General features: G+C 72.6%; 45 protein-coding genes and 2 tRNA genes (1 of these 47 cut by a window edge). 20 read left to right on the plus strand and 27 right to left on the minus strand.

The genetic code is table 11. From position 1 onward, the window contains the following. The 3 genes in view from AB0B20_RS13240 to AB0B20_RS13250 are tightly spaced (at most 13 nt apart) and all read right to left on the minus strand, a layout consistent with a single transcriptional unit that may run on beyond the window. Positions 1 to 568, minus strand: the 5' portion of a protein-coding gene (locus AB0B20_RS13240; RefSeq protein WP_357470525.1) for a redoxin family protein. Its footprint begins 20 nt before the window's first position; the window shows 568 of its 588 coding nt (coding positions 1–568); it begins with the start codon at positions 566 to 568; its stop codon lies beyond the left edge, outside the window. 13 nt (positions 569 to 581) lie between these two features. Then, entirely contained in the window at positions 582 to 2048 is a 1467-nt protein-coding gene (locus AB0B20_RS13245) for an NADH-ubiquinone oxidoreductase-F iron-sulfur binding region domain-containing protein (RefSeq protein ID WP_357388538.1), read from the minus strand. Next, positions 2045 to 3658 (minus strand): hypothetical protein, encoded by a 1614-nt coding sequence (locus AB0B20_RS13250; RefSeq protein ID WP_357470528.1) that lies wholly within the window; start codon positions 3656 to 3658, stop codon positions 2045 to 2047. Before AB0B20_RS13250 ends, AB0B20_RS13245 begins: the two co-directional genes overlap by 4 nt. A 291-nt stretch (positions 3659 to 3949) precedes the next feature. Between AB0B20_RS13250 and AB0B20_RS13255 the strand changes: the two genes are divergently transcribed. Continuing rightward, a complete protein-coding gene (locus AB0B20_RS13255; RefSeq protein WP_357470532.1) occupies positions 3950 to 5395 on the plus strand; it encodes an alpha-amylase family protein in 1446 nt (481 codons plus the stop codon). A 73-nt stretch (positions 5396 to 5468) separates the two neighbouring features. Beyond that, the gene (locus AB0B20_RS13260) at positions 5469 to 6359 is read left to right on the plus strand and encodes a L,D-transpeptidase (protein WP_357470535.1); all 891 of its coding nucleotides are present in this window, start codon (positions 5469 to 5471) and stop codon (positions 6357 to 6359) included. A gap of 40 nt (positions 6360 to 6399) precedes the next feature. On the opposite strand, the gene AB0B20_RS13265 is transcribed toward AB0B20_RS13260, so the two are convergent. Continuing rightward, positions 6400 to 7143 carry a 3-oxoacyl-ACP reductase family protein gene (locus AB0B20_RS13265; RefSeq protein ID WP_357470538.1) on the minus strand — a complete coding sequence of 248 codons (744 nt, stop codon included), beginning with the start codon at positions 7141 to 7143 and terminating at the stop codon, positions 6400 to 6402. 137 nt (positions 7144 to 7280) lie between these two features. Here AB0B20_RS13265 and AB0B20_RS13270 point away from each other — a divergent pair, with 137 nt between their 5' ends. The 3 genes from AB0B20_RS13270 (at position 7281) to AB0B20_RS13280 (ending at position 8852) form a co-directional block, all read left to right on the plus strand. Beyond that, positions 7281 to 8132, plus strand: a complete 852-nt coding sequence (locus tag AB0B20_RS13270; RefSeq protein ID WP_357470541.1) for an alpha/beta fold hydrolase — start codon at positions 7281 to 7283, stop codon at positions 8130 to 8132. A gap of 94 nt (positions 8133 to 8226) precedes the next feature. Continuing rightward, positions 8227 to 8436 (plus strand): type II toxin-antitoxin system VapB family antitoxin, encoded by a 210-nt coding sequence (locus AB0B20_RS13275; protein ID WP_357388550.1) that lies wholly within the window; start codon positions 8227 to 8229, stop codon positions 8434 to 8436. Next, positions 8433 to 8852: a PIN domain nuclease gene (locus AB0B20_RS13280; RefSeq protein ID WP_357470544.1), complete on the plus strand. Its 420-nt coding sequence runs from the start codon at positions 8433 to 8435 to the stop codon at positions 8850 to 8852. Before AB0B20_RS13275 ends, AB0B20_RS13280 begins: the two co-directional genes overlap by 4 nt. 13 nt (positions 8853 to 8865) lie before the next feature. Here the strand turns inward: AB0B20_RS13280 and AB0B20_RS13285 are convergent, their stop codons facing one another. The 4 genes from AB0B20_RS13285 to AB0B20_RS13300 all read right to left on the minus strand — a co-directional run bounded on the left by AB0B20_RS13285 (position 8866) and on the right by AB0B20_RS13300 (position 10199). Beyond that, positions 8866 to 9276, minus strand: a complete 411-nt coding sequence (locus AB0B20_RS13285) for a PIN domain-containing protein (RefSeq protein ID WP_357470547.1) — start codon at positions 9274 to 9276, stop codon at positions 8866 to 8868. Next, positions 9273 to 9557, minus strand: a complete 285-nt coding sequence (locus AB0B20_RS13290) for a hypothetical protein (RefSeq protein ID WP_357470550.1) — start codon at positions 9555 to 9557, stop codon at positions 9273 to 9275. The genes AB0B20_RS13285 and AB0B20_RS13290 overlap by 4 nt, the downstream gene beginning before the upstream one ends. 76 nt (positions 9558 to 9633) lie before the next feature. Next, a complete protein-coding gene (locus AB0B20_RS13295) occupies positions 9634 to 9888 on the minus strand; it encodes a hypothetical protein (protein WP_013287870.1) in 255 nt (84 codons plus the stop codon). Further along, on the minus strand, positions 9885 to 10199 hold the full coding sequence (locus AB0B20_RS13300; protein WP_357388558.1) for a DivIVA domain-containing protein: 315 nt from the start codon (positions 10197 to 10199) through the stop codon (positions 9885 to 9887). The genes AB0B20_RS13295 and AB0B20_RS13300 overlap by 4 nt, the downstream gene beginning before the upstream one ends. A gap of 366 nt (positions 10200 to 10565) precedes the next feature. Between AB0B20_RS13300 and AB0B20_RS13305 the strand changes: the two genes are divergently transcribed. After that, entirely contained in the window at positions 10566 to 11444 is an 879-nt protein-coding gene (locus tag AB0B20_RS13305; protein ID WP_357388560.1) for a helix-turn-helix transcriptional regulator, read from the plus strand. Next, positions 11437 to 11637, plus strand: a complete 201-nt coding sequence (locus AB0B20_RS13310) for a DUF397 domain-containing protein (RefSeq protein WP_357388562.1) — start codon at positions 11437 to 11439, stop codon at positions 11635 to 11637. Before AB0B20_RS13305 ends, AB0B20_RS13310 begins: the two co-directional genes overlap by 8 nt. 55 nt (positions 11638 to 11692) lie before the next feature. On the opposite strand, the gene AB0B20_RS13315 is transcribed toward AB0B20_RS13310, so the two are convergent. Next, on the minus strand, positions 11693 to 11974 hold the full coding sequence (locus AB0B20_RS13315; protein ID WP_357388564.1) for a type II toxin-antitoxin system RelE/ParE family toxin: 282 nt from the start codon (positions 11972 to 11974) through the stop codon (positions 11693 to 11695). Beyond that, positions 11971 to 12240: a type II toxin-antitoxin system prevent-host-death family antitoxin gene (locus AB0B20_RS13320; protein ID WP_174361730.1), complete on the minus strand. Its 270-nt coding sequence runs from the start codon at positions 12238 to 12240 to the stop codon at positions 11971 to 11973. The genes AB0B20_RS13315 and AB0B20_RS13320 overlap by 4 nt, the downstream gene beginning before the upstream one ends. Before the next feature lie 93 nt (positions 12241 to 12333). Here AB0B20_RS13320 and AB0B20_RS13325 point away from each other — a divergent pair, with 93 nt between their 5' ends. Beyond that, complete coding sequence (locus tag AB0B20_RS13325; RefSeq protein WP_357388567.1) at positions 12334 to 13473, plus strand: site-2 protease family protein; 1140 nt, start codon at positions 12334 to 12336, stop codon at positions 13471 to 13473. Positions 13474 to 13475: 2 nt separating this feature from the next. Here AB0B20_RS13325 and AB0B20_RS13330 read toward each other — a convergent pair whose 3' ends face one another. Beyond that, positions 13476 to 14702, minus strand: a complete 1227-nt coding sequence (locus AB0B20_RS13330; protein WP_357470553.1) for an FAD-binding protein — start codon at positions 14700 to 14702, stop codon at positions 13476 to 13478. A 67-nt stretch (positions 14703 to 14769) separates the two neighbouring features. On the opposite strand from AB0B20_RS13330, the gene AB0B20_RS13335 reads away from it, so the two are divergent. Then, positions 14770 to 15198: a hypothetical protein gene (locus AB0B20_RS13335; protein WP_357470556.1), complete on the plus strand. Its 429-nt coding sequence runs from the start codon at positions 14770 to 14772 to the stop codon at positions 15196 to 15198. Positions 15199 to 15491: 293 nt separating this feature from the next. Here AB0B20_RS13335 and AB0B20_RS13340 read toward each other — a convergent pair whose 3' ends face one another. Continuing rightward, the gene (locus AB0B20_RS13340; RefSeq protein WP_357388573.1) at positions 15492 to 16421 is read right to left on the minus strand and encodes an LLM class F420-dependent oxidoreductase; all 930 of its coding nucleotides are present in this window, start codon (positions 16419 to 16421) and stop codon (positions 15492 to 15494) included. A gap of 87 nt (positions 16422 to 16508) precedes the next feature. Between AB0B20_RS13340 and AB0B20_RS13345 the strand changes: the two genes are divergently transcribed. Next, positions 16509 to 16817: a metalloregulator ArsR/SmtB family transcription factor gene (locus AB0B20_RS13345; RefSeq protein WP_357388575.1), complete on the plus strand. Its 309-nt coding sequence runs from the start codon at positions 16509 to 16511 to the stop codon at positions 16815 to 16817. Positions 16818 to 16820: 3 nt separating this feature from the next. Next, on the plus strand, positions 16821 to 17342 hold the full coding sequence (locus AB0B20_RS13350; protein WP_357388577.1) for an SRPBCC family protein: 522 nt from the start codon (positions 16821 to 16823) through the stop codon (positions 17340 to 17342). An 86-nt stretch (positions 17343 to 17428) separates the two neighbouring features. Here the strand turns inward: AB0B20_RS13350 and AB0B20_RS13355 are convergent, their stop codons facing one another. Next, positions 17429 to 17812, minus strand: a complete 384-nt coding sequence (locus tag AB0B20_RS13355) for a hypothetical protein (protein ID WP_357470559.1) — start codon at positions 17810 to 17812, stop codon at positions 17429 to 17431. A gap of 124 nt (positions 17813 to 17936) precedes the next feature. Between AB0B20_RS13355 and AB0B20_RS13360 the strand changes: the two genes are divergently transcribed. Then, positions 17937 to 18893 (plus strand): ATP-binding cassette domain-containing protein, encoded by a 957-nt coding sequence (locus tag AB0B20_RS13360; RefSeq protein ID WP_357470562.1) that lies wholly within the window; start codon positions 17937 to 17939, stop codon positions 18891 to 18893. Then, positions 18890 to 19714, plus strand: a complete 825-nt coding sequence (locus AB0B20_RS13365; RefSeq protein ID WP_357470565.1) for an ABC transporter permease — start codon at positions 18890 to 18892, stop codon at positions 19712 to 19714. Before AB0B20_RS13360 ends, AB0B20_RS13365 begins: the two co-directional genes overlap by 4 nt. A 33-nt stretch (positions 19715 to 19747) precedes the next feature. Here the strand turns inward: AB0B20_RS13365 and AB0B20_RS13370 are convergent, their stop codons facing one another. Then, a complete protein-coding gene (locus AB0B20_RS13370) occupies positions 19748 to 22888 on the minus strand; it encodes a BTAD domain-containing putative transcriptional regulator (RefSeq protein WP_357470568.1) in 3141 nt (1046 codons plus the stop codon). A gap of 59 nt (positions 22889 to 22947) precedes the next feature. On the opposite strand from AB0B20_RS13370, the gene AB0B20_RS13375 reads away from it, so the two are divergent. Continuing rightward, on the plus strand, positions 22948 to 23631 hold the full coding sequence (locus AB0B20_RS13375) for a hypothetical protein (protein ID WP_357388672.1): 684 nt from the start codon (positions 22948 to 22950) through the stop codon (positions 23629 to 23631). Positions 23632 to 23669: 38 nt separating this feature from the next. Here AB0B20_RS13375 and AB0B20_RS13380 read toward each other — a convergent pair whose 3' ends face one another. Continuing rightward, a complete protein-coding gene (locus AB0B20_RS13380) occupies positions 23670 to 24440 on the minus strand; it encodes a GNAT family N-acetyltransferase (RefSeq protein WP_357470571.1) in 771 nt (256 codons plus the stop codon). A 52-nt stretch (positions 24441 to 24492) separates the two neighbouring features. On the opposite strand from AB0B20_RS13380, the gene AB0B20_RS13385 reads away from it, so the two are divergent. Then, positions 24493 to 24960 carry an SRPBCC family protein gene (locus AB0B20_RS13385; RefSeq protein WP_357388591.1) on the plus strand — a complete coding sequence of 156 codons (468 nt, stop codon included), beginning with the start codon at positions 24493 to 24495 and terminating at the stop codon, positions 24958 to 24960. 33 nt (positions 24961 to 24993) lie between these two features. Here AB0B20_RS13385 and AB0B20_RS13390 read toward each other — a convergent pair whose 3' ends face one another. Beyond that, the gene (locus tag AB0B20_RS13390) at positions 24994 to 25581 is read right to left on the minus strand and encodes a GNAT family N-acetyltransferase (protein ID WP_357388593.1); all 588 of its coding nucleotides are present in this window, start codon (positions 25579 to 25581) and stop codon (positions 24994 to 24996) included. A gap of 178 nt (positions 25582 to 25759) precedes the next feature. On the opposite strand from AB0B20_RS13390, the gene AB0B20_RS13395 reads away from it, so the two are divergent. Further along, positions 25760 to 26551 (plus strand): AAC(3) family N-acetyltransferase, encoded by a 792-nt coding sequence (locus AB0B20_RS13395; RefSeq protein WP_357470574.1) that lies wholly within the window; start codon positions 25760 to 25762, stop codon positions 26549 to 26551. A 472-nt stretch (positions 26552 to 27023) separates the two neighbouring features. On the opposite strand, the gene AB0B20_RS13400 is transcribed toward AB0B20_RS13395, so the two are convergent. Both AB0B20_RS13400 and AB0B20_RS13405 read right to left on the minus strand, forming a co-directional pair. Then, on the minus strand, positions 27024 to 27824 hold the full coding sequence (locus AB0B20_RS13400; protein ID WP_357388596.1) for a helix-turn-helix domain-containing protein: 801 nt from the start codon (positions 27822 to 27824) through the stop codon (positions 27024 to 27026). A gap of 99 nt (positions 27825 to 27923) precedes the next feature. Next, on the minus strand, positions 27924 to 28763 hold the full coding sequence (locus AB0B20_RS13405) for an alpha/beta fold hydrolase (RefSeq protein WP_357470577.1): 840 nt from the start codon (positions 28761 to 28763) through the stop codon (positions 27924 to 27926). Positions 28764 to 29331: 568 nt separating this feature from the next. Between AB0B20_RS13405 and AB0B20_RS13410 the strand changes: the two genes are divergently transcribed. Beyond that, a complete protein-coding gene (locus AB0B20_RS13410; RefSeq protein WP_357470580.1) occupies positions 29332 to 29706 on the plus strand; it encodes a hypothetical protein in 375 nt (124 codons plus the stop codon). A 312-nt stretch (positions 29707 to 30018) separates the two neighbouring features. Here the strand turns inward: AB0B20_RS13410 and AB0B20_RS13415 are convergent, their stop codons facing one another. Next, entirely contained in the window at positions 30019 to 30309 is a 291-nt protein-coding gene (locus AB0B20_RS13415; RefSeq protein WP_357470583.1) for a hypothetical protein, read from the minus strand. A 426-nt stretch (positions 30310 to 30735) separates the two neighbouring features. Here AB0B20_RS13415 and AB0B20_RS13420 point away from each other — a divergent pair, with 426 nt between their 5' ends. Further along, complete coding sequence (locus AB0B20_RS13420; protein ID WP_357470586.1) at positions 30736 to 31260, plus strand: site-specific integrase; 525 nt, start codon at positions 30736 to 30738, stop codon at positions 31258 to 31260. Between the two features lie 14 nt (positions 31261 to 31274). On the opposite strand, the gene AB0B20_RS13425 is transcribed toward AB0B20_RS13420, so the two are convergent. From AB0B20_RS13425 to AB0B20_RS13440, 4 genes are all read right to left on the minus strand, one after another. Then, positions 31275 to 31351: transfer RNA gene (locus AB0B20_RS13425), tRNA-Ile, on the minus strand. Between the two features lie 123 nt (positions 31352 to 31474). Next, positions 31475 to 32710: an NAD(P)/FAD-dependent oxidoreductase gene (locus AB0B20_RS13430; protein WP_357470589.1), complete on the minus strand. Its 1236-nt coding sequence runs from the start codon at positions 32708 to 32710 to the stop codon at positions 31475 to 31477. Next, on the minus strand, positions 32703 to 34838 hold the full coding sequence (locus AB0B20_RS13435) for an MMPL family transporter (RefSeq protein WP_357470592.1): 2136 nt from the start codon (positions 34836 to 34838) through the stop codon (positions 32703 to 32705). The genes AB0B20_RS13430 and AB0B20_RS13435 overlap by 8 nt, the downstream gene beginning before the upstream one ends. Positions 34839 to 35016: 178 nt before the next feature. Then, positions 35017 to 35089: transfer RNA gene (locus AB0B20_RS13440), tRNA-Asn, on the minus strand. A gap of 270 nt (positions 35090 to 35359) precedes the next feature. Here AB0B20_RS13440 and AB0B20_RS13445 point away from each other — a divergent pair. Both AB0B20_RS13445 and AB0B20_RS13450 read left to right on the plus strand, forming a co-directional pair. Continuing rightward, positions 35360 to 35752 carry a hypothetical protein gene (locus tag AB0B20_RS13445; RefSeq protein WP_357388606.1) on the plus strand — a complete coding sequence of 131 codons (393 nt, stop codon included), beginning with the start codon at positions 35360 to 35362 and terminating at the stop codon, positions 35750 to 35752. 96 nt (positions 35753 to 35848) lie between these two features. Further along, entirely contained in the window at positions 35849 to 37033 is a 1185-nt protein-coding gene (locus AB0B20_RS13450) for an ROK family transcriptional regulator (RefSeq protein ID WP_357388608.1), read from the plus strand. A gap of 150 nt (positions 37034 to 37183) precedes the next feature. On the opposite strand, the gene AB0B20_RS13455 is transcribed toward AB0B20_RS13450, so the two are convergent. The 4 genes from AB0B20_RS13455 to AB0B20_RS13470 form a co-directional block, all read right to left on the minus strand. Beyond that, positions 37184 to 38191: a sugar phosphate isomerase/epimerase family protein gene (locus tag AB0B20_RS13455; RefSeq protein WP_357388610.1), complete on the minus strand. Its 1008-nt coding sequence runs from the start codon at positions 38189 to 38191 to the stop codon at positions 37184 to 37186. Between the two features lie 329 nt (positions 38192 to 38520). Continuing rightward, the gene (locus AB0B20_RS13460; protein WP_357388612.1) at positions 38521 to 39726 is read right to left on the minus strand and encodes a Gfo/Idh/MocA family oxidoreductase; all 1206 of its coding nucleotides are present in this window, start codon (positions 39724 to 39726) and stop codon (positions 38521 to 38523) included. Positions 39727 to 39746: 20 nt separating this feature from the next. After that, entirely contained in the window at positions 39747 to 40799 is a 1053-nt protein-coding gene (locus tag AB0B20_RS13465; RefSeq protein WP_357388614.1) for a substrate-binding domain-containing protein, read from the minus strand. 92 nt (positions 40800 to 40891) lie between these two features. Next, entirely contained in the window at positions 40892 to 41980 is a 1089-nt protein-coding gene (locus tag AB0B20_RS13470; RefSeq protein WP_357388616.1) for an ABC transporter permease, read from the minus strand. Positions 41981 to 42149 lie beyond the last annotated feature (169 nt).

The raw sequence follows: 42149 nt of genomic DNA on the forward strand, positions 1-42149 counted from the left end.
CGACCTGCCGGGTCAGCGCCTCGCCGTCCAGGAATCCCTTGTGTACGACCCGGCCGGTGCGGTCCAGGACGACGAACGTGCTCTGCTCGGCCACCTTGAACCGGCGCCACAGCGCGCCCGCCCGGTCGTCGATCTGTGTCGTGCCGCCCAGGTCGAACTCGGTGACGAACGACTTCATGGCCTTCTGCTCGCCGAGCCCGGCGACGCCGACGATCGGGACCGTGTCGCGGTAGGTGGGGGCGATCTCGGCCACCGTCCACGCCTGGCTCGCGCAGGTGGCGCACCAGGGCGCCCAGAACCAGAGCACGACCGGCCGCCCGGCCAGGGCGGCGGCGTCGAACGCCGTACCGTCGAGGGTCTTGCCGGTGAACGACAGCGCGGCCGGCACCGGGGCCGGTGACGCGGACGCCGGGCCGGACGGCGTCACGGTGGCCCGGGGTGCGGCGGTGGACGCGAGGGCCACCGCGCCCGCTGCCGCGTCGGGCTCCGGTCCGGCGGCGCAGCCGGTCGTGGCGGCGAGCACAGCGGTCAGTACGGCGGCGGCTGTGACACGGACGGCGGTACGCATCGGCGGCTCCTGGCTATTCGGCCCGGACCAGCCGGAGCGCGAGTTCGGGACAGACCTTTACCGCCTTGAGCGCTCCCTCGCGCAGCCACGTCGGCACCGGGGTGGGCGGGAACGCCGGGTAGCCGTTGCCGTCGAGCCGGATGAAGTCCGGCACCACATGCGCGCACAGCCCGTGCCCGTCGCAGCGCGACCAGTCCAGGGTGAGCTTCTGCGGGTTGGCGTCGGGCGCGCCGGGCAGCCCCATCATGCCCTTGACCCGCTTGCCGCAGCCCTCGCCGGTGGCGTGCAGCCGCAGGTCGTCGGCGAACACCTCCATGGCCGACAACGCGAACCGGGCGGTGCCGTCCGGGTGGCTGCACGCGCCGCGGCCCTTGACGTCGCCGGCCGCGGCCCGGACCAGCTCGACCGGGGCGCTGCCGGAGACCGCGAGGTCGACCGAGCGGGCCAGGTCGGGCAGGCCCATCTTGCACGGGCCGCACTGCCCGGCGGACTCGCCCGCGAGGTACCGCACCACCTGCGCGGCCTCGCCCAGCGGGCAGGTGTCGGCGCCCAGCGGCACGATGATGCCGGCGCCGAGCGTGCCGCCGACGGCGGTGAGCCCCTTGCGGGACACCTCGGCCCGCTCCGCCGCCGCCGAGGTGATCCACTTGCCGTGGTAGCCGCCCATCAGGATGCCCGGGCCCGGCGGCACCTCGCACAGGTCGAGGATCTCCCGCAGCGGGGTGCCGGCGGCGCACTCCACCACGGCGGGGCGCTTCGCCGAGCCGGTGACGGTGAGCAGCACGGTGCCCGGCTCGTCGTCGGTGCCGAGCGCGGCGTACTCGTACGGGCCGATCCGGGCGGCGACGGCGAGCTGGGAGTACGTCTCGGCGTTCGACAGCAGCGTGGGCAGCCCGCCGACGCCGGAGTCGCTGGAGCGCTTCTTCGTGCCGGGCGGGATGTGCGGCAGGCCGTTGATGCCGTTGACGAGCGCGCCGCCCTCGCCGGAGATGAACCGGTGCGGCACCGTGACGATCGTGGTCGGCACCGGCATGCGCCGTTCCTGCAACGCCTCGGCCAGCGAGGGGCGGCCCACGTCGTCGTCGGCGACGCCGATCACGATCTCCTCGGCGTCGAGCGCGAACGCGGCGAGCGCGGCGCCGTCCAGGATGAGGTGCGGGGCGCGGGTGAGCAGCACCTTGTCCTTCCAGCTCGCCGGCTCCCCCTCGGTGGCGTTCACCACCACCACGGCGCCGAGGTCCTGCCGCTCGCAGGACTCCAGCACGGCGCGCAGTTTGCGGGCGAACGGGAAACCGGCGCCGCCCTTGCCCTTGAGGTCGATCGCCTCGGCGAGCCGCAGCAGCGCCGCCGGTTCCATCGGGCCGATCGGACCGTGCACCTCCTCGTGGGCCAGCAGGTCGAGCCGGCCGAACTCGGCGAAACCGGCGGTCAGGCGGGGCTCGCCGACACAGGCGACAGGTGGGATCGTCGCGCGCTTCACCGGGCCTCACCCCGCAGTCCGGCCCAGTACGCGCCGTCGACCGCTTCCGCGTCGGCCCGCTTGCGGCGGCCGGGCCGGCTCTCCTTGCCCGCGCGCATGGCGCGGCGAGAGGCGAGGTCGACGAGCGTCGGGGTGTCGTCGACGAACGCCTCGTCGGCGGCGTAGCGGGCCGGCGGGCGCCAGTAGTCGGGCTCCTCCGGCACGTCCTCCTCGTCCCGGTAGCGCCGGCCGGACCCGCTGAGCGGCTCCGCCGAGAGCGGGGTGCCGGAGATCGGGCCGGCCGAGATCGGCTCGCCGGAGACCGGGCGGGTCTCCCAGCGGCGCGGGCTGTCCCAGGGCTCCTCCGGCTCGTCGCCGGCGCGCGGCGGCGCGGAGTAGCGGGCCACCTCGGAGGCCGTGGCGTACCGGCCGCTGTCCGGGGGCGCGGAGTGGCGGCCACCGGTGTCCGGCGGCGCCGAGTGCCGGCCGCCGCTCTCCGGCGGCGCGGAGTACCGGGCGACCAGGTCCTCGTCGTCGCGGGAGCGGCGGGCCACCCGCTCCTCGGTCCGGGACCGGCGGGTCACACGCTCCTCGTCGTCGCGGCGACGGCGGCGGGCGGGCGCCTCCTGGGTGCGGGCCCGCCGGGTGGGCGCGTCCGGCTCGGCCTCGCGCCGCCGGGCGGCGGCCGCGCGGACCGGCTCGCGCAGGGATCCGGGTTCCGGCACCACGGGTACGGCGAACCGCTCCGGATCGCGCCGCCGGGCGGTGCCTGCCGGTGCGGTCCAGGTGGCGCTCGCCTCGGCCCAGCGGCCCCGGCCGGCTCCGCTGTCCTCCTTGTCGGCGGCCTTCTTGCGAGTGAGCGCGGCGAACACGCCGGTACGCTCCTCGCCCTTGCCGGCCATCGCCTTGTTCAGCGCGACGGCCTGGTGCTGCTCGCGGCTGCGCTTGCCGAGGTGGACCGAGACGCGCACCAGCAGCGCCATCACCACCAGCAGCACGCAGGCGAGGTAGCTCAGCACCACCCAGGCGGCGGCGGGCCGGCCGGCGTTGAGGCCGTGCACCAGCGCGAACGGCCAGGACACGTACGCCATCGAGTGCAGCGCGCGCCAGAACCACCTCGGACCGACTCCGGCGAACCGGACCCGGATCAGGCCGGTCCAGAGCACGCCCACCATCAGCAGCGCGGCGACGGTGCCCAGTCCGATGTAGAGGCCGCTGCCGCTGAGGAACGGCACCACCGCGTCGGTCGGCCCGGCCCGGCCGATCGCCACCTTGGTGATGACGTGGAAGACGAGCCCGGCGACGCCGAGCACGCCGGTGGCGCGGTGCGCCGACTGGAGCAGCACGCGGTGCCGGATGAGCAGCACCAGGCGGTCGGTGGCGAGCAGGCCCAGCATCACTGTGATGCTGAGCGAGACCAGGGCGACCACCCCGGCGAAGAACTCGGTGAAGAAGAATCCGTACGAGTACATGACGCCGCCGGCGCCGGCCAGTTCCACACCGGCCCACGCGAGGCCGAGCGCGGAGGCGGTCAGTGCCACCATCGCGGACTTCGACATCGTCCGGGCACCACGGCTGGTGGTGGTGGTCCGGACGGTCGTCGCCTTCTCGTTCTGCTGTGCCCGGGCCATCTGCTCCTCGATCGTCTCGCGGCGGCGCCCCCACCGGCCGACCCTGCTCCCACCTCAGGTACGGAGGGACGGCGCGCACGGATCACCTCCGGTGGCGAATTTCTCGGCCGGATTCTCGAACCGTCCGGACCGGACGCGCGTGTAGCGACCGACGCAGCGACGGATGCCCATACGTTGACAGCTCTTGCAACATTCTCGTAACCTTGCCGCAAACTTTCAGGTCGGCTGCAAGAACCCGGCACTGATACAGGCTCCACTCCCCCGCATCCCCCGCAACCCGCAGGAGTCCTGATGCATCGACGCCGATGCCGCGCCGCAGCGCTCGCCCTGAGCCTGGCCGCGAGCCTGCTCGTCCCCCTCACCGCGGCGGCACCCCCGGCCGCCGCCGCCACCCCGGGCACCAAGAAGGTGATCGTCCAGCTCTTCGAGTGGAACTGGACCTCGGTGGCCGCCGAGTGCACCAGCACGCTGGGCCCGAAGGGCTACGGCTACGTGCAGGTGTCCCCACCCCAGGAGCACGTCAACAGCAGCCCGTGGTGGGTGTCGTACCAGCCGGTCAGCTACCGGATCGAGTCCCGCAAGGGCACCCGCGCGCAGTTCCAGTCCATGGTGAACACCTGCCACGCGGCGGGCGTCAAGGTGATCGTCGACGCCGTGGTCAACCACATGTCCGGCCAGGAGAACGGCGGCACCGGCTGGGCCGGCTCGTCGTACGGGCACTACAACTACCCGGGCGTCTACTCGGCGCAGGACTTCCACTACTGCGGCCGCAACGGCAACAACGACATCGCCAACTACAACGACCGGTACGAGGTGCAGAACTGCGAGCTGGTCAACCTCGCCGACCTCAAGACCGAGTCGGAGTACGTGCGCGGCAGGCTGGCCGCGTACCTCAACGACCTGCTCTCGCTCGGCGTCGACGGCTTCCGCCTCGACGGCAGCAAGCACATGCCGGCCGCCGACATCGCCGCGATCAAGGCCAAGCTGAACCGCGGCGCGTACCTGGTGCAGGAGGTCATCTACGGCGCGGGTGAGCCGATCCAGCCCACCGAGTACACCGGCAACGGCGACGTGCACGAGTTCCGGTACGGCAAGGACCTGGCCCGGATGTTCAACAACGAGCGCCTGGCGTACCTGCGGAACTTCGGCGAGTCCTGGGGCTACCTGTCGAGCGCGAAGGCGGTGGTCTTCACCGACAACCACGACACCCAGCGCGAGGGCGGCGTGCTCACCTACCGCAACCGCGGCACGTACGCGCTCGCCAACGCGTTCATGCTGGCCTGGCCGTACGGCACCCCGGCGGTGATGTCGAGCTTCACCTACAGCGGCCGGGACCAGGGCCCGCCCTCCGACGGCAGCAACCGGATCACCAACGTCACCTGCTACTCGGGCTGGGAGTGCGAGCACCGCTGGCCGGTCATCGCCAACATGGTCGGCTTCCGCAACGCCACCGAGGGCACCGGGGTCTCCAACTGGTACGACAACGGCTACCAGCACATCGCGTTCAGCCGTACCGGCAAGGGCTACCTGACGATCAACGACGAGGACAGCGCGGTGAACGGCCGGTCGTACTACACCGGGCTGCCGGCGGGCCGCTACTGCGACGTCGTCCACGGCACGTTCAGTAACGGCTCGTGCAGCGGCCCGGTGATCACCGTGGACTCGTCCGGCTGGTTCGCCGCGAACGTGGCCGCGCACGACGCGATCGCCATCCACGTCGGCGCGAAGCTGAGCTGAGCCGATCCGGCGCGGAAGCCCTCGTACCCGCAGTACCGGGTATGAGGACTTCCGTTCCGTTACAGTCGGTTTCGTGCTGTTCGACCGGTTTGCCACGCGCCGGCCTCCCGGCTGGCTGATCGCCGCGCTCGCCGTACCGTTGCTGCTCGTCACCGCGCTGCTGGTCGGCCGCGCGCTCACCGTCACGCCCGAACCCCCGTCCGCGCCGCCCGCCGCCGCGCCCCCGGCCACGACCGCCGCTCCGAGCCCGTCGCCGCTGGAGTCGGTGCCGCCCGCCGCGCCGGCACCGGACGACCTGCCGGTGGTCACCTACGACCCGGCCCCGCGCGGCTTCCCGCCCGACCCGGACCCGGCCGACACCCGCCCGCTCAGCGAAGGGCTGCGCCCGAACCGGAACGTGGCCGCGTACGACGCGCCGGGCGGGCGTCCGCTGGCGTTCCTCGCGCCGACCATCAGCGGCGTACGGCTGACGGTGCCGATCGTCGACCGCCGCGCCGGCTGGACCGCGGTGCTGCTCCCGTCGGCCAACCGCACCATCGCGTGGCTGCCGTCCGGCGGCTGGACCACTGTGGCGCTGCGCGACCAGATCGTGGTGGAGCGGCGCACCCACCGCCTCACCTGGAGCCGGGACGGGCGCGCGATGCGCACCTGGCCGGTCAGCCTCGGCATGTCCGGGCAGCTCACCCCGCTCGGGCGCACGTTCGTGCTGGGCCGCACGCCACCCCCGCAGGCCGTCTACGGCGGTGTCGACATCTTCGCCCTCGGCGCGATCCCCGACGACCCGGACGCGGTGCCGACCGGCCTGCGCGGGGCCCACATCGGACTGCACAGCTGGTACAACGACGACACGCTCGGCAAGAACGTCACGAACGGCTGCATCCGGCTGACCCGCAGCGCCCAGCGCCTGCTGCTGACCGAGGTCGAGCCGGGCACCGCCTTCGTGGTCGTGGACCGCCTGCCCTGACCGGGCTCAGCCCAGCAGCCACCCGTCGGCCCGGATCCGCTCAGGCCGTCGCGCCGCCGTCGATCGCTATCGACGCGCCGGTGATGTGCCGTCCGCCGGCACCCACCAGGTGACTGACAGTCGCCGCCACGTCTTCCGGAGCCGCGTACCGGCCGAGGGCGATGTGCGACCGCTGCCCGTCCGCGCCCGCGCTGTCCGCCGGGTTCATGTCGGTGTCGGTCGAGCCGGGCAGGATCAGGTTGACGGTGATCCCGCGCGGACCGAGTTCCCGGGCGAGCGCCCGGGTCAGCCCGTTCACGGCGCTCTTGGTCATCGCGTACGCGCTCACCCCGGGAGCCGGGACACGGCTGGCGAAGCTGCTGCCGATGTTGACGATCCGCCCACCCGCACCCATGTGGCGTACCGCCGCCTGGGTGACGAGGTAGACCCCGCGCACGTTCACCGCGATCGCCCGGTCCAGGGCGTCGAGGCTGACCGACTCGATCGGCCCACCCGCGAACACCCCGGCGTTGTTGACCAGGATGTCCAACCGCCCCAACTCGGCGACGGTCCGCTCCACAGCGTCGACCACGGCCGTCGCGTCGGTGCTGTCCGCGTTGATCGCCAGGCCGGTCCGGCCGTACGCCTCGATCTCGGCCACCACGGACTTCGCGCTGTCCTCCGCGGTGCGGTAGGTGAACGCGACGTGGATGCCGTCCTCGGCCAGCCGACGCACGACGGCGGCGCCGATGCCACGGCTCCCGCCCGTCACCAGGGCAACCCTGTCGGCAGGTCTGACCGTCATGCCGTCATCCTGACAGTCGCCTCAGGACGCTGACCATCCGGGTCACCCGTCCGTTTCCGTCCGTTCGATCAGACAGGATTGTCAGCACCCAGGCCGGGTACGCGCGGGCCGTCCAGCGGCGAACGGGGAGACTAGACATGAGCGCACCGACGGGACGGGTCGACACGATCGTGCTCATCCACGGGCTCTGGATGACCTCGCGGAGCTGGGAGCACTGGGCGCAGCGGTACGCCGCGCGCGGCTTCCAGGTGCTCACGCCCGCCTGGCCCGGCATGGACCGCGAGGTGGAGGAGCTGCGGGCCGACCCGGCCCCGATCGCCGCGCAGCGCATCGCCGACATCGCCGACCACTACGAGGCGATCATCCGGGACCTGCCGCGCCCGCCGATCATCATGGGCCACTCGTTCGGCGGCCTGATCGCCCAGTTGCTGGCGGACCGGCGCCTCGGCGCCGCCGTGGTCGCCGTGCACCCCGCGCCGGTACGGGGCGTGCTCAAGCTGCCGCCGAGCACGCTGCGCTCCGGGTACTCCATCCTTCACAACCCGGCCAACCGGCACCGCGCGGTGCCGTTCACCCCGGAGGACTTCCGGTACGCCTTCGGCAACACCATCAGCCAGGAGCAGTCCGACGCGGCATGGCAGCGGTACGCCGTACCGGGCGCCGGGCACGTGCTGTTCGAGGCCGCGTTCGCCAACCTGGACCCGAACTCCGCCACCGAGATCGACAAGAAGCGCAGCGACCGCGCCCCGCTGCTGATCACCGCGGGCGGCGAGGACCACGTGGTGCCCGCGTCGCTGGCCAGCAGCATCGCCAACCTCTACCGGAGCTCCACGGCGCTCACCGGCTACCGGGAGTTCCCCGGCCGGTCGCACTTCGTCGGCGGCGAACCGGGCTGGGAGGAGGAGGCGGACTTCGCGCTGGAGTGGGCGGTCGAGGCGGCGAACGAGTTCTCCCCGACGGTGGTCGCCGAGGCCCCTCGACGGCGCTGACCACGCCGGAACCATCGCTCGCTTGCGTAGATATCAAAATCTGCCCAACTTGATATCATCGACTCGTTCGACTGGCCGGACGAGGAGGCGCAGCGTGTCCCGAACCATCCTTGACGTCGATGACGAACTCCTGGCCGAGGCCGCCGAGATCCTCGGCACCGGCACCAAGAAGGCCACCGTCAACGCCGCGCTTCAGGCAGTGGTCAACCGGGAGAAGCGCCGGGAGTTCGCCGAATGGCTCAAGAGCGGCGGCCTGCCAGACCTCACCGACCCGCAGCAGGCGTCGAAGCCCGAAGCGGCATGACGCGGGAGCGCTACCTTCTCGACAAGTCCGCGCTGGCCAGGTGGCCGAAACCTGCCGTGGCAGCCGTCCTGGACGAGTTGTCCGAGCGCGGCCTGCTGGCGGTCTGCGGCGCAATCGAGATCGATGTTGTGCACAGCGCCCGCTCGGCCAAGGACGCGAAGCGCGCGCGATGGCTGCTCCGCGGCTTCGACTGGCTCGCCATGCCCGACGACATCTGGGATCGGGCGATCGACGTCCGGGTGCAGGCGCTGCACAAGGGCAACCACCGCGCGCTCTCGATGGCCGATCTGCTGATCGCCGCGACGGCCGAACGGCATGGCGTGACAGTTCTGCACTACGACGGCGACTTCGACCTGATCACCGCGATCACCGGCCAGCCGACGACGTGGGTCGTCCCGGCCGGAAAGGCCGACTGACCGACTCCGGCCCTCACTCCCACGAGTCGGAGATGTCGAGGACTTCGAGATCGGGTGGGGCCGCTGCCGCCACCGTCTCGGCGTCCCGCGTCACCAGGTAGCAGCGGTAGAGCACGGCGGTGGCGACCGCATGGGCCACGTCGAGCGGCACCTTCCGGCTCGCCGCGATCCGGGCCACCCGCCGGCTGGTCGGGCCGTCGTAGACCGCGATCCGGATGTCCCGGTCCGTGTCGAGGAGCAGGTCGAGCAGGTCGGCGGCCGGAGTATCCGCGACCTGAAGCTGCGCCTGCCCGAGGCAGAGCGCCGGGATCCACACCTCCTGCTCGGGATCCTCCTGCGCGAGGGTCAGCAGCGCACCCGGTTCGACGCTGTCGCCCGCGGCGTACGCGAGCAGTGCGGACGTGTCCAGGACGAGCCCGTTCACGCGGCGGCCGCCCCGTCACCGTCCCCGAACTGGCGCAGCCACTCCATGTTCCGTTCGTGCTGCTCGTCGCTGATCGGTGGCTGTTGGGCCAGCCTCCGGCGGGCCCGCTCGACGTCCTCGTCGGTCACCACGTAGCCGTGCTCGGCCCATCGAGCCCGCAGGCCGTCCGCGCGCATCTTGCGACGGAGCACGTCGGCGATGAAGCCGGACGTCGTGCCGTGCGACCGCTCGACGTACTCGGCCACGTCGTCGGGCAGGCTGATCGTGATGCGCCGCGTCATACTCTCACCATAGCTCGTGCATACTCCGCTTGCGGTGCGGCGCGCGGGTGTCGTCCGACCCTGCTCCGGCGCATGCTCATCGCGGCCGGAACCGCCGGGAACACTCACCGTCGTGTCCGGGCCGGAGCAGACACCGTTGCCCGCCGGGCAGCAACCGGTCGCAGAACACCCAGTGGCGGACGTTCTGGTCGTCCTCCGCCGAGACGGTGGTGCCGCCCGGCTCGGTCTGCGGCAGGACATGCGTCCAGTGCGCCACCACCCGCGCCAGCCGCTGAGCGGAGAGCAGGTCGTTGACGACGACCGGCAGGTGGATCACCCAGCGCTCGGTCACCTGTCGTACCCCCGTTCGCTGCGGGCCCGGGCCTGCTCCGACTGCCAGCGGCGAAGCGCGTTCTTGATCCGGTCTGTCTCCCGGCGGCTCTGCGCCAGCGCGTCGTAGACGGCGGCCAGGTCACCGGCGACCCGGTCGAGGAACTCCCGCACCTCCTGCGGGTCGAGCCCGCGCCGGCCCAGCGGGGTCGGCCGGAAGCTCCGCTCACGGACCTGCCACGGGCGCAGGGGTTGGTAGGCGGACGAGCGGTAGCAGGTCGATCCGAGGACCGACCGCCGGCGACGCCGGACACGCCGGAGGAAGACGCGCATGACAGGACCTGCCTCTCACCGTCGAGATCGAACCGTGGAAGGGCGGGCCCGCCGGCCCGCCCCGCACCGGCGGACCCACCCCGGGCACCTGCCACCGCAGCCTTCGACCAGCAGTACGTCAGCAGGGCTCACATGGCCATTGAGCAGGAGAACTCCACAGTGGCCGCAGGGGAAGTGAAGCACCGCATCTAGTCAAATGCAACGTCTAACAGAGAGCGTCCTACTAGAGCCACATGCATTTAGTAGAACTCAGCGTGACGTGTCTATTGTTTCTGATACATCAGCGGCGTTTAATTGAACGGAGGCGCGTCAACTATGACCTGACCATCGGAGGCAGGGGTGTCACAGGCCGTAACGGGATCGACCATGCTTCGGCGACAGCTGGGCAGGAAACTCGAATCCCTCCGCAAGGCTGCCGGGCTGACGATGGAGAAGGCCGCCGAGGAACTGGACCGGGCGAGGGCAACCCTCTATCGCATCGAGAGCGGCGCCGAGAACGTCCGGTTCCGCGCGGCGGACGTCAAGGAGATGCTCAAGCTCTACGGCGCTTCGGAGGAGGACGGCGAACTGGTTCTCGCCATGGCATCGGCCACGCGAGAAAACAAGAACTGGTGGCACGACTACATCGGCTCGGGCCTTCCGCGCTGGTTCCAGCTCTACATCGGCCTTGAAGCAGCGGCGTCCAGCATCCGGCAGTACCAAGCCGAGTTGGTTCCCGGCCTACTCCAGACGCGCGCCTACGCCGAGCAGCTCTTCCGGATGCCCGGCGGCGCCATCGAGGCAGGTGACCGCGAGGGCCAAGAGCGAGCCATCCAGCTCCGCGTGGAGCGGCAGGCACTTCTCACCCGCTTCTCCGCCCCACAACTCAGCGTGATAGTCAACGAGGCGGTGTTGCGGCGTCCGGTTGGTGGAGCGACCATCATGACCGAGCAGCTACATCAGATCCTGAAGGCCGCAGAGCTACCCAACGTAACCGTGCAGGTTCTAGCTTTTTCTTCCGGGCTGCACGCCGGAGCGATGGCCGGGGCTTTCTCGATCCTGGAATTTCCGCGAGACAGCAGCGGCAAGGAGGTGGAACCGCCGGTGACATACCTGGAAGCCGCTACCGGTGCCATCTACCTCGACAAGCCACACGAGACCGACGCCTACAACACCATCTGGACTGACATAGCGAGCCGCGCGCTGAGCGAGTCCAAGTCGAAGAGCCTGATCCAGCATGTCGCAGAGGAGTACTCCCGTGCCTGACCTGACCGGCGCCGTCTGGCGCAAGTCGACCCGCAGCAACAACGGCGGGGAGTGCGTGGAGGTGGCCGACAATCTCCCCGACGTGGTCGGCCTGCGCGACAGCAAGAACCCCGCTGGCCCGGCCCTCGCTTTCCCGCCGGGCACTTGGGCCGCCTTCATCCGGGCCGTCAAGAGCGAGACGCTGAGCCGCTGACCGTTGCCCGCGCCGACACCGGAGCGGCGGCATCATGATCTCACCGGAGTCAGGCTCAGAGCGTGTCATAGACATCGCCACGATGGCCGAGGTGAACCACGAGGACGATCAGTTCACGATCGCGGACGGTGTAGATAATGCGGTAGTCACCGACCCGGATGCGCAGTAGACCGGGATGCCCGGCTAGCGCCTTCACCCCGGCCGGACGGGGCTCGATGGCCAGCGAGGCGACGGCGTCGACAAGGCGGGCCTGCACGGGTCTATCGAGCTTGCGCAGCAGCTTGGCAGCGGCTCGATCGACCCGGACGGCGAAGACCGGCTCCGGTGGCAGCGTCACAGGCCGAGCTCGTCGCGCAGGTCGGCCAGCGGGACGGGGGTGTCGCCGGCGTCGATACGGGCCAGGGCATCGCGGGCCGCCGAGACATCTGCGGCGTCCTCGGCTCGCTCGATCGCTTCGGCAAGCTCGGCGGGGACGATGGCCGCCAAGCGCTGCCCCCGGCGGGTCACGTAAGTGATCCGCCCGGCGTAGTGGGCACGTGACACGACATCCGCGAGGCTGTCTCGGGCATCGGAGATCGGCAGTTCGGCGGCGGGCTCGCTCATATCCCGATTGTACAACTCGTACGACTCGTACGAGTGCAAAGTGCCGCCTGCTGGCTCTGGTGTGCGGGTGGGTGCGCCGGGTATGACGGAAACATGAGGGCGAGTTTCCGGCTGGGCCGGATTGCGGGCGTACCGGTCGGCGTCAACTGGAGTGTCCTGGTCATCTTCGTGCTGATCGCGTGGGCGCTGTCGGCCAGCCTGTTCCCGGCCTCGTACCCCGGTCACTCCCCCGTCGCCTACGTCGCGGCCGGCCTGGCCGCCGCCGTGGTCTTCTTCCTCGGCCTGCTCGCCCACGAGGTGGCGCACGCGGTCGTCGCCAAGCGCAACGGCATCGAGGTCGAGGGCATCACGCTGTGGCTGTTCGGCGGCGTCGCCGAACTGAAGGGCGAGGCGAAGGACCCGGGCGCCGAGCTGCGGATCGCCGGGGTCGGGCCACTGGTCAGCCTGATCATCGGCGTGGTCTTCGCGGCGATCGCGGTGGCGGTCGCCGCCGCCGGCGGGCACGGCCTGCTGCTCGGCGCGCTGGCGTGGCTGGCGGGCATCAACGTGCTGCTGGCGATCTTCAACGTGCTTCCCGCCGCCCCGCTGGACGGCGGGCGGCTGCTGCGCGCGGCGGTCTGGAAGTTCACCGGCGACCGGACCAAGGCGTCGGTAGTGGCGGCCCGCGCGGGCTGGGTGCTCGGCGTCGTGCTGATCGGGCTCGGGCTGTGGCGGTTCTTCACCGGCGCCGGGTTCGGCGGGCTGTGGCTGGCGCTGATCGGCTGGTTCCTGCTCGGCGCCGCCGGCCAGGAGGAGCGTGCCGCCCGGATGGGCGACGCGCTGCGCGGCATCCGGGTCGGCGACGTGATGACGCCGCAGCCGCAGACCGCGTCCGGCGACCTCACAGTTGCCGACTTCGTCGACCACTACCTGTTCGCGTACCGGCACTCGGCACTCCCGCTCACCGTCGACGGCAGGCCGGTCGGTCTGGTCACGCTCGATCGGGTACGCGGCATCGCGGCGGACCGCCGCGCCTCGACCACGCTGGCCGAGGTGTCCTGCCGCGCCGACGAACTGGTGCTCGCCCGCCCGGACGAGCAGCTCACCGACCTGCTGCCCCGCCTCAACGAGTGCACCGACGGCCGGGCGCTCGTGGTGATCGACGACCAGCTTGTCGGCATCGTCTCGCCCAGCGACATCAGCCGGGCCGTGCAGCGCGGCAGCCTGCGCCAGCAGGTACCGGCCGGGCGCTGACCTCAGTCCCGGGGGAAGTAGCGGTCCATCTCGGCGGTGCGGAACTTCCCCTTCGGGTCGAACTCGCGCAGCAGCGCGGCGAAGTCGGCGTGCCGGGGGTACGCGGCGGCCGGATCGCGCTCGAACAGCTTGCCCCAGTGCGGGCGCGGCGCGAACGGGGCGAGCCGCTCCTCCACCTCGGCCAGCACCGGCGCCACAGCCACCGGGTCGCCGATCCAGGTGAAGTGCAGCGCCAGCGAGTCGCGCCGGAAGTTCGGGCTCAGCCACAGCTCGTCGGCGGCGACCGTACGCAGCTCACAGATCTGGAGCACGGCGGCGATGCGGTCGGCGACCGGATCGAGCGCGGCGAGCGCCGCCGAGGCGTCGGCGCGGGCCACGTGCCACTCGGACTGCAACTCGTCGCCGCTGCTCGGGGTGAAGCCGAGCCGGAAGTGCGGCAGCCGCTCGTGCCACGGCCCCGGCTCACCGAGCTGAGCGGTGCAGTGCTCCGGTGACATGCCGGGCACCGGGTGCCGGGGCGAGTCGGCGGCCACCGTGTCCAGCCAGTCGGCCGGCGGCGGCGGCTCGTCGGCGTGCTGCTTGACCCACACCTGGTCGAAGCGCTCCGAGCGCCACGAGGTGAAGACGCTGACGCTGTACGCGGCGTCGAGCGCCTCGTCCAGCGCCGCGCGGGGCAGGCCGAGGCGGACGTGCTGGCGCACCGCGTACGTGGGCACCACGTCGAGCGTGAGCCGGGTGACCACACCCAGCGCGCCCAGATTGACCACCATCCCGGCGAAGCGCGGGTCACTACGGTCGACGGTGATCAGGTCGCCGTCGGCGGTGACCAGTTCCAGCGCGGCGACGGCGGCGGCGAGGTTGCGATTGCGCGCGCCGGAACCGTGGGTGGCGGTGGCGACCGAGCCGGCCACCGAGATGTGCGGCAGCGAGGCGAGGTTCGCCAGCGCGTACCCCTGAGCCTGGAGCGCGGTGGCCAGGTCGCCGTAGCGCAGGCCGGCCGCGACGGTGACGGCGCCGCGGTCGGGGTCGAGCGCGACGGTGGGCGGCAGGCCGTCCAGCGTGATCTGGGTGCCGGTGGTGTCGCCGAGCCGGTTGAACGAGTGGCCGGTGCCGACGGCCCGGACCAGGTCGGCCTCCGCGACCAGCCGCCGCAGCTCGTCGGTCGAGGTCGGCCGCGATCGGGTACGCGCCGACCAGCTGACGTTTCCGGCCCAGTTGGTCTCCGTCATGCGCTGCATCATCCGCCATCATGCGCCGGCAGGGTTGCCCCGGCCACTCGGCGGGAATCCTGGCGGGATGAGCAGCTACCGCGACCCGAGCCTCCGCGGCGACGTGTACCCGTCGGAGGAGGAGATCGACCCGACCGGCGTGGACCCCGACGCTGCGGAGATGCCGCCCGCCGGTGTGGGGCCCGCCGCTGCGGAGATGCCGCCTGCCGCTGTGGGGGTGGTGCCCGCCGCGACCGCGCCGGTGCCGGGGCCCACGCCGGAGCCCGAGCCGGTCCCGGTGCCCCACCCGGGGCCGCCGCCACGCCAGGCCTCCGGCCGGTCGATCGTGACCCGGCACCTGGACGGCTCCGTCGAGGTGGTGACCGACCTGGACGGCGACGGCGTGGCCGACGTGGTGCAGGTCGACCTGGACGGGGACGGTGTGCCCGACGTGACGTACCTGGACAGCGACCGCGACGGCCGCCTCGACACCGTCCGCCGCGCCACAACAAGCTGACCCGCCCGAAACTCACGCGACTCGGCGACGATCTTGGAGTTCTGGCGCCCACACCGTTGATCATGCAGTTGCTGCCCCGACAAGAGCCGTAAATCCGGCACCGAAAGGGCCGCAACCGCAAGATCGCGGGGTTTGTGGGAGTCGCGCGGGAGCGCCTCCCGTAAAGCGAGATTGTTGTTCCGCAAGGTGGGATAGATGGAGATCTTGGCATGAAAGGGCCCCTATGGGGGCCGTTTGGTACCAAGATCTCGACGGGAACCGGGAGGCGGGACGGGGGGCGGGCAGGGGCCGGGTCAGAGCTGGGGCATGACCTCGGCGGCCACCAGCTCCAGGTGGTCCAGGTCGGTCAGGTCCAGCACCTGGAGGTAGGCGCGCGAGCTGCCCGCCTCGGCGTACCGGCTGAGCGTCTCGACCACCTCGGCGGGCGTGCCGGCGGCGCCGTTCGCGCGCAGCTCCGCCGGGTCGCGCCCGATCGCCTCGGCGCGACGCTTCACCTCGGCCTCGTTCCGGCCGCAGCAGAGCACGAGCGCGTTCGACCAGATCATCGTCGACGGGTCCCGGTCGATCGCGGCGCAGGCGTCGCGTACCCGCCCGAACTGCGTGACGGTGTCCTCGACCGAGACGAACGGCAGGTTGAACTCGTCGGCGTACCGGGCGGCCAGGCGGGGCGTGCGCTTCGGTCCCATGCCGCCGAGCAGGATCGGCGGGCGGGGGCGCTGCACCGGCTTGGGCAGCGCGGGCGAGTCGCTGACCGGGTAGTACGTGCCGGGGAAGTCGAACGTGGCGCCGTCCGGGGTGGACCAGAGCCCGGTGATGACCGCGAGCTGTTCCTCCAGCCGGTCGAACCGCTCCCCCAGCGGCGGGAACGGGATGCCGTACGCGGTGTGCTCCTCGGCGTACCAGCCGGTGCCGATGCCCAGCTCGACCCGGCCGCCGCTCATCTGGTCGACCTGCGCCACGGTGATCGCCAGCGGGCCGGGCAGCCGGAACGTGGCGGCTGTCATCAGCGTGCCGAGCCGGATCCGGGTGGTGTCGCGGGCCAGGCCGGCGAGCGTCGTCCAGGCGTCGGTCGGGCCGGGATCACCGCTCACCGAACCCATCTTCAGGTAGTGGTCGGAGCGGAAGAACGCGGCGAAGCCGGTCTCCTCCGCGCGGCGGGCCACGGCGAGGAGCTGGTCGTATGTGGCGCCCTGCTGGGGCTCGGTGAAGATCCGCAGTTCCATCCCCCGAGCATAGGGAGCCGGCCGGCGCGGGGCAGCGCCACCTTTGATTCCTTGCCGGGCATATAACGGATGCGGCATATTGAAGTCGTGACCGTCGACGCCTTCGCCGTGCTGGCCGAGCCCGCCCGGCGCCGCATCCTGGACCGGCTGCGCCGGGCGGAGAGCAGCGTCGGCGAGCTGGTGGACGCGCTGGGCATGAGCCAGCCGGCGGTCTCCAAGCACCTGCGCGTGCTCCGCGACGCCGGCCTGGTCACCTGCCGCACGGCCGCGCAGCGGCGGATCTACCGGGTCGACGTGGCGCCGCTGCGGGCAGTGGACGACTGGCTCGGGCCGTACCGGTCGATGTGGACCGCGCATCTCGACGCCCTGGAAAGCCATCTCGACAGTCAGGAGTGACAGATGGACCGCGACTCGTTCCGTCCCGGCCCGCTCGCCCGGGTGGCGCTGACCCCCGAAAACGAACTGATCTTCGTCCGCGCCCTGCGGCACCCGCCGGAGAAGGTGTGGGCCGCGCTCACCGACCCGGAGCAACTTGCCGGGTGGGCGCCGTTCCTGGCCGACCGCGGCCTGGGCCGCACCGGCGACGCCGTGCTCAGCACCGTCGACGGCGAGCAGACCCACCCGGCGCCGGCCCGGGTGCTGCGCGCGGACCGGCCGAACCTGCTGGAGTACACCTGGGGCGACGACCTGCTCCGCTGGGAGCTGACCGCGACAGGCGACGGCACCACGCTGACGTTGCGGCACCGGGTCGCCCGGCCCGACCTGGCCCCGTCGATGGCCGCCGGCTGGCATCTGTGCCTGGACGTCGCCGCCCATCTGCTCGACGGTGACCCGGTCGGCCCGATCCGGGGCGCGGAGGCGAAGGACTTCGGCTGGGCGGAGCTGCGCGACGCGTACGCCGAACGCCTGGACCGCGACTGACGCACTCCCGCGCGGCTCGTCCTACCCGTCGAGGTGGTCGGCGGGGGCGGTCTGCAGCAGCCGGCATCACCGCGGCATCCAGCCCGTCACGCGGTCCGGCGGCGCAGCCACCCGGCGGCGCCGCCGACCAGCGTCGTGCCGATGGTGGTGCCGATGGCCACCAGCGCCGCACCGACCGCCCACAGGCCGGTGTCGTCTGTCGAGGCGGCGTGCACCGCCCACGGGACGGTGAACGCCACTGTCATCACCGTCGCCACCAGCCAGACGTTCAGCCACCAGCCGCCGACAGCGGCCAGCGCGCACAGGGTCAGCACCGCGGCGGCGACCTGCCAGACCGCGTACGGCCCGCTCATGTCGCCCGTCTCCGGGTCCGTGGTCCAGCCTGATTCCCAGCTCAGCCAAGCCGCCCAGGCACCGGCCGTGGCGAGCGCCAGGAACAGACCGCCGAGCAGCGTACGTCTCCTTGTCACGCCTCCGATCCTGCCCGGTCGGCGGCCCGCGCGAATGAGCACGCGTACTCGATTCCGGCAGCGCACACGGCCGTGTGCGCGGCGTGTGCGCCGGGTGCCAGCGGCCCCGGTCATCGTCGGCGTCATGAGTTACGCATTCGAAGCGGAGGGCCTGGTCAAGCGGTTCGGTACGACCACCGCGCTGGCCGGGATCGACCTCGCCGCACGCCGGGGAACCGTGCTGGGGGTGCTGGGGCCCAACGGCGCCGGCAAGACCACTGCGGTACGGATCCTCGCCACACTGCTGCGCCCGGACGGGGGACGCGCCACCGTCGGCGGCCACGACGTGGTCACCGACGCCGCCCGGGTACGCCGGCTGATCGGGCTGACCGGCCAGTACGCCTCGGTCGACGAGGACCTGACCGGCACCCAGAACCTGGTGCTGATCGGCCGGCTGCTCGACCTGGACCGCCGCGAGGCGCGGGCGCGGGCGGCGGAACTGCTCGCCTGGTTCGGCCTGACCGACGCGGCCGGGCGACCGGCCAAGACGTACTCCGGTGGCATGCGCCGCCGCCTGGACCTGGCCGCGAGCCTGGTCGGCCGGCCGGAGGTGATCTACCTGGACGAGCCGACGACCGGCCTGGACCCGGCGAAGCGGGAGGAGATGTGGAGCGTGGTCCGTTCGCTCGTCGACGACGGGTCGACGGTGCTGCTCACCACGCAGTACCTGGACGAGGCCGACGCGCTCGCCGACGAGATCTCGGTGATCGACCACGGCCGGGTGATCGCGCACGGCACGCCGGCCGAGCTGAAGCGGATCGCCGGCAGCCAGACGATCGTGGTCCGGCCGACCGATCCGGGCCGGATCGGCGCTGTCGCCGAGATCCTGCGCGTCAGCACCGGGGCCGATCCCGAGCTGCCCCGGCCGGGCCTGCTCACCGTGCCGGTGGACAGCGACGCCACGTTCCCGACTGTGGTGCGCCGTCTCGACGAGTCCGGCATCGGGGTGGCGGAGCTGGCACTGCGGCTGCCCAGCCTCGACGAGGTGTTCTTCACGTTGACCGGCCACGGTGCCGAGGAGTCCACGGAGGTGGCCGCATGACCACGACGACCCGCGCGGCGGCGACGCCGTCCCGGACCGGCACCGCCCACGTCGCCGGCCGCCCGTTCGGGCTGTTCCGGCACAGTCTCGCACTGGCCGGCCGCAGCCTGGTCAAGACGGTACGCACCCCGGAGCAACTGCTCGACGTCACGCTCCAGCCGATCGTCTTCGTGCTGATCTTCGTCTACCTGCTCGGCGGCGCGGTCGCCGGCTCGCAGCACGAGTACCTCCAGTTCCTGCTTCCCGCGATCATGGTGCAGACCGTGTTGTTCGCGTCCATCGCGACGGGCGTCAGCCTCAACACCGACGTCGAGAAGGGCGTCTTCGACAGGTTCCGCAGCCTGCCCATCGCCCGGTCCGCGCCGCTCGTCGGCTCGGTGGTCGGCGACCTGGTCCGGTTCGTCGTCTCCATCGTGGTGCTGCTGGGCTTCGGGTACGCGCTCGGCTTCCGGGTCGGCACCGATCCGCTGTCCGCGCTCGCCGCCTGCCTGCTGACCATCGGGTTCGCGTTCGCGGTCAGTTGGATCGGGGTGCTGCTCGGGGTGCTGATGCGCAGCCCGGGCGCGGTGCAGGGTACGGCGTTCCTGCTGCTGTTCCCGCTGACCTTCGGCACCAACATGATGGTGCCGACGGACACGCTGCCCGGCTGGTTGCAGTGGTGGGTCGGGATCAACCCGGTGGCCGACGTGATGGAGGCGACCCGGGGCCTGATGATCGGTGGTCCGGTCGCCGGGCCGGTGAGCCGGACGCTGCTCTGGACCGTGGCGATCATCGCGGTGTTCGCGCCGCTCGCCGTCCGCGCCTACCGCCGCCGCGCCTGAGCAGACCGCACCGGCCCGGACCGGGCCGCACGATCACCGAGCCGGGTCGCCGCCCACGAACGTGAGGGCGTCGGCCCGGCTCCGGCCGCTGCCCCGGGCGTACGCGGCGGCGTATCCGTCCTCGCCCAGCTCGGCGCGCAGCCGCTCGGTGAGCCGCTGCGCGTCCGGGTTGGACCGGTCCGGCCGGCCGCGCAGCGAGTCGGATACGCCGAGCAGCTCGGCCGACCGCTCGTACCGGCCCTCCGCCGAGGACAACGCCGCCCAGCCGACCGCGATGATCGCGACCACCGGCATGTCCCGGGCGGCGAGGCTGCGCGTGGTCGCCTCGTCGAGGCACCGGCGTGCCCCCGGCAGGTCACCGCGGGCCAGCGCCAGGTGACTCGTCTCGGTCAGCAGCAGGGCGTGGAACTGCGGGGCGGGAAGCGGCGTCTCCGCCTGGTGGCGCGTCGCCTCGGCGAGGCACTCCCGCGCCTCGTCCAGCGAGCCGTCGGAGCGGGCGATGCTGCCGAGCATCATCAGCCCGAACGCCGCGTCCCGCCCGTCCCGGCCGGTCACGAACCGGCGCAGTTCGGCCTTGGCGCCGGTCACGTCGCCGGCGCGGGCGCGGATGGCCGCGAGCCAGATCAACTGGAAGCCCGGCTCCGAGGCCGGGCTGAGTTCCCGGGCCAACCGCACCGACTCCTCCAGCGCGGCGGTCGCCGCCTCGAAGTCGCCGCGTTTGGTGAGCGCGTCCGCGTACTCGCTGAGCACGTGCGACAGGCTCATCCGCTCGCCGACTGCGCGCAGCTCCCCGGCGGCGTCGGTCAGGTCGCGCAGCGTGCCCTCGGCGTCGCCGTCGTTCTCCTTGAACTTGCCGCGGATCGCCAGCAGCGTGCCGTCGGTCCACGGATCGGGGTGCCCCCGCGCCCGGTCGATCGCGGCGATCCCGGCCGCTGTGTCCTCGCCGAAGATCGACAACATCGGCGCCAGCAGCCCCACGATCGGGTGCCCGGTCCCCTCCGCCGCCCGCAGCGCCGCCGTCAGCTCCGCGATCTGCTCCGGCGACGGCCCCCGCTCCCCGTTCGCCAGCTCCGCGCCGATGCGGATGGCGAGCACCACCGCCCGCTCCTCCGCCGGCGCCGGGCCGGGCAGCGCCAGCGCGCGGGCCAGCACGTCGCCGCCGATGCCGCCGGTGTCGCCCCAGATCACCAGCGGCAACGCGAGCCCCGCACCGATCCGCAGCGCGGTGTCGGCGTCACCGGCGTCGCAGGCGTAGTGCAGCGCGCCGACGATGTTCTCCCGTTCCGCCTCCAGCAGGCGCAGCCACGGCAGTTGACCGGCGGTGCGCAGGTGCGGCTCCGCGGTCCGGACCAGGTCCCGGAAGTACGCCGCGTGGGCGGCGCGCGCCCCGGCCGTCGCCCCGGCGGCGGCGAGCCGTTCCAGCCCGTACTCCCGGATGGTCTCCAGCATCCGGAACCGCCCGTCGCCGACCACCTGGAGCAGCGACTTGTCCACGAGCGCGTCGAGCAGCGCGGCGGCGGCCGGGCCGGCGACGCCGGCCGCCGAGTCGGCGGTGACCGACGCCGGGAAGACCGCGAGCCGTTCGGCGAGCCGCCGCTCGTCGTCGGTGAGCAGCCCCCAGCTCCAGTCCACCACCGCCCGCAGCGTGCGGTGCCGGGGCAGCGCGGTGCGGCTGCCGCCGGTCAGCAGCCGGAACCGGTCGTCCAGACCGGCCGCGACCTGCCGCGGCGACAGCGTCCGCAGCCGCGCCGCCGCGAGTTCGATGGCCAGCGGCAGGCCGTCGAGCCGCCGGCAGATCTCCACCACGGCCGCCACGTTCTCGCCGGTCACCGCGAACCCGGGCCGCACGGCGGCGGCCCGGTCACGCAGCAACTGCACCGACGGGTACGCGAGCGCGTCGCCCGGCGTCGCGTCCGCCGGTGGCAGGCGCAACGGGGGTACGGGGTCCAGCGCCTCCCCGACGATGCCCAGCGGCTCCCGCGAGGTGGCCAGCACGCGCAGTCCCGGGCAGCGGCCGAGCAGGTCCTCGGCGAGCCGGGCGGCGGCCTCGACGACGTGTTCGCAGTTGTCCAGCACGATCAGCGTCTCGTCGGTGGCGATCGTCTCCACCAGGCGGCCGAGCGTGTCGCGGGCCGGCGGGCGTACCGGCTCCAGCGTCCGGTCCCGGCGCCCGAGCGTGTCGAGCACGGCCCGTGGTACGTCCGCCGGGTCGGTGATCGGCGCCAGCTCGACCAGCCAGGCCCCGCCGGGTACGCCGCCGGCGAGCCGGCCCGCCGCCACGCTCGCCAGCCGCGTCTTGCCGGCTCCGCCCGGCCCGAGCAGGGTGACCAGGCGGTTGCCGGCGAGCAGCCCGGTGAGCCGCCGCAGGTCCTCGTCGCGCCCGACGAACGTGGTGAGCGCGGTCCGCAGGTTGCCCCGCGTCACCGCCGTCGGCTGCTGCGGTGCCGCCTCGCCGCGCAGCAGCTCCAGGTGCGCGGCCCGCAACTGCGGCGACGGGTCCACGCCCAGCTCGTCGGCGAGCCGCTGCCGGATCCGCTCGTACGCGGCGAGCGCCTCGGCGGGCCGCCCGGCGGCGGCGAGCGTCCGCAGGTGCAGTTCGCCCAGCCGTTCCCGCAGCGGATGCGCGGCGGTCAGCTCCTCCAGTTCGGCGACGAGCAGCTCCGGCCGCCCGGTGCGCAGCTCCGCCTCGATCCGGTCCTCCTGCGCGGTGAGCCGCAGTTCCACCAGCCGCGCCACGGCCGCCGCCGCGTACGGGACGTCGGCGACCTCGGCCAGCGCCGGCCCCCGCCACAGCGCGAGCGCGTCGCCCAACGTCGTCCGTGCCCCCGTCGCGTCCCCGTCCCGAAGCGCCGCCCGCCCCTGCCGGGTCAGCCGCTCGAACCGCCCGGCGTCCACGTCGTCCGGGTCGAGATCCAGCCGGTAGCCGGCCGGGCCGCTGCGTACGCCGAGCCCGGGCACCGCCCGGCGCAGCCGCGACACCAGCGTCTGCACCGCGTTCGCGGTGTCGGTCGGCGGCTCGTCACCCCAGAGCGCCTCGGCCAGCGCGGACACGCTCACCGGCCGGCCCGGGTCCAGGGCGAGGCGGATCAGCAGCGCCCGCAGCCGCGCCCCGGCGACGCCGACCGGCCGATCGCCGTCGCGGACCTCAAGCGGCCCGAGGATCCCCACCTGCACCGTGCCACTCTCTCATTCCCCGCAGACCCGATGCTGGCAAGATCGCGGGCGTGACGAGTGTGTCCCGCCCGCTGCCCCGGCTCGTACCGGCCGAGGCGTTCGCGGACGTCCCCGCCGACCGGCTCCTGGCGGTGCTGGAGGCGGTCACGATGGTCCTCACGCTCCCCCACCGCGCCGCCGAGCGGGTGGACGCGCTCGTGGTGCCCACCGGCCAGGGCGAGGACTGGCGTCTCACCGACGCGATCCGCGCCTGGGAGACCGGCCCGGCAGTGCGGCACCTGCTGGTGGCGAACACCGATCCGGCCGAGCGGACCTACCACCCGCTGACGCTGGACCGGCTGCGGGGACTGGGCCTGCGCCGGGTCGACGGGGTGGTGCTCCAGGCCGAGCCGGTCACCGGCACCGGCCGGCAGGCCGTGTGGATCGTGGAGCGGGTACGGGCGCTGGGCATCGGCAGCGTCGCGCTCGTCGTCTCGCCGTACCACCTGGTCCGGGTCTACCTCACCGTGCTGCGGGCCTGCGACGACGCCGGCCTGCGGATCCCGATCGTCCCGCTGCCCGTGGCTGTCGCACCGGACGCCCCGGTGCCGGAGACCGGCGCGGCCGGGTACGACCTGGTGGCCGGCGAGGTCAGCCGGCTGCTCCGCTATCCCGGCGAGGGTTGGATCGCCAGCCCGGAACGGCTGCGCGACTACCTGCGCTGGCTCTGGTCCGAGCACCGCCTTCTGCTCACCGGCGCCTGAGGGTTCACCGCCGCGGGAGCGCGTCGACGGCCGGCGGGCTACGCGTCGGGGATCCGGACCGTGAGCACCCGGGTGAGGATGCGGAAGCCGGCCGCGTCGTACATGCGGCGGGCCGGGTTGCCGTCGACCACCGACAGGCCGACCGACGGCAGCCCTGCCTCGCGTGCGCCGCGCAACGCGTGCACGAGCAGCGCGCGGCCGAACCCCCGGCGCTGCGCGCGAGGAGCGACGCCCAGGTTGAGGATCCAGGCGCAGTCGTCGTCGGTCCACGGCACCGGCCCGGCACACAGCACGTGCCCGGCGCTGCGGCCGTCCGGGTCGATCAGCCGGGCCGAGGCGGGCACCAGCGGCGGCACCGGCTCGCCGGTGTCGAACATGGCCCGTACCTCCTCGGTGTCGCCGGGCTGCCAGCGGCCGTCCGGGTGGTCCGGGCCGTACGCGGCGTCCAGCCCTTCGGCGAGGTCGTCGTCCCAGCCGGGGGCGCCGAGCGACCAGCCGTCCGGCAGCACCACCGGCTCGGGTACGTCGGCCAGGGCGTGCCGCATGTCCGTGGCGGCCCGCTCCAGGCGCAGGCCGTCGGCGATCAGCGCGGCGGCCAGTGCGTCGTCGGGTGTCTCCAGCCGGTGCCCGGCGAGGTCACGCCGCACCTGCGCGACGAGCCCGGCGAGCGGTGCCCCGGGCAGTGGCCGGACCTCGGCCGCGACAGGCGTGCCGTCGTCGTCCCGCAGCCGCATCCGGGCCAGCTCGGTGTCGTCGTCACCGAGCAGCAGCGAGTCTTCCGGGGCGTCGCGGTGCGGTCCTACCGGCATTCGCGGGAGCGTACCGTCCCCCTGCCGTGGGGCCTGGGCCTAGGGTTGGGGGGTGGGCAGGGTCGATCGGGGTGGACGGACGATCGCCGCGAGCCGGGCGGCGGTGTACGACGCGCTCGTCGACCGGGCCGCCCTGGAGGCGTGGCTGCCGCCGGACGGGATGCGCGGACGCATCGAACACTGGGATCCGCGCCCGGGCGGCGGGTTCCGGATGGTGCTCACCTACCTCGACCCGGCCGGCGCCCCCGGCAAGACGTCGGACGCCACCGACGTGGTCGACGTCGGGTTCGCCGAACTCGTACCGGGGCGGCGGGTGGTGCAGACCGCCGTGTTCCAGGCCGACGACCCGGCGTACGCGGGCACCATGACCATGACCTGGCACCTCGGCGCGGCGGGCGGCGGCACCGAGGTGACTGTCACCGCGACCGGCGTGCCGCCGGGTATCGACCAGACGGCCCACGAGGAGGGCATCGCGTCCTCGCTGGCGCACCTGGCCGCGTACCTCGAACCAGGCGCCTGACCACGACGGAGGCGGCCGGGCGGTCGTGGCCCGTCAGTCGTCGCCGCGGACCCGGGCGTGCAGATGCATGTCGTGCCGCCCGTCGTCGTGGACGGCGGCGCTGCGGGTGGTGCCCTCCAGCCGGAACCCGGCCTTGACCGCGACGCGGCACGACGCGAGGTTGTGGGTGGAGTGGTCCAGCCAGAGCCGGTGCAGCCGGCCCTCGGCGAGCGCCCACGCGCTCAGCGCCCGCAGCGCCCGCGAAGCCACGCCCGCGCCCCTGGCGGCCGGGACCACCCAGTACGCGCACGCGGCCACGCCGTCGGCGAGGTCGACGCCGCCCATGGCGATGCGGCCCACCACCTCGCCGCCGCCGCGCGTCACCGCCCAGCCCGCGCCCGCCTCCTGCTGCCAGGCCCGGTGGAGGTGGGCGAACCAGTCGAGCACCTGCTCCTCCGACGCGGGCCGGCGGGTGTGCCAGCGGCGGATCTCTGGATCCTGGTACGCGGCCAGGACAGCGGGCGCGTCGGCCGGCTCCCACGGGCGCAGGATCAGGCCATCATCGGCGGGCAGCGTCGGTTGCGGGCCTGCGGCGAGGCTGCCGGCGGGGACGGCGGGCGGTGTCGACAGGGGAAAGCGCATGCCTCACCTTCCACTACGGACCGTCGGCTTACCACCCGCCCGCGTGAGCGTGGGCGGGCCTGCTGCGTCACTCTCGTCTCCTCGTTCACCGGCAACAGACGCCGGACGGCACCGCAGCTATCCCGGAACCGGAGAAACGATCCACCGGCACCGTCACCGGCCGCCTACACTGCGCCGCGTGGACCAGGCCGCGCCGCACACCGTCAGCTCCCTCGCGTACGACCTGCGCGCGCTCGGCGTCGCCCCAGGTGACGTCCTGCTGCTGCACTCGTCGTTCCGGAGTCTCGGGTTCGTCGCCGGCGGCACCGAGGCGGTGGTGCGGGCGCTCCTCGACGCGCTCGGGTCGGGCGGCACCCTGGTCGTGCCGACGCACACACCGGAGAACACGGACCCGGCGCAGTGGCGGCATCCGCCCGTACCAGAGGCGTGGTGGCCGGTCATCCGCGAGCAGACGCCCGGCTTCGACCCGTCGTGCACGCCGAGCCGGTGGATGGGCGCCGTCGCCGAGACGGTACGCACCTGGCCGGGCGCCCGGCGCAGCGACCACCCGCAGGTGTCCTTCGCCGCGCTCGGCGCGCACGCCGCCGACATCGTGGACGGACACCGCCTCGACGACGCGCTGGGCGAGCACTCACCGCTGGGCGCGGTGTACCGGCTCGACGGCACGGTGCTGCTACTCGGCTGCGACCACAGCTCGAACACCTCGCTGCACCTGGCGGAGTGGCGCCAGGCGTCGCCGCCGCGGGCGGTGACGGGCTCGGCGGTACGCATGCCGGACGGCACGAGCCGGTGGACCACCTGGACCGACGTCGTCACCGACGAGGACGACTTCGACCGGCTGGGCGCCGACTTCGAGGCGACAGGCGACGCGACGACCGGCCGGGTCGGCAGCGCGCCGGCCCGGCTGATGCGCCAGCGCGCACTGGTCGACTTCGCAACCGCCTGGATGGCCGCGAACCGCACACCCTGACCCGCCCGCCGCGCCCGCCGCGCCCGCTCCGTCGATCTTGGACTTATGGTGCCTCGGATGTCCCGCTAGTGGCGTTTGCGAGGTGCCACAACTCCAAGATCGATAACGGGTGGACGCTCGGACGGGACGGGGCGAAGGGGTTACGGTGGGCCGCTAGACTCCCCGGCTCACCAGCAGGACGTGGGAGCGTACGTGATCAGACTGTTCCGGAGCAGGAAGCCGGCGTGCCGCTGCCGTCCCCAGTGGCCGGCCCTCGTCACGGAGATGAACGGCTACCTCATGCCGTGCCTGCCGTCCGAACACGGCAGCCCGTTCACCACGATGATGGAGCTGTCAGCCCGGTGTGCCGAGTGCTCCGCGGCGTACCCGGGCAACTTCGTCATCGATCCCGACACGCCACCCCCGTTCGACTGGGCACACGAGCCGGAGAACACCGTGTGCTCCTGCGAGCCCCGATCGCCGAAGCTGATGGTCAAGTTGCGGGGTCAGTGGTTTCTCGGCCACCCGGGCACAGATGGCGGGTCAACGGCGAAGCCGGCCATGCGACGTGGTCGATGGCGAGCCACGGAGCGGCGGCCACGGCCGTGGGCGTGAGCCCGGTGATCGCGGTGACGTCGCGGTGGAGGTGGGACTGGTCGGCGTACCCGCTCTCGGCGGCGACGCCGGCCGGGGTGCGGTCGGCCGCGAGCAGGTGGGCGGCGTGGTCGAACCGCACCAGCCGGGCGGCGCGTTTGGGTGTGATGCCGAGCTGGGACCGGAAGCGGGACCACAGACGCTTACGGCTCCAGCCCACCTCGTCCGCCAGGCCGTCGACCCGCAGGCGCCCTCGGCTGGTCAGCGTCCGCCGCCATGCGTGGGCGACCTCGGGATCGATCCTGCGGAGTGCGGGCCGCCGGCCGAGGATCTCCGCCACGATCGCGAACCGCTCGTCCCAGGACGTGGCGGCGCGCAGCCTGTCCTCGGCTCGCCCGGCGTCGCGGCCCCAGATCTCCTCAAGCGGCACGACCACCCCGGTGAGCTCGGCCGACGCGTGGAGAACGGTGGCCGCCACGGCGGGCTCCAGCCGAATCTGGAGGCAGTCGACCCGCGATCGGCCGGCTGCCCGGAACCCGCCGGGAAGCAGCCCGACGGCGACGCTGCCGCGATGGTCCCGGCCGTGGGCGTCGTAGACGGTGTAGTCGCCCTTGCCCAGGTCGAGCAACAGGGTGACGGCTGGATGCGCCACCATCGCGATCTCCCACGGCACGCCCGCACGTCGGCGGAACCCGGCCATGCTGATCCCCGGCAGCCGACATGACTGGCGCGGGACCGCGACGTCCACGTCCGACCACGCCCAGTCGGATGAGGGCCCACTTGACGGCACGTGACCAGCCTATGCCTGAGGGGTGACGGGCGGGGTGCCGCCGCTACTCGCCGCCGCGAAGTCCAGCAGCAGTTCGCCGGTGGTCGCGGGCGCTTCGAGGACGGACATGTGCCCGACGCCGGGCAGCAGCTCGACCCGCGCGTTCGGCACCGCGTCGTACCGGTGCACCGACGCCGGATCCCAGCGCGGGTCGGCAGCGCCGAAGATCACCAGCACCGGCACTTCGAGCGCGGCGATCCGCTCGGGCACGCCGCGCTCGGCGATGTACTCGGCGTTGTGGCGGAGAACCGTCCTCATCGTGCGGTAGGTGAGGCCGCGTACCTCGGCCACCATCTCGTCCGGGATGTCCACCGGGCGAGCGGCCGTCGCACCGATGCCCCTGCGGATCCACCCGTCCGGCCGGATCGACCAGATGAGCGGACCGAGCAGCGGCCCCAGCAGTACGCGGAGGACGACCGGCTGCGGAAGGAGCACGTCAAGGCTCGGACCGGTGCTGATCAGGGCGAGCGACGCCACCAGGTCGGGGCGCTGTTCGGCGAGCGCGGTCCCGACGTAGCCGCCGCTGGAATGTCCGGCCACCGCCGCCCGGCGAACGCCGAGGTCGTCGAGGACCGCTGCCACCCGGTTCGCCTGGGCGACCACGTCGTACGACGGCGCGGGCGCGGACCGGCCGCACCCCGGGAGGTCGACCCGAATGACGTGATGGTGGGCGGCCAGTGCCGGGACCATCAGGCCCCAGGAGGCGCTCGCGGCACCCGAGCCGTGGATGAGTACCAGCGGCGGCGCCTGCCGCGGGCCGTCGTGGACGACATGTATGCCGTGCGGGTGCTCGACGTCGTGCTGGGTCATGTAGGCGATGGTGCGCGGGGCATCGGGTGCTCGTCTTGGACAAATGTCTGAGTCGGTCGCCGGCCCGTCGACCTGGCCCGGCGCGATCATTCATCCGGACAACGCGCCGTCACAGCGGGTCGCCGAGGCTCATCCGCCCCGGCCGGTCTCTGGCGAGGCGTGGCTCGGGACAGAGCCCTGGGATCGCCGAGGTCCTGCCGACCGGCGCCCGGTCCAGCCGGCCCATGGTCGGCACTGCGTCCGCCATGTATCGTCGCGCTTCCGCAAGATCGAGAGACAGGAATAAGACGTGACGGTACGACGGCTCGGGCTCTGCGTGGCGGTCGCCGCGATGCTGCTCACCGCTTCGGCGTGTGGCAGCGCCGACGAGATGCCGAGCACGCCCACCGTGGCGGCGAGCACATCCACGGAGTTCCCCCTCGCGACGCCCGCGGCGCCGACTGCGACACCGAGCCTCGCACCCGAGCCCTCGTCGACCCCCCGGCCCTCGGAGACCCCACGGACTGCGGGGACCTCCAGGTCCTCGACGGCCCCTGCGGCGCCGCCCACGACCAGGAAGGCCACTCAAGTGGCCACCGCCAGCAACAAGGCGGCCTGCACCGCCCTCAAGGGCCCGTTGGAGAAGGCCATCGCCGGCCTGATCACCCTGGCCGGGGTCGCCGCCGCCTCGACAGTGGAGGCCGAGATCGTCAACGCTCGGGCGGAAGCGCTCGACCGGTTGCGCAACCTCGAGGTGGTGACGAACCGGGTGGCCGGCGAGCAGGCGGACCGCACGCTGCGGAGCAAATTCGCGCCGCTCATGATGGCCGCAGGCCGGAAGGCCGCCGAGATCCGCTCGATCAAGCCGACCCAGGTGGAAGGGCTCGTGAAGGTAGCGAGCGACACGGCTGCTCTGGAGGCTGCGGTCGACAAGCTCGAGCCGACCTGCGGCAGGTACTGGTAGCTCGGCTGAGCAGGAGGTTTCGCGTGGTGAGGCGGGCGGGGTTCGAACCCGCGACCGAGGGATTATGAGATCAAACTGCCCGTCCCGCCGACCTCGTCGGACGGCGGTCTAGCAGCGGAAACGCCTCTCGACATCTCACACCACTCCTCCGCTGTCGATCGACCTCTTGCGGACCAGATGCGGACCGCGGGCGAGCCGCCCGAACCGTCAGTTTGGAAGAGCGACCTCAACCGGTTCTGATGCCTGAAACGCCTGCGACCGGTGGCTGATCCGGGTACGCCTCGTGCCCGCTCGTGACCGCTCAGCCTCTGGCTACGGGCCCGTGGATGGCCCATCGGATTCAGCCTGACCCTCGGCTTGCCAGATGGCGTGCCGCTTCAGCAGGTATCCGGTCCAGTAGATCCCGAACAGGATCAGGAAGCACGTGAAGAACACCCCCGAGACGATGCTCGCGATGATGATTGCGTTGTCAGCCAGTCCATGTGCGCAGAATGCGGCGAGGCCCAGGAAGAAGAAGATGACCATGTAGATGGGCAGTGCTGGGCTGTCGGCTGGGTGGGGGACGCGAGGCAGCTGCGGGGTGTGAGGGTTTTTGCTGGTCACGTCGCGAGTATCGGGGACACTGGCCGGTAAGGCTAGCGGATCTCCTCGTCGGGCAGTCGCCAGACCGTCCAGCCTCCCCGGACCGCAACAAGGTGGAGCGCGTCCCGCTTTCGGCAGTCACGCATGCCGACGTTGGCGAGTGGGTACGCCGCATGACGCAGGCCGGTCTTGCGCCATCCACCGTTCGGCAGGCTCACCGGGTGTTCTCGCTGCTGCTGGCCCTCGCGGTGCGGGATGGTCGGCTGACTAGCAACGTCGCGTCAGGTGTGCGGCTCCCCCGCGTCGGGCGCGCGGAGAAAGTGTTCCTGACGCACGGCCAGGTGGGCGAGCTGGCGGCGGCGGCAGAGCCGTACGGGCTGATCATCCGGGTGCTGGCCTACACCGGGTTGCGCTGGGACGAGCTGGCCGCGCTGCGCGTGCGGGCGGGTGGACCTGGTGAAGCGCCGGCTACTGGTGGCGGAGTCGGTGACCGAGGTCAACGGTCGGGCGGTGTTCGGCACGCCGAAGACGTACCAACGCCGGTCGGTGCCGCTCCCCCGCTTCCTGGTCGAGCCGATCGCCGCGCAGATCGCCGGCCGTTCCGGTGACGAGCTGGTGTTCACGTCGCCTGCCGGGGAGGTGTTGCGTAACAACAACTTCCGTCGTCGGGTCTTCGACCGGGCTGCTGTGTTGGTCGGGCTTGCGGGCCTGACGCCGCACGAGCTGCGGCACACTGCGGCCAGTCTTGCGGTGGCTGAGGGCGCCAACGTGAAGGCGGTGCAGCGGATGCTCGGGCACGCTTCGGCGGCCATGACGTTGGACGTGTACGCGGACCTGTTCGAGGACGACCTGAACCAGGTGGCGGATCGCCTCGACCGGGCGGCGGGTCGTGCTGCTGCGGACTCAGTGCGGACTGAGGGCGTGGGACCGGACCTCGACGCGATCGGTCCGGGTCGTCGGCAGCATGGTTGAGCTGGGAAAACGGCTGGTGGGGCGGGCGGGGTTCGAACCCGCGACCGAGGGATTATGAGTCCCCTGCTCTAACCGGCTGAGCTACCGCCCCGTGACCGCGCCGGATCGTAACCCGCCGATCGTTGCCCGGACCACCACCCACCGGGCGGAAGTCTGCCGCGACAGCACGATGGGCAACGCGAGGATAACAACGCGCAACCCGCCCACCAACGCGTCACGCGCCCCGCAGGTCGGCCACCACGGCACCGGCCGTACGCCATCCGCTGGCGAGCGCGCCCTGGATGGACGGGCTGTCGCGGTGGTCCCCGGCCACGTACTGGCCGTCGCCGAGCGCGACCGGCTTGCGCAGCCGGCCCTGCGGTGGCGGGGCGGCGGGGAGCGCGTCCGGCACGGCGACTGTGGTGAGGTGGGTCCAGTCGGCGGTGGAGCGGCCGTAGAGGCGGTCCAGTTCGCGCCGGATCACCGGTTCGGGCGGGGCCTGCGGGCCGACCACCGACGTGGCGATGAGGTGCCGGCCGTCCGGCGCGTACGTGGGCGCGGCCCGGCTCACCACCACCGTGTTGGCGATCATTTCGCGCCGGTCGCCGTCGAGCAGCAGGATCGGCTCGTCCAGGGGCGCCGTGCCGGTGCTGTGGTAGTAGGTGGTGTAGGCGTGCATGCGTACCCGAGGAAGACCTGGCAGCAGCGTGGCCGCCGCCGGTGGGTCGACGGCGACCACGACGGCGCGGGCGGTGATCTCGCCGGACGGGGTGCGGACCCGGCCGGGGCCGACCTGGGTGACCGGGGTGTTCAGCTCGATCAGTTCGGCGGGCAGCGGCGCGGCGAGCGCCCTGGGCAGCGCCTGCATCCCGTCCGCCGGGAGGCCGATCCTCCCCCGGGCGAAGGAGCGCATGACGACCGCGAGGACGTGGCTGGAGGTGGCCAGCTCACGGTCGAGCAGCACGCCGGACAGGAACGGCCGGAGCAGTTCCTCGATGATCGCGTCGGAGAGCCCGGTCCGGCGCAGCGCCTTCTCGGCGGTGGTCTCGGGCGTGCCGAGCAGCCGCCCGACCGGCACCGTCGCGTAGCCGGCGGCGAGCGCGGCGAACCGCAACCTGTCGGTCAGCGACCCGATTCCGGCGGTGAGCGTGCCGGGCGCGCCGCTGGGTTCGCGCAACGGGTTGACCAGGCGTTCCAGCCGGTCGCCGCGACGCACCAGCACCCCGGAGGTGAACCAGCCCAGGTCGAGCGCGTCGAGGTCGACCAGGCCGCCGAGCCGCGGGTACGCGGTGTTGAGCACCTGGAAGCCCCGGTCCAGCAGGAACCCGTCGACGCGGTCGGTGGCGACCCGCCCGCCGAGCCGGTCGCCCGCCTCCAGCAGCCGCCACGGCACACCGGCGCGGTGCAGCCGCCGGGCGGCGGCGAGACCGGCCAGGCCGCCGCCGACGACCACCACGTCCGTGTCAGGCACGGTCCACCCCCGCCCCGGCGCGGTCGCCCTCACGGTGCGACCGCGACAACCGGCCCGGCCACCAGACCTTCGGCCCGATGTCGTACGCGAGCGCGGGCACCAGCAGCGAGCGGACCACGATGGTGTCCAGGAGTACGCCGACGGCCACCGCCACGCCCAGCTCGACGAGCACCACGAGCGGCAGGACGGCGAGCGCGGAGAACGTGGCGGCGAGCACGATGCCGGCGGAGGTGATGACGCCCCCGGTGACGGCCAGTCCGGCGAGCACTCCGGCGCGGGTGCCGCGGCGTACCGACTCCTCGCGGACCCGGCTCATCAGGAAGATGTTGTAGTCGATGCCGAGCGCGACCAGGAACACGAACGCGAACAGCGGGAACGACTGGTCGACGCCGGGGAAGTCGAAGACGTATCGGAACAGCAGCGCGCACAGGCCGAGCGTGGCCAGGAACGACAGCACCACTGTGGCGATCAGCAGCACCGGGGCGACCAGGGCGCGCAGCAGCAGGGCCAGGATGACCGCGATGACCAGCAGCACCACCGGGATGATGACGTCGCGGTCGCGTACCGAGGCGTCGGCGGTGTCCACGTTGATCGCGGTGAAGCCGCCGACCACGGCGTCGGCGCCGGGTACCCGGTGCACCGCCTCGCGCAGGTCGCGGATGGTGCGTTCGGCGCCGTTGCTGTCCGGCGGGTCGGCGAGCGTGACGTCGAGCTGCACCCGGCCGTCGACCACCTTGGGGGGCGCGTTCGGGTCGGGCGGCGCGTTCTCGCCCCGCTCGCCGAGCGGCAGCACCGAGGCGACTCCCGGTACGCCCTGCGCCACCTGGGCGACCTGCCGGGCGGTGGCCTGGGTGGTGAAGATGAGGGCGGGGCTGCCGGTGCCGGCCGGGAAGTGCCTGTCGATGACCTCCTGCCCGGCCACCGAGTCGGTGCGCTGGGTGAACAGCTGGGACTGGCCGAGCGTGGTGGCGCCGAGCTGGGTCACCCCGATCGCGAGGGCGGCGAGCACCACGGCGGTGACGGCCCAGACGGTACGCGCGCGGCGCGCCACGAACCCGGCGATCCGCCCCCAGATGCCGTGCTCGGTGCGCGGGTCGGCCTGGTCGTAGCGGGGTCGCCGGGGCCAGAACGCCCACCGGCCGCCGAGGACGAGCAGCGCGGGCAGGAACGTGAGCATCACCAGCAGCGTGGCGGCGATGCCGACGGCGCTGACCGGGCCGAGCGCCCGGTTGGAGTTGAGGCTGGACAGCAGCAGGCAGAGCAGGCTGACGATGACTGTGGCGCCGGAGGCGATGACGGCCGGGGCGGCGCCCTTCCAGGCGGCCCGCATCGCGTCCCAGGGCCGCTCGTACCGGTGCAGTTCCTCCCGGTAGCGGGCGATGAGCAGCAGCGCGTAGTCGGTGCCGGCGCCGAAGACGAGCACGGTGAGGATGCCCTGCGCCTGCCCGTTGAGCTTGACGATGTCGTGGTCGGCGAGCAGGTAGACGAAGACGGCGGCGAGCGAGTACGACATCCCGGCGGCCAGCAGCGGGAAGATCCAGAGGACCGGGCTGCGGTAGACGACGAGCAGGATGACAAGCACCACTGTCAGCGTGACGAGCAGCAGCGGCCCGTCGATCGCGCTGAACACCTCGATCAGGTCGCCGAGCAGCCCGGCGGGTCCGGCCACGTCGACGGTGAGCCCGTCGCGGTCCGGGCCGGCGATGTCGCGCAGGCGTTGCACCACGGACCGGATCTGTTCGCCCTCGGCGCTGTCGATCGGCACGATCACCTGGGCGGCCTGCTTGTCCTGGCTGACGACCGGTGGCGGCAGCGGGCCGACCACGCCCGGCACCTCGGCGAAGCGGGCCGCGTCGGCCTGGATGCGCTGCTGGTCGGCCGGGGTGAGGCCGCCGGGTCGTTCGTAGACCACGAGTGCCGGGGTGGTCTCGCGGTCGACGAATCCGCCGGCCAGGTCCTGCGCCCGGGTGGACTCGGCGTCGGCCGGCAGGAAGGAGGCGTTGTCGTTTGTGGAGACCTCGCCGAGCTTGCCGGAGTAGGGGCCGGCGATGCCGCCGACGATCAGCCACCCGAGCACCACCGCCACCGCGATCAGCGTCGCGGTCCAGCGGCTGCGTCCTGCGGCCATCTCCACCGTCCTCGAATCGACGCATCAATCGACGCAGCGGGAGTCTAAGTCGACGCCGACCATCCTGCCGGGCGAACGAGGACTCGGGGGCGGAAACCGGGCAGCCGGGCGCATCGCCGGGGCCACCGGAACGACGAACGCCCGCCGGCGATGCCGACGGGCGTGACGTGGATCGAAGCTCCCCCGATTGGACTCGAACCAATAACCTGCCGGTTAACAGCCGGCTGCTCTGCCAATTGAGCTACAGGGGACCGTGCACCGCTCGGTGCGGATCTCTCCGCTCCGTGCGACGGGGACAAGAGTACAGGACATCGGGGGGTGGTGCGCCAGGGGGTTACCGGAGGAGGACCCGACCGGGCGGACGCGCCAGGATTCCGGACAAATCGTCATCTCGGCACAGGGAGGCATGAGCGGAGAGCAGGATGGGTAGTTAGCCGTCGACAGAGAACGCAGGCGCGAGACGGTCGTTCCGCCGAGCTGGCGGGAAACCGGCGAGAGCGTCAGGTACGGAAGGAGCCGCCATGCGCGGAAAGATCATGTTTCTTGGCGGGCTGGCTGCGGGATTCGTCCTGGGCGCCCGTGCCGGCCGGGAGAAGTACGAGGAGCTGGTGGTCCGCGGGCGCAAGGTGCTCGACCACCCGACCGTCCAGGAGGCGGCCGGGGTCGCGCAGGCCCAGGCGAACCGGCTCTACTCGGAGGGCAAGGACAAGCTGGGACAGACCAAGATCGGTGAGAAGCTCGCCACCGGCAACGGCGGCAAGCCGGGCATGACCGACGCCGACAAGCCGTTCGCCGGCACGCCGGCCTCGGTCGGCAGCCGCAGCGCCAACGGCACGGCCTCGACCAGCACGTCCGGCTCGACCAGCACGACCGGCACGAGCACCAAGCCGTCCAGCACCGGCAACACGCTCTGACAACAGCGGACAGCGGGCCGGTCACCTCCGGGTGACCGGCCCGATTCCGTGCGCCTGGGCCCGGGTGTGGCACATTCTCGGTGGGGAGGTGGCCGCATGCCGATGGTCGGACCGGAGACGGTGGATCAGGCGCGGCTGCTGCGCCTGCTGCGCGACGACGGTCCACGCTCCCGGGTCGAGCTGGCCGACCTGCTCGGCCTGCCCCGGGCCCGGTTCGCCGCCGAGGTGGAGCGGCTGACCGCGCTCGGCCTGGTGGAGGGCGCCGGACCGGCCGCGTCGCGAGGCGGACGCCGCTCGTCGCTGCTGCGCGTCGGCGCGCAGGTCCGGTTCGGCGCGGTACTCGTCGGCGGCGGCGTCCTGCGGGTCGCGCTCACCGACGGCGAACTGAACCCGCTCGCCCGGCACGACGAACCGGTGGACGTGCGGCTCGGCCCGGACGTGGTGGTCGGGCGCGTCGCCGAACTGCTCGGCAAGCTTCGCGTCGAGGCGGGACTGACGTCACTCACCGGCGTCGGCGTCGCGCTGCCCGCGCCGGTCGAGGTCCGCGACGGCACGCCGGTGTCCGCGCCGGCCCTGCCCGGCTGGCACCGCTTCCCGGTACGCGACACGCTCGCCGCCGAGCTGGGCTGCCCGGTGCAGGTGGACAACGACGCCAACGCGATGGCCCTCGGCGAACGGCACGCCGGCACCGGCCGCCCGTTCGACGACTTCCTCTACGTCAAGCTGGGTGAGGCGGTCGGCTGCGGGCTGGTGCTCGCCGGGTCGCTCTACCGGGGCGCGGCCAGCGGGGCCGGCGACATCGGCCATCTCCAGCTCACCGAGGACGGGCCGCTCTGCGGCTGCGGCAACAACGGGTGCGTCGAGGCGTACTGCGGGGATGCCGCACTGGTGCGGGAGGCGGTGACGGCCGCGCGGGCGGGGCGCTCGACGGCGCTGGCGGACCGGCTCGCGGCGGCCGGGACGCTGTCGGTGGCCGACGTGGCGTCGGCGGCCACCGAGGGCGACGCGGCGGCACAGACACTCGTCCGCGACGCCGCGCGCCGGCTCGGCCGGGTGCTGGTCGGGCTGGTCAGCTTCGTCAACCCGGCCATCGTCATCATCGGCGGGGCGCCGGCCGGGACCGGGCCGGTCCTGCTCGCGGAGATCCGGAGCGTGGTCTACCGGCGCTCCACACCGCTGGCCACCGGCAGCATGCCGATCGTCCTGTCCGACCTCGGCGACACCGCCGGCCTGCTCGGCGCAGCCCACCTGGCCAGCAACCACACCTACACCGCCCGCTGACCCACCCCACCCCACCCCACCCTCTTCGCCCCGCCGATCTTGCAGTTGCGGCCCCTGTGATGCCGCTTATTCCCGTTTCGGGAGGGCCGCAACTGCAAGATCGCGGGCGCGAGAGGACGGAGGGCGGGGCGGGAGGGTGGGTGGGGTGGGTCAGTCGCGGCTGGTGAAGGCGGCGTCGAAGGCCGCGGACGGGGCGTCGAAGGCCAGGCGGCGGACGAACTGGAATGCCTCCGGCGCGCCGACCAGGCGGTCCATGCCGGCGTCCTCCCACTCGACCGAGATCGGGCCGTCGTAGCCGATCGCGTTCAGCGCCCGGAAGCAGTCCTCCCACGGCACGTCGCCGTGGCCGGTGGAGACGAAGTCCCAGCCGCGCCGCATGTCGGCCCAGGGCAGGTGGGAGGAGAGCCGTCCGCGCCGCCCGTCCCCGGTACGGACCTTCGCGTCCTTGCAGTCGACGTGGTAGATCCGGTCGGCGAAGTCGAAGATGAAGTTCACCGGGTCCAGCTCCTGCCAGACGAAGTGCGACGGATCCCAGTTCAGCCCGAACGCCTCCCGGTGCCCGATCGCCTCCAGCGTGCGCTTCGTGGTCCAGTAGTCGTACGCGATCTCGCTGGGGTGCACCTCGTGCGCGAACCGCACGCCCACCTCGTCGAAGACGTCAAGGATCGGGTTCCACCTGTCGGCGAAGTCCTGGTAGCCGCGCTCGATCATGGCTGGTGGCACCGGCGGGAACATCGCCACGGTGTGCCAGATGGACGAACCGGTGAAGCCGACGACGGTGCGTACGCCGAGCTTCGCCGCCGCCCGCGCGGTGTCCTTGATCTCCTCGGCGGCCCGCTGCCGCACCCCCTCCGGCTCGCCGTCGCCCCAGATCCGGGCCGGGAGGATGTCCTGGTGCCGCTCGTCGATCGGGTGGTCGCAGACCGCCTGCCCGACCAGGTGGTTGGAGACGGCGAACACCTGGAGGTTGTGCCTGGCGAGGGTGTCCCGTTTGCGCTCCACGTACGAGTCGTCGGCGAGTGCCTTGTCCACCTCGAAGTGGTCGCCCCAGCAGGCGATCTCCAGCCCGTCGTAGCCCCACTCGGCGGCAAGCCGGCAGACCTCGTCGAACGGCAGATCGGCCCACTGGCCGGTGAAGAGCGTGATGGGTCGCGCCATTGTCCTTCTCCCCTGCGGTGATGGGGGATTCCGTCGCGGACCGGGGCGAGGACGACCGGAGGCGGCACGTGGGCACCGGTGGACGCCGCGGCGTCTGCTCCCGGGCGGGTTGCGCCTCCCGCCGGGTCACCGGCCACCTCGCGGTCGCCCGCCGGCGCGGCCGGGGAATCCCGGTCCGGCCCCACCGGCGGGCCGTGCTGGTCGTGCCGGCGGACTCCGGCGGCACGCTCGCCGGCGCCGGCCTCGTCCCACTGCGGGGCGCAACCGCGGCGGGCCCTCGCCGGCCGGTGCCGGTGAGTGTCGGCGGACCGCACGGGGCCCGCCTCGGGTCAGGCGGAGGCGTCGGCCAGAGCGGGCTCCACCTCCGTCCAGGCGGCCCGCTCGGCCGAGCGGGTGACCGCGTCGAGCACGAGCTGGACCTGCAACGCGTCGGCGAACGACGGGGCCGGGTCGGCGCCGGTGGCGACCGCCTCGACGAAGTCGCGCGCCTGGTGGGTGAAGGAGTGCTCGTAGCCGATGATGTGGCCGGGCGGCCACCACGCACCCAGGTACGGGTGCTCCGGCTCGGTCACCAGGATCCGGCTGAAGCCCTGTTCGGCGCTGGGTCGGGTGGCGTCCAGGAACTCCAGCTCGTTGAGGCGTTCCAGGTCGAACACGACGCTGCCGCACGAGCCGTTGATCTCGACCCGCAGCGCGTTCTTACGGCCGGTGGCGAAGCGGGTCGCCTCGTACGTGGCCAGCGCTCCCCCGTCCAGCCGGGCCACGAACACCGCCGCGTCGTCCACTGTCACCTGCCCCATCGCGCTGCCGTTGCCGTCGGCCCGCGCGGCCAGGCCGCTCGACCCGGCCACGAGGGGCCGCTGGCGGACGAACGTCTCGGTCAGCGCGCTGACCCCGGTGATGAGCTGACCGGCGACGTACTGGGTCAGGTCGATGATGTGCGCGCCGATGTCACCGAGCGCGCCGGAGCCCGCCCTGTCCTTCTGCAACCGCCACACCAGCGGGAACTGCGGATCGACGATCCAGTCCTGGAGATAGGTCGCCCGGACGTGCCGGATCTCGCCGATCCGCCCGTCCGCCACCAGTTGCCGCATCAGGGCGACAGCCGGCACCCGCCGGTAGTTGAAACCGCACATGGCACGTACCCCGGACTCGCGTGCCCGGGCCGCGGCCCCGGTCATCTCGCGGGCCTCGGCCACGCTGTTCGCCAGCGGCTTCTCGCACAGCACGTGCTTGCCCGCGGCGAGCGCGGCGAGCGCGATCTCGCGGTGGCTGTCCCCCGGCGTGCAGATGTCGACCACGTCGATCTCGTCGGACTCGACGAGCCGCCGCCAGTCGGTGGTGTAGCCGTCCCAGCCGAGCCGGTCGGCGGCCTCGGCCACCTTCGGTTCGTCCCGGCCGCAGACGAGCGCCATCCGCACCCGCGCCGGCAGGTCGAACACCCGGTTCACGGTGCGCCACGCCTGGGAGTGCGCGGCGCCCATGAACGCGTAGCCGACCATGCCGACGCGCAGGATGCTGTCGTGACTGGACAAGGTGGGTCTCCCCCCGTGTGTCAGAACCCGAGCTTCAGGTAGTCGCCCGCGTTCTCCTTGGTGATCGTCTCGGAGGCGAGCACGATCTCCTTCGGTACCTGGAGTTCGACCAGGTCGGACATGCCCTTGCCCTGGCCGATCAGGCGGGCCAGGGAGATGGCCGAGGAGGCCATCGACGGGCTGTAGGTGACTGTGGCCTTGAGGACCGTGTTGTCGGCGGCGATGTCCTCCATCGCCTTCTTCGAGCCGGCGCCGCCGACCATGATGAATTCCTTGCGGTTGGCCTGGTTGACCGCCGCGAGCACGCCGATGCCCTGGTCGTCGTCGTGGTTCCAGACCGCGTCGAGCTTCGGCAGAGCCTGGAACAGGCCGGTGGCCGCCTGCTGCCCGGAGTCGACTGTGAACTCGGCCGGCCGCCGGTTGGCGACCTTGAATCCGTACGAGGCGAGCGTGTCGGCGAACCCCTTCGACCGTTCCTGGGTCAGCTCCAGCGACTCGATGCCGGGGATCTCGCCGATCACCGGGTTGCTCACGCCCTTGGCCTTCAGCTGCTCGGCGATGTAGGTGGCGGCGGCCACCCCCATGCCGTAGTTGTCGCCCTTGATCTGGCACCGGTAGGCGCGCGCGTCCGGGAAGGCCCGGTCCAGGTTCACCACCGGGATGCCGGCCTTCATCGCCTCCAGCCCGAACGCGTTGAGTTCCTTGCCGTCGTGCGGCAGCAGCACGATCACGTCCGGCTTCTGCGAGATCAGCGTGGACAGCGCCGCGCGCTGGGCCGCCGCGTCCGCGCCGGCCTCGACCGACTTCAGCTCCACGTCCTGGTACGCCCCGGCCTGCGCCTTGGCGTTGTTGGTGATGGCGGCGATCCAGCCGTGGTCGGCGGCCGGGGCGGAGAAGCCGATGCTCACCTTCTTGCCCGGCTCGGTGCCGGCGCCGGAACCGGCCGCCTTGGTCTGCGCCTCGGTCGGGCTCTGCTCGTTGCTGGTGCAGCCGGCGAGCAGCACCCCGGCGGAGACGGCGGCCCCGCCGAAGAGCAGCCGGCGGCGGGACAGGTCATGGCGCGGTGTTCTCATGACGCCTCCTGGGATGAGGTGGTGGGGTGGTTTCGGGTGTGGCGGGCCGGACCACCGTCGGTACGACGGCAGCCGGGTGTGCGCGGGTGGGGTCAGGTGGTGGTGGCCCGGTTGCGGGCGAGGAACTGGGTGAGACTGCCGAACTGCACCTGCTGGACCAGGACGGCGGCGACGATGATGCCGCCCTTGACCATGTTCTGGGCCTCGGCGGAGAGGTTGTTGATGGCGAACAGGTTGGTGATGGTGGAGAAGATGATCACCCCGAGCAGGGAGCCGATGATCGTGCCCCGCCCGCCGCTGAGCAGCGTGCCGCCGATGATCGCGGCGGCGATCGCGTCCAGCTCGTAGAGGTTGGCCATCGCCGCCTGCGCGGAGGTGGCCTGCGCGGTCAGCATGACCGCGGCGATGCCGCAGCACAGGCCGGACAGCGCGTAGAGCAGCACTGTGTGCCGGCGGACGTTGATGCCGGCGAGCCGGGCCGCCTCCGGGTTGCCGCCGACCGCCACCGTACGGCGGCCGAACGTGGTGCGGTTCAACAGCACCCAGCCCGCCGCCACCACCGCCACCAGGATGTAGACCAGCAGCGGGATGCCGAGCACGTTCGTGCTGGCGATGCCGTTGATGAACGTGTTGCCCGACACCTGGGTCTGCTTGTCGGAGATCTCCGCCGCCAGCCCCCGGGCGGCGACGAGCATGGCCAGCGTGGCGATGAACGGCACCAGCCGCCCGTACGAGACGAGCAGCCCGTTCACCACGCCGACGGCGAGCCCGACGGTCAGCGCGGTGAAGATCATGCCGCCCGCACCGTAGCTCTGCGTGGCCACAGTGGTGCACCACACCCCTGCGAGCGCGACGATCGCGCCCACAGACAGGTCGATGCCGCCGCCGATGATCACGAAGGTCATACCGACGGTGACCACGCCGACCACCGAGGCGAGCTTGAGGATGGTGAGCGTGTTGCCCCACACCCAGTTCGGGTCGCCGTAGAGGTCGGGGCGGGTCAGGACGCCGATGACCACCAGCACGACGAGCGTGGCGAGCAGGCCGAGGTTGCGCTTGGCGCCCTCACCGCCGTCGCCGCGCCACCAGGAGAGCTTCGCCGGCGCGTCGGCCTTCGCGGTCTCCGCCCGCTCCACCGGCGGCGACTGCGCGGGCAGGGCGGATTCGGTCACGTCGCTCATGCCGGCGCCCCGCTTCGCGCGGCGCCGCCACGAGACTCTCCGGCGCTGTGTCGATGATTCGCTCGCTGTCGCTCGCTCATGCCGGCGCCCCGCTTCGCGCGGCGCCGCCACGAGACTCTCCGGCGCTGTGTCGATGATTCGCTCGCTGTCGCTCGCTCATGCCGGCGCG

Origin of the sequence: Micromonospora sp. NPDC049151 (genome assembly GCF_040648395.1) — a bacterium.
In the GTDB taxonomy this organism is placed as follows: Bacteria; Actinomycetota; Actinomycetes; order Mycobacteriales; family Micromonosporaceae; genus Micromonospora.

Bases quoted from the DNA above. Each gene is read 5' to 3' on its own strand.
- AB0B20_RS13450 (WP_357388608.1), top strand. From the start codon at position 35,849: ATGCCGATGGTCGGACCGGAGACGGTGGATCAGGCGCGGCTGCTGCGC.
- AB0B20_RS13290 (WP_357470550.1), bottom strand. From the start codon at position 9,557: ATGACGCGGCGCATCACGATCAGCCTGCCCGACGACGTGGCCGAGTAC.
- AB0B20_RS13270 (WP_357470541.1), top strand. From the start codon at position 7,281: ATGAGCGCACCGACGGGACGGGTCGACACGATCGTGCTCATCCACGGG.
- AB0B20_RS13470 (WP_357388616.1), bottom strand. From the start codon at position 41,980: ATGAGCGACGTGACCGAATCCGCCCTGCCCGCGCAGTCGCCGCCGGTG.
- AB0B20_RS13445 (WP_357388606.1), top strand. From the start codon at position 35,360: ATGCGCGGAAAGATCATGTTTCTTGGCGGGCTGGCTGCGGGATTCGTC.
- AB0B20_RS13335 (WP_357470556.1), top strand. From the start codon at position 14,770: ATGAGCAGCTACCGCGACCCGAGCCTCCGCGGCGACGTGTACCCGTCG.
- AB0B20_RS13280 (WP_357470544.1), top strand. From the start codon at position 8,433: ATGACGCGGGAGCGCTACCTTCTCGACAAGTCCGCGCTGGCCAGGTGG.
- AB0B20_RS13255 (WP_357470532.1), top strand. From the start codon at position 3,950: ATGCATCGACGCCGATGCCGCGCCGCAGCGCTCGCCCTGAGCCTGGCC.
- AB0B20_RS13365 (WP_357470565.1), top strand. From the start codon at position 18,890: ATGACCACGACGACCCGCGCGGCGGCGACGCCGTCCCGGACCGGCACC.
- AB0B20_RS13300 (WP_357388558.1), bottom strand. From the start codon at position 10,199: ATGCGCGTCTTCCTCCGGCGTGTCCGGCGTCGCCGGCGGTCGGTCCTC.
- AB0B20_RS13455 (WP_357388610.1), bottom strand. From the start codon at position 38,191: ATGGCGCGACCCATCACGCTCTTCACCGGCCAGTGGGCCGATCTGCCG.
- AB0B20_RS13360 (WP_357470562.1), top strand. From the start codon at position 17,937: ATGAGTTACGCATTCGAAGCGGAGGGCCTGGTCAAGCGGTTCGGTACG.
- AB0B20_RS13330 (WP_357470553.1), bottom strand. From the start codon at position 14,702: ATGACGGAGACCAACTGGGCCGGAAACGTCAGCTGGTCGGCGCGTACC.
- AB0B20_RS13250 (WP_357470528.1), bottom strand. From the start codon at position 3,658: ATGGCCCGGGCACAGCAGAACGAGAAGGCGACGACCGTCCGGACCACC.
- AB0B20_RS13405 (WP_357470577.1), bottom strand. From the start codon at position 28,763: ATGACCCAGCACGACGTCGAGCACCCGCACGGCATACATGTCGTCCAC.
- AB0B20_RS13400 (WP_357388596.1), bottom strand. From the start codon at position 27,824: ATGGCCGGGTTCCGCCGACGTGCGGGCGTGCCGTGGGAGATCGCGATG.
- AB0B20_RS13380 (WP_357470571.1), bottom strand. From the start codon at position 24,440: ATGCCGGTAGGACCGCACCGCGACGCCCCGGAAGACTCGCTGCTGCTC.
- AB0B20_RS13305 (WP_357388560.1), top strand. From the start codon at position 10,566: ATGCTTCGGCGACAGCTGGGCAGGAAACTCGAATCCCTCCGCAAGGCT.
- AB0B20_RS13350 (WP_357388577.1), top strand. From the start codon at position 16,821: ATGGACCGCGACTCGTTCCGTCCCGGCCCGCTCGCCCGGGTGGCGCTG.
- AB0B20_RS13340 (WP_357388573.1), bottom strand. From the start codon at position 16,421: ATGGAACTGCGGATCTTCACCGAGCCCCAGCAGGGCGCCACATACGAC.
- AB0B20_RS13265 (WP_357470538.1), bottom strand. From the start codon at position 7,143: ATGACGGTCAGACCTGCCGACAGGGTTGCCCTGGTGACGGGCGGGAGC.
- AB0B20_RS13320 (WP_174361730.1), bottom strand. From the start codon at position 12,240: ATGAGCGAGCCCGCCGCCGAACTGCCGATCTCCGATGCCCGAGACAGC.
- AB0B20_RS13325 (WP_357388567.1), top strand. From the start codon at position 12,334: ATGAGGGCGAGTTTCCGGCTGGGCCGGATTGCGGGCGTACCGGTCGGC.
- AB0B20_RS13435 (WP_357470592.1), bottom strand. From the start codon at position 34,838: ATGGCCGCAGGACGCAGCCGCTGGACCGCGACGCTGATCGCGGTGGCG.
- AB0B20_RS13390 (WP_357388593.1), bottom strand. From the start codon at position 25,581: ATGCGCTTTCCCCTGTCGACACCGCCCGCCGTCCCCGCCGGCAGCCTC.
- AB0B20_RS13465 (WP_357388614.1), bottom strand. From the start codon at position 40,799: ATGAGAACACCGCGCCATGACCTGTCCCGCCGCCGGCTGCTCTTCGGC.